This is a genomic window from Pseudomonas sp. NFIX49 (genome assembly GCF_900115915.1).
Taxonomy (GTDB): Bacteria; Pseudomonadota; Gammaproteobacteria; order Pseudomonadales; family Pseudomonadaceae; genus Aquipseudomonas; species Aquipseudomonas pharyngis.
The window spans coordinates 52,969-107,739 of the sequence record NZ_FOYE01000009.1; the positions used below are offsets into that span (position 1 = coordinate 52,969).

A 54,771-nucleotide genomic window follows, 5' to 3' on the forward strand; every position below is an offset into this window, starting at 1 on the left:
CTGACCGAGGCGCAGCCTGACGGCTTCCTGTTGGCCGGCCGCTACACCTTGCTCGACCACGATCGCGCCTTGCAGCGTTTGATGGATTCGGCACGGGCGCAGAACGTTGAAATCGTGGTCGGCGGCCCCTACAGCTCGGGGATCCTGGTCGGCGGCGCGCACTTCGAATACCAGAAGGCCAGCCCTGAGATCGTGGCGAAGGTCGAGCAGATCAAACGCATCGCCGCGGCCCATGGCGTGGATGTCAAAGCGGCTGCATTACAATTCTCGCTGGCCAATCCGGCCGTGGCAGCCGTGATTCCCGGCGCGAGCAAGCCGGGGCGCATCGCTGAAGATGTGGCGGCGTTGTCGGCGGTCATTCCGGCCGGTTTCTGGCAGGCCATGCGTGAAGCGAAACTGGTGTCCGAACGAGCACCATTACCCATCGACGAGGTGAAAGCATGAAGATCGATCTGAGCGGAAAACTGGCGATTGTCAGCGGCAGCACGGCGGGCATCGGTTTGGGCATCAGCCAGTCACTGGCCGAGGCGGGCGCCACGGTGGTGGTGATCGGTCGCGACGCGGCCAAGGTCGAGCAGGCGCTGGCAAGCATTCGAGACAAAGTGCCGGGCGCGCAACTGCGCGGTCTGACGGCGGATCTGGGCACGGCCGAAGGCGCGCAGAAACTGTTCGCCGCTGAACCGAAAGCCGACATCCTGGTGAACAACCTCGGCATCTACAACGCCGTGGATTTCTTCGATGCGCCGGACGATGAGTGGACGCGCTTCTACGAAATCAACGTGATCTCCGGCGTTCGCCTGTCGCGGCATTACGTACCGGCGATGGTCGAACAGGGCTGGGGCCGGGTGATCTTCCTGTCTTCGGAATCCGGCGTGGCCACTCCGGCCGACATGATCAACTACGGCGTGACCAAAAGCGCCAACCTCGCGGTGTCCCATGGCCTGGCTAAACGTCTGGCTGGCACCGGGGTTACGGTTAATGCGATTTTGCCCGGGCCGACCTTCACCGACGGTGTCGAGGAAATGCTCAAGGATGCTGCCGCCGAATCTGGCCGCAGCCTGCGGGACGAGGCTGACGCCTTTGTGCGCCGGGCCCGTCCGAGCTCGATCATCCAGCGCGTGGCGGATGTCGAAGAGGTCGCGCACCTGGTCACCTACATCGCTTCACCGCTGTCCTCGGCCACCACCGGCGCCGCTTTGCGGGTCGACGGCGGCGTGGTCGACAGCCTGACTATCTGAATTCATTGAGAGAGACTTTTTATTTATGGCAACAGCATCAGCAACGATCGACATCCCGGCTTCGGCCGATCAGGTCTGGCAATTGATTGGCGGCTTCAACACCCTGCCGGACTGGCTGCCGTTCATTCCCAACAGCGAACTGAGCGAAGGCGGGCGCGTGCGCACTTTGCAAACCGCTGACGGCGGGGTGGTGGTCGAGCGTCTTGAGACGTTCGATAACGCGGGCAAAACCTACAGCTATTCGATTCTGCAGGCACCGTTTCCGGCCACCGATTATCTGGCGACGATTCGCGTTGAAGCCCAGGGGCAGGGCGCGAAGGTAACGTGGTCGGGACGCTTCACGGCCAAGGGCGTGAGCGATGAGGAAGTGGTGGCGTTGTTCAGCGGGATCTATCAGGGCGGCCTGGAAGCGCTGCGCGCCAACTATCCCGCCTGAGTTTGTTCACTGATCGTTCCCACGCTCTGCGTGGGAATGCAGCCCGGGACGCTCCGCGTCCCTTCCGGAGCTGGAACGCGGAGCGTCCCTTGAGGCATTCCCACGCAGAGCGTGGGAACGATCTATCTCAAGACTGTGAAATCAGGCTCTGCCGACAATCCAGCACCAGCTTCGCCCCGCCCAGATCGCTGCGTCCCACCTCAAGGCTGAACCCGTGCAGGTTGACGATTGCCGCAACGATCGACAGCCCCAGGCCAAAGCCGTTCTGCGGTTGCCCGCCCTCGGCGCGATAAAAGCGCTGGAACACCGCCTCCCGTTCGGATTCGGGAATACCGGGGCCGGAGTCATGCACCTCGATCCGCGTATGCCCCGCATCATTGACCCCGCGCAACACCACCGTGCCACCGGCCGGGGTGAACTTGATCGAATTGCTCAACAGGTTCGCCAGCGCTTCAAACAGCAACGCCCGATCACCGTTCAGCATCGGCAGGGTTTCCGGCATGTTCAGTTCGAAACGCAACTCGTCGTCTTCGGCCAGCGGCAAATAGAACTCGTGCAGTTCCTGCAGCAACAACACCGGATCGAGTTCGACAAAACCCGAGCGCCGCTGACGATCCTCCAGTTCGGAAATCCTCAATAAACCGCGAAACCGCGCCATCAGCGTATCGGCCTCGGCCAGCACCAGATCCAGTTGCGCCGCTTCCGGCGAACCTTCGCCGGCCTGTTGCTGCATGCGATACAACTGCGCGCGCAACCGGGTCAACGGGGTGCGCAGGTCATGGGCGATGTTGTCGCACACGCCTTTGACTTCGTTCATCAAGCGCTCGATGCGATCAAGCATGGCGTTGACGATGGCGGCGAGCATGTCCAGTTCATCGCGGCGATTGGACAGCGGCAAGCGGTGGGTCAGGTCGCCGGCGACGATCGACTGGGCACTGTCCTGGATCGCCCGGATCCGCCGCAACGGCCGCCGACGCAGCAGATGCCAGCCAATGATCCCCGGCACAATCGTCAGCGACACACCCCAGAGCAAGGCATGCAGAATGATCTTCGTCACCGCGAACAGCGAGCCGTTGTCGCGCAACAACACCAGCCAGCGGCCGTCGCGGGTCGGGGTGGCGACTGCGTCGCAGCTGTCGGCGGGCAGGGTCGGGTCGTCGGAGTCGGCGCATTCGCTGAGCATATGGATCTTGCCGTCCAGCGGCAGGCCCTCGGGGATCCTCTGCAACGCGCCGCCGAGGTAGCGATGCTGAGCGTCGAACAGACCGTAGGCGTCGATGCCGCGAATGTCGAAGGTCATGCTGGCGGCGAGCGCGTCTTCCAGCTGATCGCCGCGAAAGTGCGAAAACAGATGCTGACGTTGCATCAGCGAATGCTTGGCCAGGTTGTCGAGGTAACCGGACACCTCGAAATACATGACCCCCATCAGGATCGCGCTCCAGGCCACGAACAACGAACTGTACAGCGCCAGCAAGCGACTGCTGGAAGAACGCCAACCGTCAGACGGGTTCGGCAATGACATAACCCGAGCCTCGCACCGTACGGATCAGCGGGACATTGCCCGGCGGGTCGATCTTCTTGCGCAGGCGGCCGATGTGCACGTCGATCAGGTTGGTGCCAGGGTCGAAGTGATAGCCCCAGACCTCCTCGAAAATCATCATCCGCGACAGGATCTGGCCGCTGTTGCGCATCAGGAATTCCAGCAGCTTGTACTCGGTCGGCAACAGCGTCAGCACCTGCTCGGCGCGGCGGGCTTCGTGGCTGATCAGATCGAGTTGCAGATCCGCCACCTGCAACGTGGTCGGTTGTGCGCCGTTGCTGTTCTGGCGACGCAGCAATACTTCGACCCGGGCGGCCATTTCATCGGTGGCGAACGGTTTGGTCAGGTAGTCATCGCCGCCGGCGCGCAAGCCACGCACGCGCTCGTCGACGTCGGAGAGGGCGCTGATCATCAGGATCGGCGTCGCCACGCCCATGGTCCGCAGCGTGGTGACGATGGCCAGGCCATCAAGCTCAGGCAGCATGCGGTCAAGGGTGATCAGGTCGTAGTTGCCGCTGACGGCGCGGTCCAGGCCTTCACGGCCATTGTCGACCCAGTCCACGTCGAGGCCGTGGCTGCTCAGTTCGGCGACAATTTCCCGGGCGGTCACGGCGTCGTCTTCGATGGTGAGGATGCGAGTCATGGTTGGCCTGCTGGTCTGTTCAAACGCAATGGCAGCATTTTGCCAAGATTTTGCGCGGGCGCTTTAAATTAACTTTCATGTTTTAGCGGATACAAACGCTACGACCGGGCTTTTGTGCCAATGCATAAAACCCGCTGTTATCGAGCCGTTGTTGCAAATTGCATGGTCCTAAGAAGTTCAGAGTTTTTAACTGATTGAATTAAAACGATTTATTTAATGTTGCCGACTGGCACGGTCACTGCAATTCATCTGATGACGAGTTGTAACACCATTTTTCATGCCTGGAGCACTACAACAATGAATAGATCCTCTGATGGGTTTTATCCTGCCTACGAAGGAGAGTCGAGCAACGTCTCGGGCGTGTCCTGGGGCGCGATCTTCGCCGGAGCTGCCGCTGCGGCGGCGCTGTCGCTGATTCTCGTGCTGCTGGGTTTCGGTCTGGGCTTCTCCGCCGTTTCACCGTGGGCCGGGGAGGGCGTCAGCGCCAAAGGCCTGGGCATTTCCACCATCATCTGGCTGGCCGCCACGCAAATCATTGCCTCGGGGCTCGGTGGCTATATCGCCGGTCGCCTGCGGGTGAAGTGGGCCAACATGCACGGTGACGAGGTTTATTTCCGCGATACTGCCCATGGCTTCCTGTCCTGGTGTGTAGCGACTCTGGTCACCGCAACGTTGGTGGTCGGCTCGGTCAGCAGCATCGTCAGCGGTGGCGTGCAGGCCGGTGCCAGTGTTGCCGGTGGCGCAGCCAGTGCGATGACCCAAGCAGCCGGCAGCGCAGCGGCCAACACTGACAGCGATCAGTACGGCTACTTCGTCGACAGCCTGTTCCGCGACGATCGTCCTGCTGCCGTCAGCGATGACGCCGCCCGTGGCACCGTGACCCGAATCTTCGCCCAAAGCCTGGCCAACGGTCAGCTCAGCGCCGAAGACCGTACCTACCTCGCTCAACTGGTCGCTCAGCGCACCAACCTGACCCAGGCCGACGCCGAACGTCGGGTCGATGAAATCTACGCCCGCACCCAGAAGGCAATCGCTGACGCCAAGGTTAAAGCGCAACAAGCCGCCGACACCGCCGCCAAAGTCGCTGCCTGGACTTCGCTGTGGATGTTCATCGCGTTGCTGGCCGGTGCGTTCTTCGCCAGCCTCTCGGCCACCTTCGGCGGTCGCCGCCGGGATGCGGTCGAGTACGTCGAAGTCGAAACCTACACCACGACCACGCTGCCGCCAGTCCGTTAATCAAGGAGACTCACCATGCGCTCACTACTGCTGTTTTTCCTCGGCGTACCGATCCCGATCATCATCCTGATCGCCCTGTTCGTGCACTGATTCCTTGAGGCACATGCCTTGGCCGCTTCCACCTTCGGGTTGAAGCGGCTTTTTGCTTTCTGCGCGGGGCCGAAGGCGCAGAACCGACCAGTCATTTCCATGGCCTGGATCAATATTCGTCGGCGCAATATCCCCTACCGTGAAATTTCCAGGCCCTTGTCGCTGGATCGACTACATTGCTTGCGCGCACTTTGCTGCGCGAGCGGAACCAACCTGCCGGCCCGATAGAGAGATAACACCCGACGTGCCGGCGAGGTGTAGTGCAGCAAGGAGCTGTTTCAACCTCACCTGAACTTTTCACGGATGATCATTGCAATGCACTGCCTAGAAAGAACCTTCGATATCCAGCCTTTGGCGCAGGCGGATATGACTGTCCACATCAACGGCCACCCGGTCAGCGCCGCCATCGGCGAAACCGTGCTCAGCGTCATTCAGTCCCTCGGCGTGCGCCAGGTCGCGCGCAACGATCACAACCAGATCAGCGGTGCCTATTGCGGCATGGGCGTGTGCCAGTGCTGCCTGGTGAAAATCAACGGTCGGCACAAGCGCCGCGCCTGCCAGACCGTGGTGCGCGACGGCATGCTGATCGAGACCCAGGTCAATCGTATTCACGGGCAGGAGGTGGTATGAGCCTGCATCCGGTGATCGTGGGCGGTGGTCCGGCGGGAATGGCCGCGGCCATCGAACTGGCCCTGCACGGGGTGCGCTGCACCTTGCTTGAAGAGGCTTCGCGCCTGGGTGGCGTGGTCTATCGCGGGCCGCTGCGTGACGGCGTGCAGCTGGATTACCTGGGGCCGCGCTATGCCGAGGTGCTGGGCAAACTGCACGGTGATTTTCAGGAGCAGTCCGGGCTGATCGACGTGCGCCTCAACCACCGCGTGGTCGGCGCCGAAGGCACGCGCTCGCTGGTGGTGCTGGACGGCGACGAGCGTCTGCACGAAATCGAATACCCGCAGTTGCTGCTGGCCGCCGGTTGCCATGAACGCAGCGTGCCGTTTCCAGGCTGGACGCTGCCCGGCGTGATCATGCTCGGCGGCCTGCAATTGCAGATCAAAAGCGGCGTGGTCAAACCGCAGGGGCCGGTGGTGATCGCCGGCACCGGGCCGTTGTTGCCGCTGGTGGCGACCCAGTTGCATGCGTCGGGCGTGAGTGTGGCGGGTGTCTACGAGGCCTGCGCATTCGGCAAGATCGCCAAGGAAAGTCTGGCACTGCTGAACAAGCCGCAACTGTTCCTCGATGGCTTGAGCATGCTCGCTTATCTGAAACTGCATGGCATCCCGATGAACTACGGCTGGGGCGTGGTCGAAGCGCACGGCGAAGGCGAACTGAAAAGCGTCAGCGTGGCGCCGTACTCGGCAACGTGGGAGCCGGACATGAGTCGCGTCGAACGCTTCGAGGCGAAGACACTCGCGGTCGGCTACGGCTTCATTCCGCGCACGCAACTGAGTCAGCAAATGGGCCTGGATCACGGCTTCAGCGACGACGGTTACCTGCGCGCCAACGCCAACATCTGGCAGCAAAGCAGCGAGCCCCACGTGCATCTGGCCGGTGACATGGGCGGGATTCGCGGCGGCGAAGCGGCGATGCTCGCCGGCAAGATCGCTGCCACTTCGATCCTGCTGCAACGCGGTGTGCTCGAAGAGGAACTGGCGCGCGTCCGTCGCGACCGTTATCTGGGCAAACTCAAAGCCATCGTGCGCTTCCGCGCGGCGGTGGATCGCTACACCGAACGCGGCGTCGGGCAGACCGCATTGCCGGCCGCCGACACGGTGATCTGCCGCTGCGAACACGCGACCCGCGCCGACATCGACCGCGCGCTGGAGCAGGGCGTGCAAGACATCGCCAGCCTGAAAATGCGCACCCGCGTAAGCATGGGCGACTGTCAGGGGCGGATGTGCGTCGGCTATTGCAGCGATCGTTTGCGACAGGCCACCGGGCGCAAGGATGTCGGCTGGCTGCGCCCGCGTTTCCCGATCGATCCGATACCTTTTTCCGCATTCCAGTCCCTCGGCACGGAGGCCGTTTCCCATGAGTAAGTTCTATGACGTGGTCATCGCCGGCGGCGGTGTGATCGGCGCGTCCATCGCCTATCAACTGTCCAAGCGCAAAGGCCTCAAGGTTGCGCTGATCGACGCCAAGCGCCCGGGCAACGCGACCCGCGCTTCGGCCGGTGGCTTGTGGGCCATCGGCGAGTCGGTGGGGCTGGGCTGCGGGGTGATTTTCTTCCGCATGATGTCGGCCAACCGCAAGCGCGAAACCCAGGGCGCGGCGGTGGCAGTGGACGCCAGCACGCCGCACATTCTGCCGCCGTCGTTCTTCGATTTCGCCTTGCAGTCCAATGCGTTGTACCCGGCGTTGCACCGTGAGCTGAAAGACAACCACGGGATGGATTTCAAGTTCGAAAGGACCGGGCTGAAATTCGTCATTTATGACGATGAAGACCGCTTGTACGCCGAGCACATCGTCGGCTGCATTCCGCATCTGGCCGATCAGGTGCGCTGGCTGGATCAGGCGGCATTGCGCGAGTCCGAGCCGAGCGTCAGCCATGAAGCGCGCGGGGCGCTGGAGTTTCTCTGCGACCATCAGGTCAGCCCGTTCCGCCTGGCCGACGCCTACACCGAAGGCGCCCGGCAGAATGGCGTGGACATGTTCGTCAACACCAACATCACCGGCGTGTTGCATCACGGCACGCGGGTGACCGGGGTGCAGACGGCTGAAGCCGGGGTGTTCCACTGCAAAACCCTGATCAACGCCGCCGGCGCCTGGGCAGCGGACTTGAGCGAGTGGGCCACGGGCATCCGGATTCCGGTGAAACCGGTGAAAGGCCAGATTCTGCTGACCGAGCGCCTGCCGAAAATCCTCAACGGATGCCTGACCACCAGCGATTGCTACATGGCGCAGAAGGACAACGGCGAAATCCTGATCGGCAGCACCACCGAGGACAAAGGCTTCGACGTCACCACCACCTGGCCGGAAATCGCCGGGCTGGTGCAGGGCGCCGTCCGTTGCCTGCCGGAACTGGCGGACATCAACCTCAAGCGTACCTGGGCCGGATTGCGGCCGGGTTCGCCGGACGAGTTGCCGATTCTCGGGCCGATGGCCGGGGTAGAGGGGTATCTCAACGCCTGCGGGCATTTCCGTACCGGGGTGCTGACGTCGGCGATCACCGGGGTGTTGCTGGACAAACTGGTCAACGATGAACCGCTGCCGCTGGACATCACGCCGTTTCTGGCGGATCGGTTTGCTGTAGCGCCGGCCAAAGAAGAGAGGGAGCTGGAGATAGCCTGAGCCTGCTAGCTCCCACGAGATCGTTCCCACGCTCCGCGTGGGAATGCCTCAAGGGACGCTCCGCGTTCCAGCTCTGGAAGGGACGCGGAGCGTCCCGGGCTGCATTCCCACGCGGACGGTTCGACGCCTCGACGTGGGAACGATCAGGGTCAGGCGGTCGGCGCGCGCAGTGTGCGGGAACTCAGGACTTGCCCGATTGTTCTTCCAGTTGATCCGACTCGAACAACCGGGCCAGTTCCGCCCGCGCTTCCTGGGCGGTCTGCAGGACTTTGGCCGCGTCGTCGTACACCGCGTGTTGCGCTTCCAGCACCTGTTCGTCATGGTGCTTGAAGCGCTTGATCCGCGCATCGGCCTGGGCCTGGGTCAAGCCAAGGCCAACCAAGGTGCGGCGGCTCATTTCCAGACTTGAGTAATAAGTCTCCCGGATCGGATCGGCCCCCACATCCACCAACCGATGAACATGCTGCCGGTTACGCGCCCGGGCGATGATTTTCATGTGCGGGTAGAGCTTGCGCACGATCTCGGCGGTCTTGATGTTGGTTTCCGGATCGTCCGTGGCAATCACGAAATACTCCGCTTCCCCGGCCTTGGCCGCACTGAGGATTTCCGGACGCATCGGGTCACCGTAGAACACCGGCACGCCACCGAAACTGCGCGACAGTTCGATAGTCTCCACCGAGGTGTCCAGCGCCACGAACTTGATGTTCTGCGCCCGCAGGATCCGCGCCACGATCTGGCCCATCCGGCCCATGCCGGCGATCACCACCCGTGGGGTTTCGGTCTCGATCTGGCGGAATTTCTCCGGCACTTCCACTGGCTGAACCTTCGGGCTGACCAGTCGTGCGCAGACCAACAGCAACAGCGGCGTCACCGCCATCGACAGGGTGATGGTCAGCACCAGCAGATCGTACAGACGCGGTTCGAACAGCCCCTGATCGCGACCGATCTTGAACACCACAAACGCAAATTCACCGCCCGCCGCCAGCACGATGCCGAGGCGAATCGCGCTGACCTTGTTCAACCCGCCGGCCAGACGCCCGACCACAAACAACAGCGGCAACTTCAGGGCGATCAGCAGCAGCGTCAGCCCCAGCACCGTGATCGGCGCGCTGAGCAGCAGACTGAGGTTGGCGCCCATGCCGACGCTGATGAAAAACAGCCCCAGCAGCAGGCCCTTGAACGGTTCGATCTGCGCTTCCAGCTCATGGCGATATTCCGAATCCGCCAGCAGCAGGCCCGCGAGAAACGCGCCCAGCGCCATCGACACACCAACCATGTCCATCAGCCACGCCGTGCCTATCACCACCAGCAACGCGGTGGCGGTGGAGACTTCCGGCAGACCGGTTTTCGCCACGATGCGAAACACTGGACGCAACAGATAACGTCCGCCGATCACCACCACCGCGATGCCGCCGAGCACCTGCAAACTGTGGCGTACGTCGTCGGCGGTGCTGGTGTGGTGATCGACCCCCGCGAGCATCGGCACCAGGGCGATCAGCGGGATCGCGGCGATGTCCTGGAACAGCAGAATCGCAAACGCCAGACGACCGTGGGGGCTGGTCAGCTCTTTGCGTTCCGCCAGGCTTTGCAACCCGAACGCGGTGGACGACAGCGCCAGACCCAGGCCCAAGACAATCGCGCTGTTCAACGGCTGACCGAACACCGACAGCGCCAGTACGCCAATCACCGAACCGGTCAGCAGCACCTGCGCCAGACCCACGCCGAATACCGATTTGCGCATCACCCACAAGCGTCGCGGCGACAACTCCAGACCGATGATGAACAACAGCAGCACCACGCCCAGTTCCGAGATATGGCTGACGCTCTGCGGATTGCCGATCAGGCCCAGCACCGACGGGCCGATGATCACCCCGGCAAACAGATAACCGAGCACCGCGCCCAGTTGCAGGCGCTTGGCCAGGGGAACGGTAAGCACGGCGGCCAGAAGAAAGACGACAGCGGCTTGTAACAGATTGCCTTCATGGGGCATTAGCGGAACTCCAGTAACGCGGTACGGCGGGGGGCGACAAGGATAAAGGCTGAAATGATTGCAGATCCAGCGCAGAGCCTGATTGAGCAGATGTGCTTCTGTAATAATTTGCATCAATTGGTTACATTTATAGCCTCAGCGAATCAATTCCTCCCGAGTCTTCCATGGCCATCAACTTCGACCTCAACGACCTGCAAGCCTTTCGCGCCGTCGTCGAGCAGGGCAGTTTCCGCAAGGCCGCCGACACCGTGCGCCTGTCGCAACCGGCCCTGAGCCGGCGCATCGAAAAGCTCGAAGACGCTCTCGGCGTGAAGCTGTTCGAGCGCACCACGCGCAAGGTCAGCCTGACCCAGGCCGGACGCGGTTTCATGCCCAGCGTCGAACGCTTGCTCGACGATCTGGACGTCGCGTTGCTCGGCATCAGTGAGGTCGCCTCGAATCGGCAGGGCCACGTGACCGTCGCTTGCGTGCCGTCGGCGGCGTACTACTTCATGCCGAGCGTCGTCGCCCGTTATCACCGGCAGTTTCCGCGAATCAAAGTCAAAGTCCTCGATTCCAGCGCCCACGACGTGCTGAGCGCAGTGGTCAACGGCGAGGCGGATTTCGGTCTGAGCTTCATGGGCACCCAGGAGGCGGGCGTGGATTTCGAGCCGCTGGTACAGGAAAGCTATGTGGTTGCCTGTCGCCGCGATCATCCGCTGGCCGGGCGCAGGAGCGTGACCTGGGACGAGTTCTACCGGCAGGATTACATCTCGCTGGACAAGACTTCCGGCAATCGTTTTTTGCTCGATCAGGCGCTGGCCAAAGTGGTGCCGCAGCGCCCGAGCATCTGCGAGACGCGGCATGTGACGACCATGATTGGTCTGGTGGAGGCGGGGTTGGGCGTGGCGGCGGTGCCGTTGATGGCGATGCCGGCGGCGGATCATCCGATTCTGACGCGGGTACCGTTGACCGATCCGCAAGTGATGCGCAGTGTCGGCATCATCAAACGCCGGGGTCGAACGCTGACCCCGGCGGCATTGGAACTGGAGCGGCTGGTGGTGGAAATGAAAGTCCAGCCGCCGACGGTCAGCGCTTGACCGAATCCAGACCGGTGGCCTGCACGTCAGCCTGGGCGGCGGGTGCGGCGAGATAAGCGAGCAACGCCTTGGCTTCCTGCGGATGCTGCGCACCCACTGGAATGCCCGCTGCAAATCGGGTCACCGACTGCACCGATTCAGGAATCTTCGCCACAAAACTCACACCCGGCACCGGCAGCAATTCGCTGACCTGCTGGAAGCCCAGTTGATAGTCGCCAGTGGCGACCACCGAGCCCACCGGGATTTTCGGGATCATCTTCGCCTTCGGTTTCAGCTGATCTTCGATACCCAGTTTTTTGAACAATTGCTGCTCGATGTACACGCCGCTGGCGCTGTCGGAGTAAGCCACCGATTTTGCATCCAGCAGGGTTTTCTTCAGGGCATCGACGTTGCTGATGTCCGGTTTCGGCGCGCCTTCGCGCACTACCAGGCCGATTCGCGAATCCGCCAGCTCCACCCGCGACGCCGGATCAACCTTGCCTTGCTTGATCAGATCATCGAGGGCGTAGCCGACCATGATCACCACGTCGGCCTTTTCACCACGGGCGAGGCGATTGGGGATTGCCTCCGGCGCCTTGCCCATCGACGGACCGAGTTGGGTGTCCAGCGTGTTGCCGGTGGCGGCGGCGAATTTCGGCCCGAGGATCTTGTAGGCGGCGGTGAAACCGCCGGAAGTCATGACCCGCAGTTCTTCGGCCTGGGCCGCAACGTTGAACGCAAGACCGGCGAGCAGGGCTGTAACGGTAAACAGTTTTTTCATGGTGATGTTCTCAGGCAGTAACAGGTTGCAGACGACCGCCGGCCCGGCGATACAGATAAAGCGTGGCGCACAATGCACACAGTGCGCCGATGCTCATCCAGTAACCCGGTGCGGCTTTGTCGCCGGTGTACTCAATCAGGAAGGTCGACATTGCCGGGGTGAACCCGCCGAACACGGCAGTGGCGAGGCTATAGGCCAGGGAGAAACCGGCCACCCGCACTTCCACCGGCATGATCTCGGTCAGGGCCGGGATCATCGCGCCGTTGTACAAACCGTAGATGAACGACAGCCACAACAGCGACAACAGCATGTGGCTGAAGCTCGGCGCCTGCACCAGGTACGACAGCGCTGGATACGTGGTGGCCAGGGCCAGCAACGCCATGGCGATCAGCACCGGACGGCGGCCGACGCGATCGGACAATGCACCGCCAATCGGCAGCCAGAAGAAGTTGGAAACGCCCACCAGCAGCGTCACCAGCAATGCATCGGAAGTGCTCAGGTGCAGCACGGTTTTGCCGAAGGTCGGTGCGTACACGGTGATCAAGTAAAACGCGGTGGTGGTCAGGGCAACCATCAGCATCCCGCCCAGCACCACGCCCCAGTTCTGGCCGAGGGTGCGGAACACTTCCTTCATGCTCGGACGATGTTTACGAGCGGCGAACTCTTCGGTCTCCGCGAGGTTGCGCCGCAGAAAGAAGATGAACGGCACGATCATGCAACCGACGAAAAACGGAATACGCCAGCCCCAATCGGCGACCGCTTCCGGCGCCATCCATTGGTTCAAGCCATAACCGAGCGCGGCGGCGACGACGATGGCCACCTGCTGACTGGCCGACTGCCAGGCGGTGAAAAAGCCTTTGCGACCGGGCGTGGCGATCTCCGAGAGATACACCGAAACCCCGCCCAGTTCGGCACCGGCGGAGAAGCCCTGCAGCAGCCGTCCGATCAACACCAGCGCCGGGGCAAACAGGCCGATGGTTTCATATCCGGGCACAAGCACAATCAGTATCGTGCCGCTGGCCATGATCGACAGGGTGACAATCAAACCTTTGCGACGACCGACGTCATCGATGTACGCGCCGAGCACGATAGCCCCCAGCGGACGCATCAAAAAGCCTGCGCCGAACACTGCGAAAGTCATCATCAGGGACGCGAACTCACTGCTCGCCGGAAAGAACACCGCCGCGATCTGCGTGGCGTAGAAGCCGAACAGAAAGAAGTCGAACTGTTCGAGGAAGTTACCCGAGGTCACCCGGAAAATGGCGCCGGCCCGCGAGCCGCCGTGTGGGATTGAGGCTGTCATAGAAAAGTACTCCACCGCTTTTATGACGTGCGCGACGGGGAGGCGGCGCACGGTTTTTATTGGGGCGGATAGTGGCGCGCAGGGATCGATTTGTTAATTGCATTGTTGGCATGGATTGATGCGCTATGCAGATCAATGGCGTGCTATGGCAGCTGTTTTGGCGTCGCTGCCTGTACGGTTCTGGCTACCATCGAGTCTTGCGCTGGTGCGGCGATGTTCACAAAAGTCCCGTCCCAGTCAGGGTCTATCCTGCGAATGCGTTCACGCAGATCCGGATGGCCCGAGAGCAGATGAGCGCTGGAAGTGCCAGGGCTGAAAAACAGGTGGCTGAACTCGGCAGCGCGGGCTGCCTTGAGGGTCGAGCCCATTTTATACCCGCCGATTTTCTTCAGTGCCCCGGCGATACTGTCGGGGTTGCGGGTGTATTGCACGGCGGTCGCATCGGCCAGGAATTCGCGTTGCCGGCTGACCGCAGCCTTGATCAGGTTGCCGAAGAACGTCCCGGAGAATCCGACAATGCACAGCGCAGTGCCAAACATGCTGACCAGAATGGTCGGCTGCTTACGATTGGCAGATGAGTGTGGTGTGTCTTCAAGACCGCGCAAGAGATGGTTTCCCGCCAGCCCGATCACCATGATCCCGTGAACGATCGCGACCAGTTGGGTGTTCAGGCGCATGTCGCCGTTATAGATGTGGCTGAATTCGTGTGCGATCACGCCTTGCAGTTCATCGCGTGACAACAGGCTTATCGCACCTTGAGTGACGCCGATCACTGCATCCTGAGGGGTGAAACCGGCGGCAAATGCATTGATGCCCTGATCCGGCAACAGATACACGCAAGGAACGGCGGTGCCAGACGCCAACGCCATTTCCTCCACCACGTTGACCAGGCGGCGCTCTTCCAGAGTCCGCGCGTCATGGTTGATCAGACGACCGCCCAAACGGCGCGCGACCACTTTTCCACCCCCTGTCAGTTCGACGTATTTGATTAGCCCGCCGAGCAACACAACACCCGTTACCAGCGTCGCAACGGTCGCGAAAAACTGCCAGTTCGACGCCATGTTCTCCAGCGTTTTGCCGTATGAGAACGGCAGAATCAGGAGCATGCAGGACACAAGAATCAAGCCGAGTACGGCGAGAAACATCAAGATCACGAGCTGCACCGAGCGACGTTTGGCCCGGCACTGTTGTTCAAAGAAATTCATCTAGTCTGAATCAATCCGCCGTTGCCGCCATCTGATCTGGCACCGGTCTGCCCGCTGCGGCAGCCGTCGTAAAACTCCCGTCCCACTGCGGATCGATCCGACGAATCCGTACGCTCAGATCAGGGTGGGTCGCAAACATCCGGCTCAGCAAACCTGAGCCGCCGGTACTGAAAAACAAATGGCTGAACTCGGCGGCACGGGGCGAGCTGATCACCGAGCCTTGTGCATGGGCGCCGATTTTTTTCAGGGCACCGACAATGCTTTGCGGATTGCGCGTGTATTGCACCGCGCTGGCATCGGCGAGGAATTCACGCTGGCGACTGACAGCCGCCTTGATCAAATTGCCATAGAGATTTCCGATAAATCCGGCCACGCACAGTGCGGCACCGAGCGCAAAAACCACCAGCATCAACCGCACGTCGCGTTTGTCGCGCTTGAGCAGGCTGGCCATTATGTAAGTGCCAGCCAGCCCCAACACCAACAGGCCGTGCACCACTGCCACCAGTTGCGTGTTGAGGCGCATGTCCCCGTTGAAGATGTGGCTGAGTTCGTGGGCGATCACCCCTTGCAGTTCTTCTCGGGTCAGTAGTTTCACTGCGCCACGGGTCACACCAATGGCCGCGTCCTCCGGTGTAAATCCGGCCGCGAAGGCGTTGATGCTTTCGTCCGGTAACAGATACACCGCCGGCAGGCAGGTGCCGGAGGCGATCGCCATTTCTTCGACGACGTTCATCAACCGCTGCTCGTCCAGGGTTCGCACATTGCCATTGAGCAGGCGGCCACCCAGTTTCTCCGCGACGACTTTGCCGCCCGCGCGCAGTTGCCGATATTTGAGCAGACCGCCAATCACCACGATGCTGCTGATGAACGATGCGATAACGGCCATTGCCAGAAACGCGTCCGCCAGCGTGCCAGTCCCGCTCAGGTAATCCTCAAAGCCATTGAAGACGAAGGGCAGGCTGGTCATCCCGATCAGCATGACAATCGCCAGAATCATCAGGTAAACCAGCCGTGACGTTTGGTTCCGGGCCTGGGTTTGTCGTTCAAAAAAATTCATCGGGCCATCCATGGAGAGCAGCAATCAGAAAGAAACGTTGGGCGCGGTCTTGATGGCCAGCGTATCGGCGAACTTCAGCGGAACCGCATCCTCGCGATGGCCAAAACTGGCCGCCAGCAGCACCGCCGGAAAACTCTGCTTGAGCGTGTTGTAGGTCATCACCGCGTCGTTAAACGCCTGGCGCGCGAAGCTCACCTTGTTTTCGGTGCTGCTCAGCTCTTCACTCAGTTGTTGCATGTTCTGGGAGGCCTTGAGTTCCGGATAAGCTTCCAGCGTCAGATTCAATCGACCCACCGCGCTGCTGAGTGCGCTGTCCGCCAGCCCCAGTTGCGCGATGTTCTGGGCGCTGCCCGGTTTCGCCTGCGCAGCCTCAAGTCCGGCCACGGCGGCATTGCGCGCGGCGATCACCGCTTCAAGGGTTTCGCGCTCATGGGCCAGATAACCCTTGGCGATGCTGACCAGATTGGGGATCAGGTCATAGCGGCGTTTGAGCTGCACTTCGACCTGAGCAAATGCGTTCTTGATCTCGTTGCGCCGGGCAACAAGTTTGTTGAAAAGACTGACAGCGTAGAGCCCCAGCAGCGCCAGCAACACCAGATTGACGATGAGATAGATTTTCACGGTGATGTCCTTATTCACTCGGCAGGGGCGCGCGATCTTATCGCAAATGGATGCCGTTGACTGTATTGGCCCGGTGGCGGGTTAGCCCGGATCGCGTTCCGGAGCGTGGCTACAATCTCAACTTCCATCAATAAACAAGGAATGATTCCGGAACCCCGCAGTCGGAGTTCAGGTATCACACATCTGAAGGAGGTTCACCGATGAACAACAAGACCCTAATCGCCAGCCTGGCCCTAGTCGCCGGCATCGCCGGGATCAGCCCCCTCGTTCAAGCGGCGCAAACCTCGAACGACACTGTCGAGCAATCACCGACCGGCAACCGCGAACTGAACGTCAACGACCGCGCCCCGGATATCTACCAGCGCAGCGAAAAAGCCATCAAAAACTGGAAACAGAAAGGCCTCAAGCAGCCGGAACCGCAAGCGCAGTGGGTGCAGATCAATGACAAGTACGTGATGGTGATGATTACCAACGGGACGATTGTGGCGATTCAGCCGGTGGAGAAATAGCCTCGGGCTCAATCAGCCCGGCCATGACTCAGCGCTTGCCCGCCGCCCAATCGATACTGATTATTCCCGCTGCGCTTGGCCTCATACATCGCCAGATCCGCAATGTGCAGCAAGCGGTCCATGGTCGGTGCGTGGTCGGGGAATACGGCGACGCCGAGGCTGGTGCCGATATGGCGTTGTTCGTTGCCGATGGGAGTCGGCGGGGACAGTTCGATGAAGATTTTCTGGCAGATGCTGCGCGCTTCGTCCTGCAGGTTCAGGCCGGGGGCGAGGCCTTGCAGGATGACCACGAATTCGTCGCCGCCGATCCGCGCGACGGTGTCGCTGACCCGCAGGATGCGTTTCAGGCGCGTAGCGGTGGTGATCAGAACGCGGTCGCCGGCGGCGTGACCGTAGCGGTCGTTGATCGCTTTGAAGCCGTTGAGATCGATAAACACCAGCGCCACCCGCGTCTCGGTCACGCGGGCATGTTCCAGTGCTTCCGATAGCCGTTCCTCCAGCACCAGCCGATTCGGCAGGCCGGTCAACGGGTCGAAGTGAGCCAAGTGCTGGAGGTAGCTGGCCGAGGCCTTTTCTTCGGTGATGTCGCGTACCACACCCATCATCTTGATAACCGCGTCGTGATCGTTGCGCACCACGTTACCGGTTTCCCGCAGCCAGCGAATCGTGCCGTCGGGCCAGACCACGCGGTATTCCTCATCATGGTTTTCACCGGTCTTCAGGCACCGCAATTCCCCGGCGCGCACCCGGGCGCGGTCGTCGGGGTGTACGCAGGAGCAGAACAGGGCGTAGGAGGGTGTCACTTCGCCGATCTTGAACCCGAACATGCCGAAGATCGCGTCCGACCAGTAGAGCCGGTCAGTGTCGACTTCCCAGTCCCACGTGCCGATCCGGGCGAAATACTGGCTGCGCTTGAAGCGGTCGGCATCGCCATCCTGACGTATGTTCTGGCCCTCGGCGGCGCGGGTGAGCAATTCGCGATACTCGGCGAGTTGCTGACGAAGCTCGCGCACTCGGCGGATCAGAACGGCGATCACGACCAACAGCACAGCGACAATGGCGAAGCTGATCCAGAGTTGAGTCATTCAAGCGTCGCTGACATGGCGTATCGATCGGGATTGGTAGCGGGTGGCCATCATCCATCACGGCCGACGTAGGGTCAAACGGTTGCCAATGGCCGGTATTTCTGGGAAAACGGCGGCCAGCGGAACAATAGAGCGAATGTTATGAATGATGAACTGCAGATAATCGATCTTCAGCCCGGAGACGGAAAAGCCGCCGTCAAAGGCGCGTTGATCACCACCCAATACACCGGTTGGCTGGAAGACGGCACCGAATTCGATTCGTCCTGGAGCCGGGGCAAGCCGTTTCAGTGCGTGATCGGCACGGGCCGGGTGATCAAGGGTTGGGATCAAGGGATCATGGGCATGCAGGTGGGCGGCAAGCGCAAGCTGCTGGTGCCGGCGCATCTGGGTTACGGCGAGCGGACGATGGGCAAGATTCCGCCGAATTCGAATTTGGTGTTCGAGATTGAGTTGCTTGAGGTTTTGACGCGGGAGGATTGATTGCCCGTTTCATCGCTGAAGTCATAAAAACCCGCTGCCTCCCTTCACGGAGGCAGCGGGTTTTTTCTTGCCTTATGCCCCAGGTGTTACGCAGCCATCGCCATCTCATCCAGCGTCGCGGCAACCGTGCCGGTCAGGCTTGGGAATCTGCGTTTTACGCTGGTGAGTGCCGGCAGCAGGCGGCTGCGGTCCAGTTCGCCATGGTCACGGGCGAGTTGGGTGAGTGCGGTGAGTGCGGCGCTGACGATGGATTTCCGTTCGCTCTCGAGCAGTAGCAAACAGGCTTTCTGGGCCCATTGGCTGTCTTTCTCGTTGAGGCCGATGGAGATCAGGGCGGCGACGATGTGTGCATCGGATTTGCTTTCCATGGGTGTTCCTCAGGTCGTGGCATCGAGAGTGTCCAGCGCCCGGTTCACAGCCAGTTCGCCACACATCACCACTTGGGCGATGCCCAGCACGGTGCTGCGGTAGGGTGGGTCCAGCAGCGCGGCGAAGTCGCTGAGCATCACGCTGGCCGAAGTCATCGATTCGCAGGCGTGGGCCAGCAGCGCATGTTGATCCAGGTCGGGGGCGACGAGGAACATGCGGCCGGGGCAGTGTTGTTTCGGGGCGGTGGGTTTCAGGTAATGGTCGAGGGCGCGCTCGGCGGCTTCGTGGAGTTTTCTGGAATCGGCGGAGGCGTAGGGCGAGGCCGGATCGGATTCGCTGGGTTTGTCTGTTTCGGGTGGATCGGGGACGTATTTGAACATTCGGGAAAGCCTCAAAGTGATGCCGACACCACCTCGCGACTAAACGAAAAGGTGGCAGCTGTACGCAGGTTAGTCGACCGGCGACTTCCCAAAACCGGCGCACCCGAGGGTGCCCTGCACACAGCCGCCATAGAGTGCAGATGAAGGTCACCTGACTGTCTGGAGCACATGTAAAGTTTTGAGAAATCATCGAGCGACTAAACCCGATCACTGACCATTCAGTGACGCGGACCAAGTTACTGACGCCCTCAAAACCGCACAAGCCGGCGGATTCTGGCGTAGTTGTAGGCAAAGGCGCAAGGCGATGTAGCCTCGCGGATGAGGGCAAAATGATGCTTCATTTGTCAGGCTTTATGGCTCACGTAAAAGGTCGCCGTCGGCCTGTGAAGCGTGTTTGCTTGTGAACATCCTCTTTGTGATACCGAATATTTAATAAGCCACTTTGAGCTTGATTTATATCGGTTTCGATATAGCCTGCGTGGCACGTTCAAATGCCAGGAACAGGTGAAACATGAAGGATCATCAAAACCCACCCCAACGTTTCTCAAACATCTGGGACGCACTGGAAGACACGCCGCATGAAGCGGCCAACATGCGTCTGCGGGCCAAGCTGATGCGCACGCTTTGCGAAACGATTCGTGCGTGGGAGCTTCCCCAGAAAGAGGCGGCCAAGCGTCTTGGCATCACTCAGCCGCGTCTCAACGACGTACTCAACGGCAAAATCGACAAGTTCTCGCTGGACGCGCTGGTCAACCTGTCGGCCGCCGCAAAACTGGAAGTAGACCTCTGTTTCCAGTTGCCTGCATCCCTGGAATGGGCCACCTGATCCTTGATTGCAGCGATGCTTAAGTCTGCATCTCGCTGAACATCGGAATTCGTCCATTCAGCGAAGGCCGGTAGTGCCACGCGAGTCTTCCCGGATCAATGTCGCGGGCGAGAATTTCAGTGAGCGTGGCGCTGGCGATCGTCATCGCCAGCATCTGTCCGGGACATTGATGCCGACCGCTGCCGAACGTGAAGCTGCGTCGGTTCGGGCGATCCACCATAAAGCGATCCGGGTTTCCATTCAGTGCGGGGTCGCGATTGGCCGAGGCCAGCAGCACCAGAATCACGTCGCCGGCTTCCAGCCGCACGCCGTCGATTTCGCAGGTGTTCGCCACAAATCGGCGGGAGTTCTGCACCGATGGATCGAAGCGTTGGACTTCAGCCAGTAACGAATCCACTGACGCCGCGCGTAATTCAGGCTGACGCTGTAAAGCCACCAACGCATTGCCGATAAGCCCGGCAGTGGCCTCGAACGTCTGTGAACAGAGGCCGATCAGGTTGGCGAGCAGCACGTCCGCATCGCCGACAAAACGCTGGCGAATGTCGGCGAGAAACGGGTTCGGGTCCGACAGCAACTCAATGAAGTAACCGCGCAATTGCTCCGCCGCCCGATGCGCTGCCGCCAGTTGCAGGTCATTGCTCAGCGGCGACAGACACGCCGCGAAATCGGCCGTTAGTTCACTCACGACCCGCGCCTGCGCCGGGGTGAATCCGAGCAGCGATGCAACCACGCACACCGGGCCGCGAAACATTGCTTTATAGAGGCCGTCGGCATCGTTCGTGATCAACCGCGCGGACACCAGCGCGCTGACTTCTTCCCGACCAATCAACCCCAACGGCGGCTCGATGGCCGAACGCGGGCAGCGCTGAGCTTCTCCGTCATTCATGCGCATCAACTGGCCGAACACCTTGCCCGCCATGCCGTCGACGATGGCTTTGGGCACCGGTTCCTGCACCGGACGCACCCGGCAATCCGGATGCGCCAGCGCCGCGCGCACCGCCCGGGCGCTGCTGGCCACCCACAGTTTCAGTCCGTGATTAAACGTGAGCCCGCCCGCCGCGCGCAGTTCGGCGTAGTAGAGGTAGGGATCGGCGTGAGTCGCAGCGATGATCGGGTCCATGGATCGCAACCTTGTCGGTGGGGAAAGTGTTGCTACTATCTCCAGTCCTTGAGGGCGATGATTCGTCCGGGAGCGAAATATGCACGCAGAACATCAAGACATCGGCGTCTCGCAAGTGGCCGCCGCCATCGCGGAACCGGCGCGGACCAAAATGCTGTGCTCGCTGATGGACGGCCACGCCCGCACCGCCACGGAGCTGGCGACCCTCGCCGACGTCAGCGCCTCGACCGCCAGCGCGCACCTGGCCAAGCTCAAGGACCTGGCCTTGGTGCGCCTGCATGTGCAGGGCCGTCACCGTTATTACAGCCTCGCCGACAAGCGCGTGGCCCAGGCGCTGGAAGCGCTGATGGTGATCGGCCAAAACCCCGCGCCGACCTTCAAACCGCATACGCCGGATCGCCTGCAATTTGCCCGCACCTGCTACGACCATATGGCCGGGACGCTGGCGGTGTTGCTGCATGACCGCTTGCTTGAGGCGGGATGGCTGGTGGAAACCGATGAACAGGTTTATCGCCTCAGTGAAAGCGGGGAGGCGTTTTTTGAAGGGCTGGGCATTGAGGTCAAGGATCTGTCGACGATGCGCCGCCGCTTTGCCTGCCCGTGCCTCGACTGGAGCATGCGTCGGCCGCATCTGGGCGGTTCGCTCGGGGCCGCGTTGTTGCAGGCCGCGTTGAAGCGCAAATGGGTGACGCAGGATCTGGACAGTCGGGCGCTCACTTTGACGGTGCAGGGGCGCCGGGAACTGGCGTCGCGCTGGGGACTGGTTTTGCCTGGGTCCGGGCGGGAATCGTCAGGTCGCCAACTGACTGACTCCCCGCCCGGATCGGTGCATGCGCGTTAGCTTAGGGTGTATCCGCTATCGACCACCCAATCCTGCCCGACGACGCCGCGTGCGCCATTGCCCAACTGAAAAAGAATGACGTCGGCCACTGCCGCAGGTTCCAGGAATTGTCCGCCCAATAGCCGTTTGTTGACGCCCTGGGCCACGTCGCCGAGCGCTTCGTCGCTCAAGCCCAGTGTCGACCAGATCGGCGTTGCGGTCGGGCCGGGGGAGACGCAATTGATGCGCACACCGTGGGGTGCCAGCTCGACCGCGAGGGTTCGGGCGTGGGCGATCAATGCTGCTTTTGATGCGATATAGGCGGCCAGTCCCGCGAAACTGATTCCGGCCAGAAAAGTACCGATGAACACCACTGACGCCTTGTCTGCAAGGTGCGGGCGCAGGGCGGCCAAGGTGTTCAGGGCGCCGGCGCCGTTCACTGCCCATTGGCGATCGAACGCCGAGCTGTCGAGCCCGTCGGCGAGCTCTGCGATACCGGCATTGGGCACCACGAAGCTCACCGGGCCCAGACTCGCAGCCTGCTCGGCCAAGGAGCCAAGGTCAGAGGCTTGAGTGACATCGCCGGGATGCCAGACCAGTTGGTGGGGATACCGTTCAAGCAGTTCGGCCAGTGCGCCGAGTTTTCGCGACATGGCCAATACGCGCGCGCCTTGATCCAGCAGACGCTCGGTAGCGGCCAGGCCTATGCCCGAACTGGCACCGGTGAGGACGGCAAGCTTGCCCTGAAAAACATGATCCATGTTCGACTCCCGTTTTTGGTCTTCAGCCAAATGGCTACGGGGGAGCAGTCAATTTTCGGGCCATGCCGGACAGCCTTTGATATCAAGGGTTGCGCAGGGTTGGTAGTCATTATGACTCTTTTGGAATCGAGTCAATCTGACTGCCTTTGAGTCAAATTGACCTGACTCCTGCGGCGCGACATTCCGACGAAGAGCGGTATTGCGCCTTGTGTGAGCCAATCGCTCTCTATACTGTATATGCGAACAGTATCGAGTCCGTGCCATGCAAATCATCGACAAGCTCAGCATCCTCGCCGACGCCGCCAAGTACGACGCCTCCTGCGCCAGCAGTGGCGCGCCCAAGCGCAGTTCCGAGGGCAAGAGCGGGCTGGGGTCGACCGATGGCATGGGCATCTGCCACAGCTACACGCCGGACGGGCGTTGTGTGTCGCTGCTCAAGATTCTGCTGACCAATTTCTGTCTCTACGACTGCCAATACTGCGTCAACCGGCGCTCCAGCGACGTGCCCCGTGCGCGTTTCACGCCCGAGGAAGTGGTGACGCTGACGCTGGATTTCTACCGGCGCAACTGCGTCAGCGGGTTGTTCCTCAGCTCGGGGATCATTCGCTCGGCGGACTACACCATGGAGCAACTGGTGCGCGTCGCGAAGCTGTTGCGCGAAGAGCATGAGTTCCGTGGCTACATTCATCTCAAGACCATCCCTGACGCGGATCCCGCGCTGATCGAAGAGGCCGGGCGTTATGCCGACCGCTTGAGCGTCAACATCGAATTGCCCACCGATGCCAGCCTGCAAACCCTGGCGCCGGAGAAGCACATCGGTTCGATCAAGCAGGCGATGAATACCATCTACACCGGCGTGCAGACCGTGCTCAACGAACCCCGCGCACCGAAGTTCGCCCCGGCCGGGCAGAGCACGCAGATGATCGTCGGTGCCGATGACACCGACGACAGCACCATCCTGCACAGCGCTCAAGCTTTGTATGGCAACTTCCGTCTGCGCCGGGTCTATTACTCGGCGTTCAGCCCGATTCCCGACAGTCCGAAAAGCGTGCCGTTGGCCGCACCGCCGCTGATGCGCGAGCACCGCTTGTATCAGGCGGATTTCCTGTTGCGCGGTTATGGCTATACCGCCGGTGAGTTGCTCACGGGGCCGGGCAATCTGGCGTTGGACATCGACCCGAAACTGGCCTGGGCGCTACAGAATCGCGAGGTATTCCCGCTGGATCTCAATCGTGCCGAACCGGCGTTGATTTCACGCATTCCCGGCATCGGCTTGCGCACCACCGAACGTCTGGTGGAACTGCGTCGGCAGCGGCGCATTCGCTACGAAGACGTGGCGCGCATGCGCTGTGTGCTGGCCAAGGCCAAACCGTTCATCATCACCAGCGATTACCACCCGCAGCAGGCAGAAGTCACCAGCCAGATGCTTTATCAGCAATTGCGCGACCGACCAATGCCGCAACAGATGGGGCTGTGGGGATGATCAACCTTGACTGCGACGACCTGTTCGACATCTGGCGCCAACAGGCGCGCTGGCTGCTCAGCCATGAAATCGATCCGAGTCTGGTGAGCTGGGCGTCGGAAGGCGTGAGTGATCTGTTTGCCAGTGACGTGTCGGTGCCCGAGGGGCAGGGGCCATTTCAGGCGCGTATTCCGCGTGCGTTGCTCGACACTCTGGAACAGGCGTCACGCTACCGTGGCGATCAACGCTGGAGTCTGCTGTATGAAGTGCTGTGGCGGGTCAGCCATGGTGATCGCACGGCAATGATGGCCGGCGACAAACTGGGCAGCGAGTTACAGCGGCGGATCAAGCAGGTGCAGCGCGAAGCCCATCATCTGCATGCGTTCGTGCGTTTCATCGAGCGCCCGCCAGAGCTGCCGGGCCCGCAATACGTCGCATGGCACGAACCGGCCCATGACATGCTGCACAGCGCCAGCGAACACTTCATCGGGCGCATGGGCCGGCATCGCTGGCTGATCGCCACGCCCCGCGATGGGGTTTATTACGATGGTGAACAACTGATCCATGAACGTCAGTGTCCGCTGGAGTGGCAGCAACTGGCGCAGAACGTCGATGATCCCCACGGGGACTTATGGCTGACGTACTACAGCCATATCTTCAATCCGGCGCGTTTGAACGAGAAAGTCATGCAGGGGCATTTGCCGACGCGGTTCTGGAAGAACCTGCCGGAAGGAGAGCTGATTCCCGGATTGATTACCCAGGCGCGAATGGGCAAGCAGCAGAACGGACAGGCGAGCGGGATTGCCGGTCGCGCGGGCAAGCGGATTGCCATGAAGGCCACCGAGCCAAACGAATAAAAAAGCCCCCATCGATCACTCGATGGGGGCTTTTGTGCATCTGGCCGTCAGATCAAACCTTGACGATCCAGCCTGCTGGCGCTTCAACGTCGCCGGTCTGCACGCCGGTCAGCTCTTTGTAGAGCTTCTGGGTGACCGGGCCGACTTCGGTTTCGCTGTGGAAGACGTGCAGGTGGTCGTTGTAGCTGATGCCGCCGATCGGGGTGATCACCGCAGCAGTACCGCAAGCACCGGCCTCTTTGAAGTCCGACAGCTTGTCGATGAACACGTCGCCTTCGACCACTTCCAGGCCCAGACGGGACTTGGCCAGTTCGATCAGCGACAGACGGGTGATGCCTGGCAGTACTGACGGCGAGTTCGGGGTCACGAACTTGTTGTCGTGGGTGATCCCGAAGAAGTTGGCCGAACCGACTTCTTCGATCTTCTTGTGGGTCAGCGGATCCAGGTAGATGGCGTCAGCGAAGTGCGCTTTCTTGGCCTGGGAACCCGGCATCAGGCTGGCGGCGTAGTTGCCACCGACCTTGGCGGCACCGGTGCCTTGTGGCGCGGCGCGGTCGAAGGTGGAGATCTGGAAGTTGTGCGGGGTCAAGCCGCCCTTGAAGTAGGCGCCAACCGGAATGCAGAAGATCGAGAAGATGAATTCGGGTGCGGTACGCACGCCGATGTTGTCACCCACGCCGATCACGAACGGACGCAGGTACAGCGCGCCGCCGGTGCCGTAAGGCGGGATGAAGCGCTCGTTGGCGCGAACCACTTGCTTGCACGCTTCGATGAACTGCTCGGTGGACACATGCGGCATCAGCAGGCGGGCGCAGCTGCGTTGCATGCGCGCGGCGTTCTGGTCTGGACGGAACAGGTTGATCGAGCCGTCCTTGCAACGATAGGCCTTCAGGCCTTCGAAGCATTGCTGGCCATAGTGAAGGGCAGTGGAGCCTTCGCTGATGTGCAGCACGTTGTCTTCGGTCAGGGTGCCTTTGTCCCACTCGCCGTTGCGAAAGTACGACAGATAGCGTTTGTCGGTCTTGATGTAGTCAAAACCCAGCTTGTCCCAGTTGATGCTTTCGTTACCCATGACACCCTCTATCACTGAACAACCGCCGAAGCGGTTCAAGGCTTCTGACGTTTTTTTGGATGGGCACAACAATACTTCATTCTTGAGCGGTTTCGCAGCCCGAAATCTCTGCCTTTGATCGTTCCCACGCTCTGCGTGGGAATGCAGTCCGGGACGCTCTGCGTCCCAACAGCCGAACGCGGAGCGTCCGTGGAGGCATTCCCACGCGGAGCGTGGGAACGATCTGCGACCGAGAGTCACAGATGCAACGCGTGCCCAAGCGCACGTAACGCCGCTTCCTGCACCGCTTCACCCAAGGTCGGATGCGCATGGATGGTACCGCCGATGTCTTCCAGTCGCGCACCCATTTCCAGACTTTGGGCGAACGCGGTCGACAATTCCGATACCCCGACACCCACCGCCTGCCAACCGACAATCACATGGTTGTCCCGACGAGCGACCACCCGCACGAAGCCGGTTTTCGATTCCAGGGTCATCGCCCGGCCATTGGCCGCGAACGGGAAGTTCGACACGATGCAGTCCAGTCCTGCCGCTTTGGCCTCGTCCGGGGTCTTGCCGACCACCACCATTTCCGGGTCGGTAAAGCACACGGCAGCGATGGCGGTCGGGTTGAACTCGCGGGTCTTGCCGCTGATCAGCTCGGCAACCATCTCGCCCTGAGCCATGGCGCGGTGGGCCAGCATCGGCTCGCCGCTCAGGTCGCCAATGGCGTAGACGTTGCGCATGCTGGTCTGGCAGCGGCTGTCGATCTTGATCGCCGAGCCGTTCATGTCCAGGTTCAGGGCTTCAAGGTTCCAGCCCTGAGTATTGGGTTTGCGACCGACAGCCACCAGCACCTGATCGGTTTCCAGATTCAGCATGTCGCCGTTTGGATCGCGCACCTGCAAAGTCCCGTCGAAACCCAGCACGCTGTGTTTCAAATACAGCTTTACGCCGAGTTGCTTCAGCGCGTCGTGCACCGGTTGGGTCAGTTCGGCGTCGTAGGCCGGCAGAATGCGATCCTGCGCCTCTACCACGCTGACCTCGGCACCGAGCTTGCGATAGGCAATGCCCAGCTCCAGGCCGATGTAACCTCCGCCGACCACGATCAAGCGTTTCGGAACCGACTTCGGTGCCAGCGCTTCGGTGGACGAAATGATCGGCCCGCCAATCGGCAGGATCGGCAGGTTGACGCTTTTCGATCCGGTGGCCAGCACCAGATGCTCGCACTGGATGCGGGTATCGCCGACTTCCACGGTCTTGCCGTCGATGACCTTGGCCCAGCCGTTGATGACCTGAACCTTGTTCTTCTTCAGCAGCGCGGCGACGCCGGTGGTCAGGCGATCAACGATGCCGTCCTTCCACTCGACGCTTTTAGTGATGTCGAGGGTCGGCGCCGAAACGCTGATGCCCAGTGCCGAATGCTGGTTGTGATGTTGAGTCTGGTGAAACTGCTCGGCCACGTGGATCAGCGCTTTCGACGGAATGCAGCCGATGTTCAGGCAGGTACCGCCCAGCGATTCGCCCTCGACCAGAATGGTCGAAATGCCCAGTTGCCCGGCGCGAATGGCCGTCACGTAACCGCCGGGGCCGCCACCAATGATCAGCAGCGTGGTGTTCAGAGATTGCATGCCATCACTCCACAAACAGGGTCGCGGGTTGTTCGAGCAAGCCACGAATGGCCTGGATGAAGAGCGCCGCGTCCATACCGTCGACCACGCGGTGATCGAAGGAGCTGGAGAGGTTCATCATCTTGCGGATCACCACTTGGCCTTTGACGACCATCGGACGTTCGACGATTTTGTTCACGCCGACGATGGCCACTTCCGGCAGGTTCAGCACCGGGGTACTGACGATGCCGCCAAGGGCGCCGAGGCTGGTCAGGGTGATGGTCGAGCCGGACAGCTCATCGCGGCTCGCCTTGCCGTTGCGTGCAGCGGTGGCCAGGCGGGAGATTTCCGCCGCGCTGTCCCACAGGCTGCGAGCTTCTGCGTGACGCACGACCGGCACCATCAGGCCGACATCGCTTTGCGTAGCGACGCCGACATGCACCGCGCCGAGGCGGGTGATGACCTGGGCTTCGTCGTCGTAGCGGGCGTTCATCTGCGGGAAGTCGCGCAGGGCAACGACCAGTGCACGCACCAGGAACGGCAGCAAGGTCAGCTTGCCACGGCTGGCGCCGTGTTTTTCGTTCAGATGGGCACGCAGTTCTTCAATTGCGGTGACGTCGATTTCCTCGACATAGCTGAAGTGCGCAGCACGCTGAGTAGCGTCCTGCATGCGCTGGGCAATCTTGCGGCGCATGCCGATCACTTGAATCTGTTCTTCATCGTGACGCTGGGCGTACGCGGCAGCGACCGGCGCCGAAGCGTTCGATTGACCTTGCGCCAGATACGCCTCGAGGTCTTCGTGCAACACGCGACCGGCCGGGCCGGAACCGCGCACCAGACGCAATTGAATGCCCAGGTCCAGCGCATGCTTGCGCACGGCCGGCGAGGCCAGCGGACGCTCATCGGCTTCGCGAGCGACCACCGCGCCCTGGCAAACCGGAGCCGTACGCGGCGCGGCGGGTTTGCTTTCAACGACAGCTTCAACTTTGGGTGCGACTGGCGTTTCTTTCGCCGTAACTGGCGCCGGTTTGTCCGACTCCTTCAGATTGCCGGCGCCCTCGACCTCGATGCTGATCAGCACACTGCCGACCGCCATCACTTCACCCGGCTGACCGCCCAGCGCAATCACCTTGCCATGGACTGGCGAGGGAATATCGACCATCGCCTTGTCGGTCATCACATCCGCCAGCACCTGATCTTCAACGACCAGATCACCAACCTTGACGTGCCACTGCGACAGTTCTACTTCTGCGATGCCTTCGCCGATGTCCGGCATCTTGATAACGTGCGTGCCCATTCAGACCTCCATGACCCGTTTCAGCGCCGCGCCCACTCGGGACGGCCCAGGGAAATACGCCCACTCCTGCGCGTGCGGGTAGGGGGTGTCCCAACCGGTGACGCGTTCGATCGGCGCTTCCAGGTGGTGGAAGCAATGCTCTTGCACCAGCGACACCAGTTCGGCGCCGAAACCACAGGTGCGGGTGGCTTCGTGAACGACCACGCAACGGCCGGTTTTCTTCACGGATTTGACGATGGTTTCCAGGTCCAGCGGCCACAGGCTGCGCAGGTCGATGACTTCAGCGTCAACACCGCTTTCTTCAGCCGCAACTTGCGATACGTAAACGGTGGTGCCGTAGGTCAGGACGGTCACGTCCTTGCCCGGACGGGTGATGGCGGCCACGTCCAGCGGCACGGTGTAGTAACCGTCCGGCACCTGGGCTTGCGGGTGTTTCGACCACGGGGTTACCGGGCGGTCGTGGTGGCCGTCGAACGGGCCGTTATAAAGGCGTTTTGGCTCGAGGAAGATCACCGGGTCATCGTTTTCGATGGAGGCGATCAGCAGGCCTTTGGCGTCATACGGGTTGGACGGCATGACGGTGCGCAGACCGCAGACCTGAGTGAACATCGCCTCGATGCTCTGGCTGTGGGTCTGGCCGCCGTAGATGCCGCCGCCGCAAGGCATGCGCAGGGTCATCGGGGCGGTGAACTCGCCGGCCGAGCGATAACGCAGACGGGCGGCTTCGGAAATGATCTGGTCGGACGCCGGGTACACGTAGTCGGCGAACTGAATCTCGGCCACCGGACGCAAGCCATAAGCGCCCATGCCCACCGCGACGCCGACGATGCCGCTTTCGGAGATCGGCGCATCGAACACCCGCGAGGTGCCGTACTTGGTCTGCAAGCCTTCGGTGCAACGGAACACGCCGCCGAAGTAACCGACGTCCTGGCCGAACACCACCACGTTGTCGTCACGCTCAAGCATCACATCCATGGCCGAGCGCAGGGCCTGGATCATGGTCATGGTGGTCGTGGTCATGGCGGTTTCCAACTGAATATTGTTGTTGTGATCGTTCATGTCAGATCCCCAACTGCTGACGCTGGCGCTTCAAGTGCTCCGGCATCTCTTTGTAGACGTCTTCGAACATGGTCGCGGCGCTTGGAATCTGGCCGCCGGCGAGGGTGCCGTACTGTTCGGCCTGTTTCTGCGCGGCGATCACTTCGGCTTCGAGCTCGGCGCTGACGGCGGCGTGCTCCTCTTCCGACCAGTGGCCGACCTTGATCAGGTGCTGTTTCAGGCGGGCAATCGGGTCGCCCAGCGGGAAGTGGCTCCAGTCGTCGGCAGGACGGTACTTGGACGGATCGTCGGAGGTCGAGTGCGGGCCGGCGCGGTAGGTGACCCATTCGATCATGGTCGGACCGAGGCCGCGGCGGGCGCGTTCGGCAGCCCAGGCGGAGGCGGCGTAGACCGCGTAGAAATCGTTGCCATCCACCCGCAGCGAGGCGATGCCGCAACCGACGCCGCGTCCGGCGAAGGTGGTGGCTTCACCACCGGCGATGGCCTGGAAGGTCGAAATCGCCCACTGGTTGTTGACCACGTTGAGGATCACCGGCGCACGGTAAACGTGGGCGAAGGTGAGGGCGGTGTGGAAGTCCGATTCGGCGGTGGCGCCGTCACCGATCCAGGCCGAGGCTATTTTGGTGTCGCCCTTGATCGCCGAGGCCATGCCCCAGCCCACGCCCTGAATGAACTGGGTGGCAAGGTTGCCGGAAATGGTGAAGAAGCCTGCGTCCTTGACCGAGTACATGATCGGCAGTTGACGGCCCTTGAGCGGATCGCGCTCGTTGGACAGCAGTTGGCAGATCAGGTCGACCAATGGCACGTCGCGGGCCATCAGAATGCTTTGCTGGCGGTAGGTCGGGAAGCACATGTCGTCGATGTTCAAGGCCAGGGCCTGGGCGCTGCCGATGGCTTCTTCGCCGAGGCTCTGCATGTAGAACGACATTTTTTTCTGGCGCTGGGCGACCACCATGCGGTTGTCGTAGATGCGGGTCTTGAGCATGGCACGCATGCCTTTGCGCAGGATCTCGACCGGCACGTTTTCGGCCCATGGGCCGAGGGCGTTGCCCTGGTCATCAAGCACGCGGATCAGGCCACGTGCCAGGTCGGCGGTGTCGGCCGGTTCTACGTCGATGGAAGGTTTGCGCACCGTGCCGGCATCGGTCAGATGCAGGTAGGAGAAATCGGTTTTGCAGCCTGGGCGGCCCGAGGGTTCAGGGACGTGCAGACGCAGCGGTTCATACGCTTGGGTCATGGCTTCTACGCTCGATCTTGTGAATTTCTTGTAGTGAGCTGGCAGTCATTCTTCGATAAAAGAAATCTTGTCCTACAACAATCATAGGCCCGGCCAAGAAGAATATTTCTCTCTGTTTCGTTGCGCTGAAGATCATTTGCAGATAGAAATTCTGCATAAACATAAAAAACAGGTGGTTTTGTCTCATGCGCAAACTGGACCGTACCGATATCGGCATTCTCAACAGCCTTCAAGAGAACGCGCGCATCACCAACGCCGACCTGGCGCGATCGGTCAATCTGTCGCCGACGCCGTGCTTCAACCGGGTCAAGGCGATGGAGGAACTGGGGCTGATCCGCGAGCAGGTAACCCTGCTGGATGCCGACCTGCTGGGGCTGCACGTCAACGTGTTCATTCACGTCAGCCTGGAGAAGCAGGTGGAAGAGGCCCTGCAGCATTTCGAAGAGGCGATTTCCGATCGCCCGGAGGTCATGGAGTGCTACCTGATGGCCGGCGACCCGGACTATCTGATCCGGGTGCTGGTGCCGACCATCCAGTCGCTCGAACGCTTCATGATGGACTTTCTGACCAAGGTGCCGGGTGTGGCCAACATCCGGTCGAGCTTTGCGCTCAAGCAGGTGCGCTACAAGACGGCGTTGCCGTTGCCGGCGAACGGTTTGACATTGGGTGCTTGAAGATGATCGTTCCTACGCTCTGGGTGGGAATGCCGCCATGGACGCTCCGCGTCCCGCTTCCGATCAGTTGATTACAATTTGTTGAGCGGAATTTTCAGGTACACCACGCCGTTATCTTCCGCCGCCGGAAAATCCCCCGCCCGCACATTCACCTGAATCGCCGGCAGCAACAGCGTCGGCATTCCCAACCCCGCGTCCCGCCGCGTGCGCATTTCAACGAACGTGGCTTCATCGATGCCGTCATGCACATGGATATTGCTTTTGCGCTGTTCACCGACAGTAGTCTGGCACTGTGCCTGGCGACTTTCGGGTGGATAGTCGTGGCAGACGTAGAGCTTCACGCTGGCGGGGAAGGCCAGCAGCTTGTGAATCGAATTGAACAATTGATGCGCGTTGCCACCGGGAAAGTCGCAACGGGCGGTGCCGACGTCGGGCATGAACAGTGTGTCGCCGACCAGAATCTGCTCGCCATCGATCAAATAGGCCATGTCCGCCGGGGTGTGGCCGGGGACGTGCAAGGCGGTGGCCTTGAGATTGCCGATCCTGAATGACTCGTTCGGTGCGAACAGATGATCGAACTGCGAGCCGTCGACGCGAAATTCCGGTTCCAGGTTGAACAGCGCCTTGAACACGTTCTGCACTTTGCTGATCGATTCGCCAATCGCGATTTTCCCGCCCAGTTCCCGACGCAGGTACGGCGCGGCGGACAGGTGATCGGCGTGCGCATGGGTTTCCAGCAGCCATTGCACTTGCAGGTCGTGGGCGCGAACGAAGGCGATGATCCTGTCCGCCTGTGCCGTGCAGGTGCGACCGGCGGCACCGTCGTAATCGAGCACCGGATCGACGATCGCGCATTGCCCACCGTCGGCTTCGTAGACCACGTAGCTGTAGGTCGAGGAGGCGGGGTCGAGAAAGGCTTCAATCAACGCGGGCATGGACATGAACCTGTGGCAGAGGACGAAAAGTCAGTCGTGGGTTGCAACACTTTATGTAAACACATAATGTCCGCAGCTTAAGTGACGTTGAAGGCATCCTGCAAATGCAATCCAGTCTGACCGAATGTGAAGTCGCCCAACTGCGCGCCTCGGCTTCCAAGGCCTGTTCGCTGCTCAAGGCATTGGCCAATGAAGATCGGCTGCTGATCCTGTGCCAGCTGACCCAGGGCGAGCGCAACGTCGGCGAGCTGGAGAAAATGACCGGCGTGCGGCAGCCGACCCTGTCCCAGCAGCTGGGTATCCTGCGTGATGAAGGGCTGGTCGCGACCCGTCGTGAAGGCAAGTACATTTTTTACGGTCTCGCCAGTCACGAAGTGATCCAGGTGATGAAAACCCTTTCCGGACTCTACTGCGGAGCCGTGCTCAAAAGCTGGGCGCAATAGACCCGGCTATCCTTGCGTGCAGCCATAAGGAACAAACAATGAACGATCAACACTGGGGCCCATCCATCAGTGCGGACATCGTGGTCATCGGCGGCGGCACTGCCGGCATCGGTTTTGTCGCGAGCCTGCTCAAGCGCGATCCCGGCCTGAAAATCACGGTGATCGAGCCGAGCACCCTGCATTACTACCAGCCGGCGTGGACGCTGGTCGGCGGTGGTGCCTTTGATGCCAAAGACACTGCCCGACCGATGAACAAAGTGATGCCGCGTCAGGCCACCTGGATTCAGGCTGCAGTGACCGGCATCGACCCCGACCAGCGCCGTCTCACCCTCAACGATCAACGCACCGTCGCCTATCAGAACCTGATCGTCTGCCCCGGCCTGCGCCTGGCGTGGGAGAAGATCGAAGGCTTGCAGGAAAGCCTCGGCCAGCACGGCGTCACGTCCAACTACAGCTATCAGCACGCGCAATACACTTGGGATCAGGTGCAGAAACTGAGCGGCGGCAAAGCGCTGTTCACCCAGCCGCCGATCCCGATCAAGTGCGCCGGCGCGCCGCAAAAGGCGCTGTACCTGTCCTGCGATCACTGGCTCAAGCGCAACGTGCTGAGCAAGGTCGAGGTCGAGTTCAATCTGGCCGGCGCCGCATTGTTCGGCGTCCCGACCTTCGTACCGCCGCTGATGAAGTACATCGACAAATACAACGCGCGGCTGGCGTTCAATTCCAATCTGGTGAAGGTCGACGGCCCGGCGAAAACCGCCTGGTTCGACGTCAAGGATGCGGACGGCAACGTCACCCGCCAGGCCAAGACTTTCGATCTGCTGCACGTCGTCCCGCCGCAGGTTTCACCGGATTTCATCGCGCAAAGTCCGCTGGCCGACGCCGCTGGCTGGTGCGAGGTCAATCCGCACACGCTGCAACATCCGCGTTATCCCGACGTGTTTGCCCTGGGCGATATCTGCGGCACCACCCATGCGAAAACCGCCGCGGCAGTGCGCAAGCAAGTCGTGGTGGTGGCGGAAAACCTTCTCGCCCTGCGCAAGGATCTGGCACTGCCGCTCAAGTACGACGGCTATGGTTCCTGCCCGCTGACGGTAGAGAAGGGCAAGGTGATCCTCGCCGAGTTCGGCTACGGCGGAAAATTGCTGCCGACCTTTCCCCTCGACCCGACCGTGCCGCGCCGCTCCGCGTGGTGGCTGAAGGCGACGCTGCTGCCGTGGTTCTACTGGAACGGCATGCTCAAGGGCCGCGAATGGCTGACGCGTCTGTCCAGGGTCGACTGAGAACACGCTATGTTGCTGGCAAGTCTGTTTGGCGTGGTGATGGGATTGGTCCTTGGTCTGACCGGGGCCGGCGGTGGGATTCTCGCGGTGCCGGCGCTGGTGCTGGGGCTGGGCTGGACGATGACGCAAGCGGCGCCGGTGGCGTTGTTTGCAGTGGGCAGCGCGGCGGCGGTCGGCGCGATCGATGGTTTGCGTCACGGTCTGGTGCGCTATCGCGCGGCGCTGCTGATTGCAGCGCTCGGCGCGGTGTTTTCGCCAGTGGGCATCTACTTCGCCCATCAGTTGCCGGAAAAGGTTTTGATGATTCTGTTCAGCCTGCTGATGGTGATGGTGGCGTGGCGCATGCTGCGCCGTGAACGCCAGCAGGAGGGGCCGAGCGATCATGGCCACGCCAGCTGGGGCCAGAAGAACTGCATGCTCAATGAACAGACCGGCCGTTTCGACTGGACCGCCAAATGCACCGCGACCCTCGCGGCACTGGGCGCGGTCACCGGTGTGGTGTCCGGTTTGCTGGGGGTGGGTGGCGGGTTTTTGATCGTGCCGGCGTTCAAGCAACTGACCGACGTGCAGATGCGCGGGATCGTCGCCACTTCACTGATGGTCATCAGCCTGATTTCCGCCATCGGCGTGATCGGCGCGTTCCACGCGGGCGTGCGGATAGATCGACTGGGTGCTGCGTTCATTGTGGCGAGCATCGTCGGCATGATCATCGGTCGCCAACTTTGCGCGCGAGTACCGGCGAGGACGTTGCAGGTGGGGTTTGCCAGTGTGTGCCTGGTGGTTGCGGCTTACATGTTGCTGCGGGCTTGATATGAAGTCTGTGACGAGGGACCAGGCGCCCTCGCCACAGTGATCGCGTTACAACACCAGGTGCGGTAACCACAGCGACAGCGCCGGAACGTAGGTCACCAGCATCAGCACCAGGAACAGCACCGCATAGAACGGCAGCAGCGCCTTCACCGTGCTTTCGATACTGACCTTGCCCACCGCCGAACCCACGAACAGCACGGCGCCCACCGGCGGCGTTATCAGGCCGATACCGAGGTTGACCAGCATGATCATGCCGAACTGCACCGGGTCGACGCCGATACCGAGGATCACCGGCATCAGAATCGGCGTAAGGATCAGGATCAGCGGCGCCATGTCCATCACGGTGCCGAGCAACAGCAGCATGACGTTGATGCACATCAGGATCACGTAGCGGTTGTCGGACAGGGTCAGGAACAGCGTGGTGATTTTCGCCGGGATCTGCATCAGGGTCATGATGTAGCCGAAGCTGGCGGCGAAGCCGATCAGGATCATCACGATGGAAATGGTGCGCACCGTGCGATGCATCAGTTTCGGCAGCTCACTCCATTTGTAGTCGCGGTAGATGAACATGGTGACGAAAAACGACCACAGCACGGCGATGGCCGCCGACTCGGTGGCTGTGAAGATCCCCGACAGAATCCCGCCGAGAATGATCACCATCGCCATCAGCCCCCACAGCGCTTCGCCGCAGATCTTCAAGGCTTCGCGCATCGGGATCACTTCGCCTTTGGGATAGTCGCGTTTGCGCGCGAAAATCAGGCACAGCACCATCAGGCACGCGCTCATCAGCAGGCCCGGCACGACACCCGCCATGAACAGCGAAGCGATGGACACGGTGCCGCCAGCCGCCAGCGAGTAGAGCACCGAGTTGTGACTCGGCGGGGTCAGCAAGGCCTGCACCGAACCACTGACGGTCACTGCTGTGGAGAAGTCCCGGGGATAGCCCTTGCGCTCCATTTCCGGGATCAGTACCGAACCCACCGACGCGGTATCGGCCACCGACGAGCCGGAAATCGCACCAAAAAACGTCGAGGCCATGATGTTGACCAACGACAGCCCGCCACGCACGAAGCCCACCAGGACCCCGGCGAACGCCACCAGCCGTCGCGACATGCCGCCCTCGGCCATGATCGCGCCGGCGAGCACAAAGAACGGAATCGCCAGCAGCGAGAATTTGTTCACCCCGCCCGCCACCTGAATCATCAGGGCCTGGAACGGGATGTCGATCCACCACGCGCCGATCAGCGCCGACAGCCCGAGCGCATAGGCCACCGGCATGCCGATCAGGATCAGTGCGATAAAACTGCCCAGCAGAATCAATGCGTCCATCAGGCAGCCCCTTCGTTTTCTTCAACCAGGTCGAACTGCACCACGCGGCGATTGCTTTGATCGCCGAGCAAGAGTTTTTCCAGCACGAAAATCAGCGTCAGCGCGCCGCCAATCGGGATCGGCATGTAGGTGATGCCGACGCGCAATGTCGGCAGGGCGCTCATGAACTGGTTCCACGTCGACAGGCAGAGCTTGGTGCCCCAGATGGTCATGAACAGGCAGATGGTGCCCATGAGCACTTGGGAAACGATGCTCATGGTTCGACGCATGTTCGGTTGCAGACGGTCGGTGACCATCGCCACCGCCATGTGCGCGCCGGCGCGATAGCTGGCGGCGGCGCCGATGAAGGTGAAGACCATCATCAGCAGGATGGCGGTGGGCTCCGGCCAGCTCGAGCCGGTGCCGAGGACGTAACGGGCGAACACGCCCCAGGGAATGATCAGGGAAATGGTCAGCACCGACAGACCGGCGACCCAGATGCAGGCCATGTAGATCCGGTCATTGATGCGCAGCAGCAAATTCTTCATCGGGTTCCACCGTAACCGGGCACGCGTGAGCGTCGAGCGACGCCAGCGCTGCCGGGCCTTGTATTGAGGGCAGGGAGGTTACTGAACGGCTTCGATGCGTTTGATCAGGTCGACGTAGGGCGCGCCGTATTTTTCGCGAATCGAAGCGGTGGCCTCGTAGAAGGGTTTCTTGTCGACGGTGATGAACTCGACGCCGGCGGCCTTGAGTTTCTCTTCACTGCTGGCCGACTTGGCATCCCACAGCGTGCGCTCCTGAGCTTGCGCAGCCTTGGCGGCTTTTTTCACCAGCGTCTGCTGATCGGGGCTGAGTTTTTCCCAGGTGATTTTCGACATCACGATGGGTTCTGGCAGGATCAGGTGCCCGGTCAGGCTGTAGAACTTGGCGTTCTGGTAGTGGTTGTGTTCGAGCAGGGTCGGCGGATTGTTTTCCGCGCCATCGATGACGCCGGTCTGCAGGGCACTGAAGATTTCGCCGGTGTCCATGGCGATACCGTTGCCGCCCATGGCGTTGATGGTCTCGATGAACATCGGGTTGCCCTGCACGCGGATTTTCATGCCCTTGAGGTCTTCAAGGCTGCGCACCGGTTTCTTGGTGTAGATGTTGCGCGTGCCACCGTCCATCCACGCCAGCGCCACGAGGTTGAATTCGGAGTTGGTGATCTTGTCGAGGATCTCGTCACCGATTTCACCGTCGATGATTTTGCGCATGTGCGCCTGGTCACGGAACACGAACGGCATGTTGAACACGTTCACGTCCGGCACCACAGGGCCGACGATCCCGAGGCTGACGCGGGCCATCTGGATGGCGCCGACCTGAGCCTGTTCGACCACTTCCTTTTCCGAGCCGAGCACGCCGCCGGGAAACATTTTGAAGGTCAGCTTGCCGTCACTTTCGGCAACCAGGGTCTTGCCCAACTGTTCTTCGGCGACCACGGTCGGATAACCGGCGGGGTGGATGTCGGCGAATTTGATTTCCAGCGCCTGGGCCGCGCTGCCGAAGGTGAGCGCGAGGGGGAGGGCGACGGCGAGCAACGTGCGTTTGAAGTCCATGAGGGGTTCTCCAGTCTTGTTATTTTTGTGTTCAAGGCACAGCAATGCAGCAAGGGCGGGTTACAGCAGATCGTCGAACATTGGCTCCGGCAGGCCTTTGACGCCGGGGTTGAGGGCGAACACGCCGCCGGCCAGGGACTGCGGATCCTGGTCGTCGCCGGGGCGAATCGAAGTCACGAACAAGGTGTCCATCCGGCTGCCGCCGAAGGCGCACATGGTGGGTTTTTTCACCGGCACCGACAGCGAGCGGTCAAGGCGACCTTGCGGGGTGAAACGATGGATCAGGCCGACGTCGTTCGCGCAGATCCAGTAGCAGCCATCGGCATCCACGGCTGCGCCGTCGGGGCGGCCGTAAAAATGGTTCATGTCCACGAACACCCGCCGGTTGGAGGGTGTGCCTGTCTCGGTGTCGTAGTCGAAAGCCCAGATCAGTTGGACGTTCGGGTGCGAGTCCGACAGGTACATGGTTTTGCCGTCCGGGCTGAAGCCCAGGCCATTGGGCACGATGAAGCCATCAAGCTGTGCCTCGATCACGCCTGTTTGCCCGGCACCGTAACGATAGAGCCGGCCCTCGGGCAGATTCAGGCCCATGTTCAGCACCATGCTGCCGGCCCAGAACCGACCCTGGCGGTCGCAGCGACCGTCGTTCAGACGCATGTCCTGGCGGTTGTGTTCCACGGTCGCGAGCAGGTCGCTGTCGAGGCTGCCATCGCCATGCGGTTGCAAGTGAAAGAACCCGCTCTCCATCCCGGCAACCCAACCGCCCTTGCTGTGGCGGGCGATGCAGGCAAGCATTTCGGGAGTCTTCCAGGCATGGACATGGCCAGTGTCGGCGCTCCAGCGCTGCAGGCCGCCGTTGGGGATATCGACCCAGTACAAGGCGTTCTCCTGCGATACCCAGACCGGGCTTTCACCCACCGCGTTGCGGGCGTCGACGATCAATTCGGCTTGCATACTCATTCCCTTGGTTTTATTGGAGACGTGAATCGCGCCGGTCAATCGCCAAACGGGCCGGCCGCAACGAAGGCTCCGCCCTGATAGATCCGCGCCGGGTCATCGGCTGCCGGCATGGGCTGCGCCTCGACCTTTTCGCGAAACACTTCGGAGGTGTCTTTGGCCTCGAAACCGAGGTGGCTGGCGAAGCGGTTGTCCCACCACACATCCTTGTTGGCGGACATGCCATAAACCACGGTGTGGCCGACGTTGGGGGTGTACAGCGAACGTTCGAGCAGTTGGGTGAGATCGTCGAAGCTCAGCCAGGTGTGCATCATTCGGCGGTTCTGTGGTTCGGGAAACGACGAGCCGATGCGGATGCTGACGGTTTCGATTCCATAGCGATCGAAGTAGAAACTGGCCATGTCTTCGCCGTAGGACTTGGACAGACCGTAGTAGCCGTCGGGGCGGCGAGCGGAGCTGGCGTCGAGGCGTTCGTCCTGCTTGTAGAAGCCGATGACATGGTTGGAGCTGGCAAAGATCACCCGCTTCACACCGTGTCGGCGTGCCGCTTCATAGATATGGAATACGCCGCAGATGTTGGCGCCGAGGATTTCTTCGAAGGGGCGCTCCACCGAGACGCCACCGAAGTGCAGGATCGCATCCACGCCTTCGACCAGTTGATGCACGGCGGTTTTGTCGGCGAGGTCGCAGAGCACGATTTCTTCGCGGTCATCGATGGCCGGGGCGAGGGTAGCGATGTCCGAAAGGCGCAACACATTGGCGTAGGGGCGCAGACGTTCGCGCAAGACTTTTCCCAGGCCACCGGCGGCGCCGGTCAGCAGCAGGCGATTGAACGGAGTTGGGGCGGTGGAGGTGGACGTCATGGCAATCCCTTACACGTTGTTATTAGGTTTGTTGTAGGTTGTCGTATGACTGCGCTGAAGTATCGGTAGGGTTTCCGGAACTTGTCAACGCGACTTTCGGTGTAAGTGACGGAAGGCCGATTCACCCTCCGTTCACCCCATGCCGGGGTTTACAACAACGAAATCGGGTAACTGATGAAGATCCGGTTCTCGTCGAATTCATTGGTGCTGAAGTCCCGACGAATCGTCGCGTTGCGCCATTTGACGTTGAGGTTTTTCAGCGGACCGCTCTGCACGGTGTAGGCCAACTCCGACTCGCGCCCCCATTCCTTGCCGTCGGTGATGGTGCCGGTGTGCACGTTGTCACCGCTGATGTAGCGGTTCATCAGTGTCAGCCCGGGGACGCCGAGAACCACGAAGTTGTAGTCATGGCGGATCTGCCAGGAACGCTCCTGCGCGTTGTCGTAACTGGCGTTGTAGCTGTCGTTGGCCAAGGTGCCGCCGCTGGTGCCGTTGACGCGCATCCAGGCATCGTCGCCGCTGAGCTTTTGCAGGCCGATGTAGAACGTGTTGCCGCCGTACCGGGCCGAGAGCATGGCGAATGCGGTTTTGTTGTCGAGGTCGCCGGCCTGGGCGCTGCCGTCTTCCTTGCCGGTGAAGAAACCGAGATTGGCGCCCAGCGTCCAGTCACCCAGCGGCTGGCTGTGGCTGAGGTTGAAGTACTGCTGTTGGTAGATATCGCTGAGTTCGGCATACCACAGACCGACGAGCGTGCGTTTGTCGTTGAAGGTGTATTCGCCGCCGCCGAAGTTAAAGCGATCGGAGGTGAAGGCGCCGCGGCCGTTCATCGACATGTCTTCCATGCTGGCATCGTTGCGCGGGCTGTTGCCACGGAACTGCCCGCCGTACAGGGTCAGGCCGTTGATTTCGGTGGATGTGATCTGCCCGCCGCGAAACGTCTGGGGCAGGGAGCGACCATCGTCCGAGCGCAGGATGGGCAACACTGGCATCCATTCACCCACCTTCAGTTCGGTCTTCGACACCTTGGCCTTGAGCGCAACACCCAGTCGCCCGAAATTGTCCGCCGGGCGTCCGTCATCGTGAATCGGCAGCAGCTGCGTACCGCCTGTGCCTTTGCCGCCATCGAGTTTCTGCGAATACATACCCAGCACGTCCAGACCAAAGCCGACGGTGCCCTGGGTAAAGCCGGATTTGGCGTCGAGGATGAAGTTCTGCGTCCACTCTTCAGCCTTGCCCTGCGGATAGTTCGGGTTGACGAAGTTGCGATTGAAGTAGGCGTTGCGCAGGTTCAGCGTGGCTTTGCTGTCTTCGAGGAAACCCTCGGCATCGGCGCTCATCGGCAAGGCGAGGGCGAGACTGCCGCAGCCGATCAGGCTCAGGGTGGAACGCGGGCGGGGGATGGAAAAACGGGACGTGCGGACGGAATTGCAGACGAGTGTGCTCACTGTGACGCTCCCTGTTTCATTTGTTGTTTTTATTATTTGTTATACGTCGTCGTACAACATGGTTGCGGATATTTGCGAGGTTTTCCGGAAAAGTCAACAGGGCGTCGTACGATGACTTTGGGTGAGCGGGCAGCCCTCAAAGCGCTGTGAAGAGGGCTGCTTTCGGCACGTTTACTGGTTGTAGAGCGCTTCAGTGTTATCGATCAGGGGATTTTTTTCGGTCAGCACGATCTGCGCGATCTGATCCTTGCGCATGAAACTCACCTTCGCATGCGACTGGGCGTACCGGATGAAGCGCTCCATGGCCTCGACCATCGCCGGGGTGCCGCCGATGCGGTCGTGCAGACTCACCGACATCATCCGCCGCTTGCTCGCGCCTTCGGCGTAGAGGCGATCGAATTCCAGCACCAGTTGCTGATAGAACTGCTCGGCAGAGAAATGCCGGCCCTCGACCAGCACGATGTCGTTGTTGCGCAGGGTGTACGGCACCACGGCGAATTTGCGTCCACGAACCATGGTCACGAACGGCTCGTCACGGCTGACGTCGTCGATGTGGTACGTGAAGTTCAGATCCTGCAGCACCTTCAACGTATTGGGGCTGCGGCGCAGCCAGTTGGCGTTGTAGCCGACCGAGCGCTGACCGGTGATTTTTTCCACCGCCGCAACGCCGTCGCCGATGAACTGTTTTTCCTGGGCGTAATTCATGTTGTACGAATCGGCCCAGCGCATGCCGTGGGCTGCCAGTTCATGGCCGCGCTCGGCAATCGCCTTGGCCAGGTCCGGGTGCTTGAGCGCCGCTTCGCCGACCACGTGAGAGGTGACTTTGATGCCGGTGCGATCCCACAGATCAAGCATGCGCCACAGGCCTTCCTTGTAGCCGTAATCGAACCAGGTCTGCGCCGGTAGATCCGGGTAGCCTTTTGGCAGCGGTGTACCGGAAAACGGACTTTCAGCGCCTTCGGGCTGACCGCCGGTTTCGAATTGCATCGACACCGAAATCACCAATTGCGAGCCGTCCGGCCACGGGCGTTCCTGGGCAAAAGCGAGGGCTGGCAGCAACAGCGTGGCGGCCAGCAGGTTTTTCAGCAGACGCGGGGAGCGTTGCCTGCGGGGAGTGGTCATATCGGGCACCTTGCAGGTTGAGAAGTGCGGCAAGGTTGGCATCCGCTACGCTTGGGAAAAATCCGCTGCGGGCGAGATGACCTTTAAACAAAATTTACGAATCCACCCAAAATCCCTTGTGGGAGCAGGCTCGCTCCCACACTGGATAGGTGTTTGGCCAGGATTTGCGGCACACTTAAGCGACTACAAGACAAGGCCTTTCAATGGATCAATACGCCCCGCGCAACTGGCAGCCGCACGAGAAGCCCAGTCTGCCCGGTTCTCCCTCGACGCCGCTGCACTCCAACCCCAAGCGCCTGGCTTATGCGCTGGTGGGCTTGCTGGTGGCGGTGACCGGTGGGCTGGGTAATGCGCTGGTGGTCGCCAACCTGCCTTATCTGCAAGGTGCGCTCGGGGCGACGACTGCGGAAATGGCCTGGCTGCCGGCGGCGTACGTGATGACCAACGTGTCGATGAACCTGCTGCTGGTGAAGTTTCGCCAGCAGTTCGGGCTGCGGGCGTTCACCGAGGTGTTTCTGGTGCTGTATGCGCTGGTGACCTTCGGCCATCTGTTCGTCAATGACTTGAATTCAGCAGTCGCGGTGCGGGCGGCCCACGGCATGGTCGGCGCGGCGCTCAGTTCGCTGGGCTTGTATTACATGGTGCAGGCGTTCCCGGCCAAATGGCGGATGAAGGCGCTGGTGCTGGGCCTCGGCACCTCACAGCTGGCCTTGCCACTGGCGCGACTGTTTTCCGAAGACCTGTTGCAGATCGCCGAATGGCGCGGCCTGTACCTGTTCGAATTGGGCATGGCGTTGCTGTCGTTAGGCTGCGTCTTGATGCTCAAACTGCCGCCGGGTGACCGGTTCAAGACCTTCGAACCCCTCGATTTCCTCACCTTTGCGATCCTTGCCAGTGGCGTGGCCTTGCTTTGCGCCGTGTTGTCCCTGGGCCGGATCGACTGGTGGCTGGAAGCAGACTGGATCGGCATCGCCCTGGCCGCGTCGATTGCGCTGATTCTCGCGGGGCTGGCCATCGAACATAACCGCAGCAACCCGATGCTGATGACCCGCTGGCTCGGTAGCGGGGTGATGATCCGTCTGGCGCTGGCGGTGATCCTGATTCGCATGGTGACCTCGGAGCAATCCACCGGCGCCGTGGGCTTCATGCAAAACCTGAACATGAGCAGCCAGCAGCTTCATAGCTTGTACGTGGTGATGCTGATCGGCAGCGTCGCCGGGCTGCTGACCAGTGCGCTGACCATCGACCCGAAACACCTGCTGATGCCGCTGATCGTTTCGCTGGCGTTGATGGCCACCGGCTCGATCATGGACAGCTCATCGAACAACCTGACCCGCCCCGGCAACCTGTATTTCAGCCAGTTCCTGCTGGCGTTCGGCAGTACGTTCTTCCTCGGCCCGACCATGGTGCTGGGCACGCGCAACGTGCTGACCAACCCGCGCAACCTCGTGAGTTTTTCTGTGTTGTTCGGGATCTGCAACAACCTCGGCGGCCTGATCGGCGCGGCGTTGCTGGGGACTTTCCAGATCGTGCGCGAGAAATTTCATTCCAGCCACATCGTCGAGCAACTGGTGCTGTCCGATCCGCGTGTAGCCGCCCGGGTGCAGAGCGGCGGATCGGCGGTCGGCTCCGTGATTGTCGACCCGAGTCTGCGCAATCTGCAGGGCATTCGCAGCCTGGCCAACGCTGCCACGCGCGAAGCCAACGTACTGGCCTATAACGATGTGTTCATGCTGATTGCGGTCATCGCGATCCTGACCATGATCTGGATTTCCATCCGTGCGCTGTGGCTGATCAGTACCACCAAAGCCGTAACCCCGACACCTTCCGTACCTTCCAGCGGTGCCACTTCTTCATGACCGAACCGACCACTACGACCACCAATGCCATCGCCGCCACCCCTGAAGGTGTGGCGCCGCCGTCATCACCGAACACCGAGCCGCGCTCGTTGCGGGTGCGGATCATCTCGTCGCTGGGGTTTGCCGCGATTGCCATCGTCGGCGTATTGATCGTGCTTTACGCCTGGCAACTGCCGCCGTTCAGCAGCGCAGTTGAGACCACCGAAAACGCCTTGGTGCGCGGGCAGGTAACGATCATCGGCCCGCAGCTCAGTGGCTATGTGTTTGAAGTGCCGGTGCAGGATTTCCAGTTTGTGAAGGAGGGCGACTTGCTGGTGCGTCTCGATGACCGCATCTATCAGCAACGTCTCGACCAGTCGCTGGCACAACTGGCGGTGCAGAAGGCCTCGCTGGCCAACGTGGTGCAGCAGCGCAACAGCGCCGAAGCCACTATCAAGTTGCGGCAGGCGGTGGTGGCCGACAGCGAGGCGCAGTTGCGCAAAAGCGAGGCCGACTTGCGTCGCAATAAGGCGCTGGTCAATGACGGTTCAGTGTCCAAACGTGAGATGGACGTGGCGCTGGCCGCCAACGCGCAAAGCATTGCGGCGGTGGCGCAGGCCAAGGCCAATCTGGAAATCGCCCGGCAGGATCTGCAAACGGTGATCGTCAATCGCGGTTCGCTGGAAGCGGCGGTGGCCAGCGCCGAGGCAGCGGTACAGCTGGCGCGGATCGACTTGTCCAACACCCGGATCATCGCCCCGCGCGACGGTCAGCTCGGGCAGATCGGCGTGCGTCTCGGCGCCTACGTCAACTCCGGGGCGCAGTTGATGGCGCTGGTGCCGAACCAGAAATGGGTGATCGCCAACCTCAAGGAAACCCAGATGGACAATGTACGCGTTGGGCAGCCGGCGAGCTTCACCGTCGATGCCTTGAACCACCGCAAGTTCACCGGCCACGTGCAGCACATCTCGCCGGGCACCGGTTCCGAATTCGCGTTGTTGCAGGCCGACAACGCCACCGGCAACTTCGTGAAAATCGCCCAGCGGGTGCCGGTGCGCATCACCATCGATCCGGATCAGCAGGAGAGCGAGCGTTTGCGGCCGGGGATGTCGGTGGTGGTCAGCATTGATACGGCGGCGGGCGATACCCAGAAACACTGACCTCAGGCAGCGATCATCGGCGGCAGGGTGCCAAGCACGGAAACCGCCGCCACGGCGCCGATCCCCAGCAGCCATTCGAGCATGACGCTGCGCTTGAGGGTGTCGAGCCGTTGTTCGCAATCGTTGATCCGCAGGCGATTGAACAGCGCCAGGGCGAGCATGCCAAACACCAGCAGCGCCTTGATCAACAGGATCAGGGCGAAGCCCGAGAACAGCGGTGTCGGCCACCATTGGCCGGTGAGCACGCGCACATTGATCAGCCCGGTGATCAGCAGGCCGGCGACCAGTGCGTAACCGAGCCCGCTGAAACGCTGCAAGACTTCGCGCATGTCTTTGTCAGGTTGGCGCAGGATCATCACCAGCATCAGCAGCCCGCCGAGCCAGGCGCCGACGCAAGTCAGGTGAATGACCTGATTGAGGATCAGCATCTGCCCGCTGAAGCCATCGAGCATCGCCCCGTGTCCGACTGGTGCCAGCGTCATCAGCAGCACCGCACTCAGACCCAGCCGCAATGGCTGGTTCGAACGCCACGGCGTAAACAACAGCGCCAGCAACAGGGCATTGATCAGCAGATGCCAGCGCCAGACCTGACCGAAAAACGTATGACCGAGAACCAGCTCGACGGTGGCCGGATCAAACGCGGCAGCCGCCGAACCGGCCATGCTTGCGGTAATCAACAACGCCCAGATGACGCCGCTGATCAGGGCAATCGCCGCCAGCCAGCGAGTCAGTCGCGCCAGCTGCCGATCCAGAAGCGGCGCTTCACCCTTGAGCAGCAGCGGCCGGAACAGCCAGGCCCCGAACAGCATCAACACCACGATGAAATGCAGGAACCGGCACAGCACCAGCGCTTCACTCATGAATTACTGGCCAACCTTGAACTGATAGGCGCCTTCGCTTTTGTGCGTATCGACCGACACCGCATGCCATTCGATTTTGTATTCCCCAGCGGTCAGCGGTGCTTCGGGGGTGACGATCAGGGTTTTCTTGTCGCCTTCGGTGGTCAGCGGTTTGACCGCCACCGGCTTGCCATCGTGGGTCACGGTGACTTTGGTGAAGCTGGCTTCGACGCCTTCGGAAAACATCAGGCGCAGATCCGCCGGTGCCGCGACGGTGCTGTCGGCGGCCGGAATCTGACTTTTCAGATGGGCGTGGGCAAAGGCCTGGGAAGTGACGATCAGCGAAGCCAGCAGCGCGCCAGCGGTGAACAGTTTTTTCATCGACATGGAAAGATTCCTTTCAGTGAAATGGCGGGCTGAGTATAGAACGTGGATCACAGGGCTTTCAGGCGCATGTGAATGACCGGAAAGGGCCGGCCTTCGCCGTCGAGTGCCGAGCGGCCGATGTCTTCGAATCCGTAGTGACGGTAGAAGCCGTGGGCCTGCGGGTTCTGTTCGTTGACGTCGACCTTCAGCAGCGGGCGGCGGACGTGGTCGAGCAAGCGTCGGCCGATGCCCTGGCCACGCTGGGCCGGGTCGATGAACAGCATCTGCACGGTGTCATCGTCGGTGGCGATAAAGCCTGCCGGGGAGTGGTCGGGGTTCTCGAAAACCTGCACATCCAGCGCGGGCAGGTAGGTGTCACGCACCAGCGGGAACAGCCGATGGATATCGTCTTCCGGGAGGAAATCGTGGGTGGCGCGGACCGAGCGCTCCCACAGTGCGGCGAGCTGCGGATCATCCGCAGCGGTGCGCTTTCGAATGGTCATGGACGAATCCTTCAGTGTCTGACGGGGAGAAGGAGGGCGATCCTAAACCAGAAAAAAGCCCAAGTGTGTGAAGAATCGTTCTAGGCTGTCGCCCCTTGCCCAGAGCGGATGCTAGTCTTCAACAACGTTGTCTTCAGGGAGCCCTCATGGGCAATCACAAGATCGAAATCCGCCGTACCAACGTCGACAAGATCCTGCTGGCGGCGGAAAAAGTCTTCGCCGAAAAGGGTTTCGGCGGCACCGCCATGGCGGACATCGCCGCTGAAGTGCAGCTGCCACGCTCCAATCTGCATTACTACTTTTCGACCAAGAGCGAGCTGTACAGCGCGGTGCTGTTCGACCTGCTGGAAGTGTGGAAGCAGGACGCACTGTGCTTCGAGATGTTCGACGATCCGCGCGTGGTGCTCAGCAGCTATATCCGCGCCAAGATGAACCACTCGCGCAGCCGGCCCTATGGCTCGAAAGTCTGGGCCAACGAAATCATCCACGGCGCGCCGACCCTCGGCGAGGCGCTGGATGTCAGCCTGTACGACTGGGCGAAGATGAAAGAGGCGAAGATCCGCCAGTGGGTCGAGGACAAGCGGATTCTGCCGGTGGAACCGTCGAGCCTGCTGTACATGATCTGGGCCTCGACGCAGCACTATGCGGACTTCGATCATCAGGTGAATATTCTGAATGAGCACCAGCCGCTGTCGGACATGCAGTTCGAGCGGGCGGTGCAGACGGTGACCAGCGTGATTTTGCGGGGGATAGGCTTGGAGCCGTAACTGATCGTTCCCACGCTCTGCGTGGGATTGCCTCAAGGGACGCTCCGCGTTCCAGTGGGACGCAGAGCGTCCCGGGCTGCATTCCCACGCGGAGCGTGGGAACGATCTTTCAGCGTGGGAACGATCATTCAGGCACTGACGTGATACGGATTCCTCGGATCATGATTCCAGTCCAGAAACGGCTTCCCTGTCTCCATCGGCACCATCTCGATGCAATCCGCCACCGGACAGGTGATCTGACACAGATTGCACCCCACACACTCGTCATCGATCACTTCATATTGATGCGTGCCATCGGCCTGTTTCAGGCTGCTGATCGCCTGGTGTGAGGTGTCCTCGCAGGCAATGTGACAACGCCCGCAACCGATGCATGCCTCCTGGTCGATCTTCGCGATCACCTGATAGTTGATGTCCAGGTACTTCCAGTCCGTGGTGTTACCCACCGCGCGCCCGGAAAACTCCGCGATGCTGGCGTAACCCTGACTGTCCATCCACCGCGACAAACCATCCTTCATTTCATCGACAATCCGGAAACCATGCAGCATCGCCGCCGTGCACACCTGCACCGCGCCGCTGCCCAGTGCGATGAACTCCGCCGCATCACGCCAACTGCCAATGCCGCCAATGCCGCAGATCGGCAGGCCCTGGGTCTGTGGATCACGGGCGATTTCCGCCACCATGTTCAGCGCGATCGGCTTCACTGCCGAGCCGCAATACCCGCCGTGGGTGCTTTTGCTGCCGACGGTGGGCAGGGCGACCATGTGTTCGAGGTCGACGCTGGTGATCGAGTTGATGGTGTTGATCAGCGACACCGCATCGGCGCCGCCACGGTGTGCAGCGCGGGCGGCGACGCGGATGTCGGTGATGTTCGGCGTCAGTTTGACGATTACCGGCAGCGAGCAATAGGTCTTGCACCAGCGCGTCACCTGCTCGACGTACTCCGGCACCTGACCGACCGCCGCGCCCATGCCGCGCTCGGGCATGCCGTGGGGGCAGCCGAAGTTCAGCTCGATGCCGTCAGCGCCGGTGGCCTCCACCAGCGGCAGGATGTGTTTCCACGACTCTTCGACGCACGGCACCATCAGCGAAACGATCAGCGCGCGGTCCGGCCAATCCTTTTTCACCTGAGTGATTTCCCGCAGGTTGATTTCCAGCGAGCGGTCGGTGATCAGTTCGATGTTGTTGATGCCCAGCACTTCGCGGTTGGCGCCGTAATGCGCCGAATAACGCGACGACACGTTGACCGCCGCCGGGTCTTCACCCAGGGTTTTCCAGACTACGCCACCCCAGCCGGCCTCGAAGGCGCGGACCACGTTGTAGGCCTTGTCGGTCGGCGGCGCGGAGGCCAGCCAGAACGGATTGGGGGCTTTGATACCGGCGAAGACAATCGAGAGATCGGCCATTTACGCAGCCTCCACTTTGAGCATCAGTTGAGCGTTGATCGCCTCGGCGGCGCGCTTGCCGTGTTGCACCGCTTGCACGGTCAGGTCCTGATCGAGGCTGGTGCAGTCGCCGCCGGCATACACGCCGGGGATGCTGGTGCGCAGGTTTTCATCGACCTGGATTCGATCGCCCTGACGCTTGAGTTCGCGGGCCAGCGGGTCGGCAAGGGCGCTGCCGTCGAAGGCCTGACCGATGGCTTTGAAGATCGCATCGGCGGCCAGCTCGAAAGTCTCGCCCGTGGTTTGCAGGCGCCCCTCCACCAGATGGGTGCGGGCGAAGCGCATGCCGCGCACCTTGCCTTGAGCGTCGAGCAGCACTTCGTCCGGTTGTGCCCAAGTCAGCAGTCGCACCTGATTGGCTTTGGCGATGTCTTGCTCGTGACCGGTGGCGCCCATGTCCGCCGCGCCACGGCGATAGACCAGATTGACGTCGCGGGCGCCGAGGCGGGCCATTTGCACGGCCATGTCGATGGCGGTATTGCCGGCGCCGAGGACGATGCAGCGCTCGGCCAGCGGCAGTTGCGACAGGTCGTCGGCCTGGCGCAGTTCGCGGATGTAGTCGGTGGCGGCGAGCAGGCCAGGGGCGTCTTCGTGGGCCAGGCCGAGTTGCTTGCTCGCATTGAGACCGAGGCCGAGGAACACTGCGTCGAACTGTTGATGCAGTTCGCTCAAAGTCAGGTTGTCGCCGAGTTTCTGTCCGTGGCGGATTTCGATGCCGCCGATCTGCAGGAGGAAATTCAGCTCCTTCTGCGCGTAGTCGTCGACCAGTTTGTATTTGGCGATCCCGTATTCGTTGAGCCCGCCAGCCTTCTCCCGCGCTTCGAAAATCACCACGTCGTGACCGTGCATGGCGCTGCGATGGGCACAGGACAAACCCGCCGGACCAGCCCCGACCACGGCGATGCGTTTGCCCGTCACGGCGGCGCGTTGGAATGGATGTTCGGTGAAGTTCGCGTTGTCCACGGCGTAGCGTTGCAGCAGGCCGATCAGCACCGGCGCGCATTCGTGGGCGTTGTTGCGCACGCAGGCTTGCTGGCAGAGGATCTCGGTCGGACAGACCCGGGCGCAACTGCCGCCGAGGATGTTTGCCGAAAGGATTTTCTGCGCGGCGCCTGGCACGTTGTCCTGATGGATATTGCGGATGAACGACGGAATGTCGATCTCGCTCGGGCACGCGTTCACGCACGGCGCGTCGTAGCAATACAGGCAGCGCGAGGCTTCCAGATGCGCCTGACGGTCGTTGAGCGGCGGCGCCAGATCAGTGAAATGGCCGGCGAGGGCGGCCGCACTTTCTTGCGGGTGCGGGAGATGGTTCAGGGTCTCGATCACGGTTTTTTGCCTCACGGTTATTTGAGGTTTTCTGCCTCTGTCGGGCAGTGGTTAGATCATCTGTTGATCGTTCCCACGCTCCGCGTGGGAATGCAGCCCGTGACGCTCCGCGTCACTGGACGCAGAGCGTCCCTTGAGGCATTCCCACGCAGAGCGTGGGAACGATCATCGGTAATCCAGGGATCAGCGTTTCACGGCAACCGGGCGATGCAACTCCGCCCGCTTGCTCAGCAAATCAAACACCGCCGGATACGCCGGCCGTTCGATATACCGGCCCGCCCCACGCTCGGCGCGCAGGTCGCCATCGGCCCAGACCACCCGGCCCTGGCTGACGGTATGGCTCGGTACGCCGGTCACGGTCTTGCCTTCGAAGATGTTGAAGTCCACCTGCTGATGGTGGGTCCTGGCGGAGATGGTGCGGGTGCCCTGCGGGTCCCACAGCACCAGGTCGGCATCGGCGCCGACGCGGATCGCGCCCTTGCGCGGATAGAGATTGAAGATTTTCGCGGTGTTGGTGGAGGTGAGGGCGACGAAGTCCTGCATCGACAACCGCCCCGAGTTCACCCCTTCATCCCACAACACCGCCATGCGGTCTTCGATGCCGGCGGTGCCGTTGGGGATCTTGCTGAAATCGTCGCGGCCGGCGGCTTTCTGCTCGGCGCAGAAGCAGCAATGGTCGGTGGCGGTGGTGTGCAGATTGCCGCTCTGCAAGCCATGCCAAAGCGCGTCCTGATGCCCGCGCGGACGGAACGGCGGGCTCATCACGTAACCGGCGGCGGTCTGCCAGTCCGGGTGCTGGTAGACACTGTCGTCCAGCAGCAGATGCCCGGCCAGCACTTCGCCGTAAACCGGTTGGCCCTTGGTGCGGGCATAGGTGATTTCGTCGAGAGCCTCTTTGGTCGAAACATGCACCAGGTACAGCGGCGTGCCGATGGTTTCAGCGATCCGGATTGCCCGGCTCGCGGCTTCGCCTTCGACCTGCGAGGGCCGCGACAGTGGATGCGCCTCCGGCCCGGTGATGCCCTGGGCCATCAACTTGCGTTGCAGGTGATAGACCAGCTCGCCGTTTTCCGCGTGCACGGTCGGCACCGCGCCGAGTTCCAGGCAGCGCTCGAAGCTCGCCACCAGCGTGTCATCGGCGGCCATGATCGCGTTCTTGTAGGCCATGAAATGCTTGAAGCTGTTGATCCCGTGATGGCTGACCAGCTCGGCCATTTCCTCCCGCACCTGCTCGCTCCACCAAGTGATCGCGACGTGAAAGCCGTAGTCGGACGCGGACTTTTCCGCCCAGCCGCGCCACTGATGAAAGGCTTCGAGCAGCGACTGCTGCGGATTGGGAATCACGAAATCGATGATCGAGGTGGTGCCGCCGGCCAGGCCTGCGGCGGTTCCGCTGTAGAAATCTTCGCTGGCCACGGTGCCCATGAACGGGAGTTGCATGTGGGTGTGCGGATCGATGCCGCCGGGCATCAGGTACTGGCCGCTGCCGTCGAGCACTTCGGCGCCGGCGGGAACATCCAGGTTTTCACCAATGGCTTTGATCACGCCGTCGGCGCAATAGACATCGGCGCGGTAACTTTCATCATGGGTAACAACGGTGGCGCCACGGATCAACAGAGACATTCCGAGTTCCTCGCAGGCATGACCGACTTGTGCCGGCTCTAGTGTTTTATTGTTTGCGGCGCCAGATGCGTAATCTTGTCAGCGCTGTCAGGAATAGACGCTAGTCGCAGTTCTGCAATTGATCAAGATTATTTTTTATAAGCTTATGACTGTTTTAACTTGTTGATAAATAACGATAAAAATACAAAATCACCAAAATGGTGAGGCACTTCACCATTTTGACGCACTTGACAGGTTGGAAATATGAGCAAGATTTCCTATGTGAAATCAGCCGCTTGAAGTTGAGCTGCGGGTGATGCGTTCTAAAGAAAAATAATGCAGTGCACCAGATTGAGTCCTGACAGTTCGGACAACTTGCCTGGCATTTAGCCTGAGTGTTCAGTCAAGTTTTCGCGGCCTCACAAGGTGAATAATTAAAACTGATAAACATCAGTCAGTTACAAAAAGATCGAAGCACGGCCCCAGCGCCAAGCGGTTCCCCCGGCACGTTTATTGATGCCGCCGCTGACACCATGGCCGGTGCATGAAAGTTGTCAGTTCCTCCGGCCATCGTCCGGCTCGCACCTGCGTGTGCAGCCGCCTGATGAGCAAAAAAATAATCAGAAGAACAGTGGAGCGGCCATGCAACAGAACAGATCGCAAGTGACCGAGCGCGACGGCTTGTTCGAACTCGAAGCCGGCAGCGACGTCCTCGACAGTCCCCGTTACAACCACGACATGGCACCGACCAAGGTGCGCGAACGAACCTGGAACAAATGGCACATCACTGCGCTGTGGGTCGGCATGTCGATCTGCGTGCCGACCTACACCCTCGGTGGTGTGCTCACCGCGTATTTCGGCCTCACCGTCGGCGAAGCCTTGCTGGCGATTCTGTTTGCCAACGTCATCGTCCTGATTCCCCTCACGCTCAATGCGTTTCCCGGCACCAAGTACGGGATTCCGTTTCCGGTGCTGCTGCGATCGTCGTTCGGGATTCTCGGCTCCAACGTGCCGTGCCTGATCCGGGCGCTGGTGGCGTGCGGCTGGTTCGGCATTCAGACCATGTTCGGCGGGCTGGCGATTCACCTGTTTCTCGGGTCGGTGTTCGACGGCTGGAAATCCCTCGGCGGGACGGGGGAGGTGATCGGTTTCATGGTCTTCTGGGCGCTCAACCTGTGGGTGGTGATCCGCGGCGCCGAGTCGATCAAATGGCTGGAAACCCTGTCGGCGCCGCTGCTGGTGGCGGTCGGCATCGGGTTGCTGGTGTGGGCCATGCCCAATGTGTCGATGACTGAATTGCTGGCGATCCCGCCGAAGCGTCCCGAAGGCGCGAGCGTGGTCAGCTACTTCGCCGCCGGGCTGACGGCGATGGTCGGTTTCTGGGCCACGTTGTCGCTGAACATTCCTGACTTCAGCCGTTATGCCCGCAGCCAGAAGGATCAGATCCTCGGGCAGATTTTCGGCCTGCCGCTGACCATGTTCCTGTTCGCCGCGCTGGGCGTGGTGATGACCGCCGCTTCGGTGAAACTGGTGGGCGTCAGCGTCTCCGATCCGGTGACGCTGATCGGCCATATCCAGAGCCCGGTGTGGGTCGCGGTGGCCATGGCGCTGATCATTATCGCGACGCTGTCGACCAACACCGCCGCCAACATCGTCTCGCCAACCAACGACTTCCAGAACATCGCGCCGAAGGTGATCAACCGCACCAAAGCGGTGATTCTCACGGGGTTCGTCGGGCTGGCGCTGATGGGTCATGAACTGCTGAAGAAGCTTGGGCTGATCGTCTCCGATGTCAGCCTGGAAACCGTGTATTCGAACTGGCTGCTGGGCTATTCCAGCCTGCTCGGGCCAATTGCCGGGATCATGGTGGTGGACTATTTCCTGATCAAGAAACAGCAACTGGACCTGGCCGGTCTGTACCGCGACGACGTGTACCCGGCGTGGAACTGGGCCGGGTTCATCGCCTTCGGCGTGCCGGTGGTGCTGACCCTGCTGTCGCTGGGCAGCAGCGCATTCAGCTGGTTCTACAGCTACGGCTGGTTCACCGGCTCGGCGCTGGGCGGGTTGATCTATTACGG

54 protein-coding genes (2 of these 54 cut by a window edge) are annotated in these 54,771 nt (G+C 61.2%); 22 read left to right on the top strand and 32 right to left on the bottom strand.

Annotation, left to right across the window (positions count from 1 at the left end; translation table 11 throughout):
* The 3 genes in view from BMZ46_RS24080 to BMZ46_RS24090 are tightly spaced (at most 25 nt apart) and all read left to right on the top strand, a layout consistent with a single transcriptional unit that may run on beyond the window.
* On the top strand, positions 1-444 hold the 3' end of the coding sequence (locus tag BMZ46_RS24080; protein ID WP_074688866.1) for an aldo/keto reductase. It extends 579 nt beyond the left edge of the window; 444 of the gene's 1,023 nt are visible here — the last part of the coding sequence; its start codon lies beyond the left edge, outside the window; it ends in the stop codon at positions 442-444.
* Positions 441-1,238 (top strand): SDR family NAD(P)-dependent oxidoreductase, encoded by a 798-nt coding sequence (locus BMZ46_RS24085; RefSeq protein ID WP_007952959.1) that lies wholly within the window; start codon positions 441-443, stop codon positions 1,236-1,238. The genes BMZ46_RS24080 and BMZ46_RS24085 overlap by 4 nt, the downstream gene beginning before the upstream one ends.
* A gap of 25 nt (positions 1,239-1,263) precedes the next feature.
* Entirely contained in the window at positions 1,264-1,674 is a 411-nt protein-coding gene (locus BMZ46_RS24090; RefSeq protein ID WP_064597619.1) for an SRPBCC family protein, read from the top strand.
* 127 nt (positions 1,675-1,801) lie between these two features.
* Here BMZ46_RS24090 and BMZ46_RS24095 read toward each other — a convergent pair whose 3' ends face one another.
* Both BMZ46_RS24095 and BMZ46_RS24100 read right to left on the bottom strand, forming a co-directional pair.
* Positions 1,802-3,196 carry a sensor histidine kinase gene (locus BMZ46_RS24095; RefSeq protein ID WP_074688864.1) on the bottom strand — a complete coding sequence of 465 codons (1,395 nt, stop codon included), beginning with the start codon at positions 3,194-3,196 and terminating at the stop codon, positions 1,802-1,804.
* The gene (locus BMZ46_RS24100; protein ID WP_007952956.1) at positions 3,174-3,857 is read right to left on the bottom strand and encodes a response regulator transcription factor; all 684 of its coding nucleotides are present in this window, start codon (positions 3,855-3,857) and stop codon (positions 3,174-3,176) included. Before BMZ46_RS24100 ends, BMZ46_RS24095 begins: the two co-directional genes overlap by 23 nt.
* Positions 3,858-4,154: 297 nt before the next feature.
* Between BMZ46_RS24100 and BMZ46_RS24105 the strand changes: the two genes are divergently transcribed.
* From BMZ46_RS24105 to hcnC, 4 genes are all read left to right on the top strand, one after another.
* Complete coding sequence (locus BMZ46_RS24105; protein ID WP_074688862.1) at positions 4,155-5,093, top strand: hypothetical protein; 939 nt, start codon at positions 4,155-4,157, stop codon at positions 5,091-5,093.
* A 405-nt stretch (positions 5,094-5,498) separates the two neighbouring features.
* Positions 5,499-5,813, top strand: a complete 315-nt coding sequence (locus BMZ46_RS24115) for a (2Fe-2S)-binding protein (RefSeq protein WP_074689298.1) — start codon at positions 5,499-5,501, stop codon at positions 5,811-5,813.
* Positions 5,810-7,219, top strand: a complete 1,410-nt coding sequence (gene hcnB, locus BMZ46_RS24120; RefSeq protein ID WP_074688860.1) for a cyanide-forming glycine dehydrogenase subunit HcnB — start codon at positions 5,810-5,812, stop codon at positions 7,217-7,219. The genes BMZ46_RS24115 and hcnB overlap by 4 nt, the downstream gene beginning before the upstream one ends.
* Positions 7,212-8,471, top strand: coding sequence for a cyanide-forming glycine dehydrogenase subunit HcnC (gene hcnC, locus BMZ46_RS24125; protein WP_074688858.1), 1,260 nt, complete (start codon positions 7,212-7,214; stop codon positions 8,469-8,471). Before hcnB ends, hcnC begins: the two co-directional genes overlap by 8 nt.
* Positions 8,472-8,652: 181 nt before the next feature.
* Here the strand turns inward: hcnC and BMZ46_RS24130 are convergent, their stop codons facing one another.
* Entirely contained in the window at positions 8,653-10,461 is a 1,809-nt protein-coding gene (locus tag BMZ46_RS24130) for a monovalent cation:proton antiporter-2 (CPA2) family protein (protein WP_074688856.1), read from the bottom strand.
* Between the two features lie 164 nt (positions 10,462-10,625).
* On the opposite strand from BMZ46_RS24130, the gene BMZ46_RS24135 reads away from it, so the two are divergent.
* Positions 10,626-11,540, top strand: coding sequence for a LysR family transcriptional regulator (locus tag BMZ46_RS24135; RefSeq protein ID WP_074688854.1), 915 nt, complete (start codon positions 10,626-10,628; stop codon positions 11,538-11,540).
* On the opposite strand, the gene BMZ46_RS24140 is transcribed toward BMZ46_RS24135, so the two are convergent.
* From BMZ46_RS24140 to BMZ46_RS24160, 5 genes are all read right to left on the bottom strand, one after another.
* Positions 11,530-12,300: a substrate-binding domain-containing protein gene (locus BMZ46_RS24140; protein ID WP_074688852.1), complete on the bottom strand. Its 771-nt coding sequence runs from the start codon at positions 12,298-12,300 to the stop codon at positions 11,530-11,532. The two genes, BMZ46_RS24135 and BMZ46_RS24140, sit on opposite strands and share 11 nt — an antisense overlap.
* 10 nt (positions 12,301-12,310) lie before the next feature.
* Positions 12,311-13,603, bottom strand: coding sequence for an MFS transporter (locus BMZ46_RS24145; protein ID WP_039767269.1), 1,293 nt, complete (start codon positions 13,601-13,603; stop codon positions 12,311-12,313).
* A 143-nt stretch (positions 13,604-13,746) separates the two neighbouring features.
* Positions 13,747-14,808 carry a M48 family metallopeptidase gene (locus tag BMZ46_RS24150; protein ID WP_074688850.1) on the bottom strand — a complete coding sequence of 354 codons (1,062 nt, stop codon included), beginning with the start codon at positions 14,806-14,808 and terminating at the stop codon, positions 13,747-13,749.
* A 10-nt stretch (positions 14,809-14,818) separates the two neighbouring features.
* Positions 14,819-15,865 carry a M48 family metallopeptidase gene (locus tag BMZ46_RS24155; RefSeq protein WP_074688848.1) on the bottom strand — a complete coding sequence of 349 codons (1,047 nt, stop codon included), beginning with the start codon at positions 15,863-15,865 and terminating at the stop codon, positions 14,819-14,821.
* A gap of 24 nt (positions 15,866-15,889) precedes the next feature.
* Entirely contained in the window at positions 15,890-16,486 is a 597-nt protein-coding gene (locus BMZ46_RS24160) for a LemA family protein (RefSeq protein WP_074688846.1), read from the bottom strand.
* 200 nt (positions 16,487-16,686) lie between these two features.
* Here BMZ46_RS24160 and BMZ46_RS24165 point away from each other — a divergent pair, with 200 nt between their 5' ends.
* Positions 16,687-16,995: an RcnB family protein gene (locus BMZ46_RS24165; protein ID WP_011334872.1), complete on the top strand. Its 309-nt coding sequence runs from the start codon at positions 16,687-16,689 to the stop codon at positions 16,993-16,995.
* Positions 16,996-17,003: 8 nt separating this feature from the next.
* Here BMZ46_RS24165 and BMZ46_RS24170 read toward each other — a convergent pair whose 3' ends face one another.
* A complete protein-coding gene (locus tag BMZ46_RS24170) occupies positions 17,004-18,080 on the bottom strand; it encodes a sensor domain-containing diguanylate cyclase (RefSeq protein ID WP_074688844.1) in 1,077 nt (358 codons plus the stop codon).
* 141 nt (positions 18,081-18,221) lie between these two features.
* On the opposite strand from BMZ46_RS24170, the gene BMZ46_RS24175 reads away from it, so the two are divergent.
* Complete coding sequence (locus tag BMZ46_RS24175; protein WP_007952931.1) at positions 18,222-18,560, top strand: FKBP-type peptidyl-prolyl cis-trans isomerase; 339 nt, start codon at positions 18,222-18,224, stop codon at positions 18,558-18,560.
* 86 nt (positions 18,561-18,646) lie between these two features.
* Here BMZ46_RS24175 and BMZ46_RS24180 read toward each other — a convergent pair whose 3' ends face one another.
* Positions 18,647-18,928 carry a hypothetical protein gene (locus tag BMZ46_RS24180; RefSeq protein ID WP_039767262.1) on the bottom strand — a complete coding sequence of 94 codons (282 nt, stop codon included), beginning with the start codon at positions 18,926-18,928 and terminating at the stop codon, positions 18,647-18,649.
* 9 nt (positions 18,929-18,937) lie between these two features.
* Entirely contained in the window at positions 18,938-19,309 is a 372-nt protein-coding gene (locus BMZ46_RS24185) for a DUF6124 family protein (RefSeq protein ID WP_039767261.1), read from the bottom strand.
* 511 nt (positions 19,310-19,820) lie between these two features.
* On the opposite strand from BMZ46_RS24185, the gene BMZ46_RS24190 reads away from it, so the two are divergent.
* Positions 19,821-20,135, top strand: coding sequence for a helix-turn-helix domain-containing protein (locus BMZ46_RS24190; protein ID WP_039767259.1), 315 nt, complete (start codon positions 19,821-19,823; stop codon positions 20,133-20,135).
* A gap of 19 nt (positions 20,136-20,154) precedes the next feature.
* Here BMZ46_RS24190 and BMZ46_RS24195 read toward each other — a convergent pair whose 3' ends face one another.
* Positions 20,155-21,255: a cytochrome P450 gene (locus BMZ46_RS24195; RefSeq protein WP_074688842.1), complete on the bottom strand. Its 1,101-nt coding sequence runs from the start codon at positions 21,253-21,255 to the stop codon at positions 20,155-20,157.
* Positions 21,256-21,334: 79 nt separating this feature from the next.
* Between BMZ46_RS24195 and BMZ46_RS24200 the strand changes: the two genes are divergently transcribed.
* Entirely contained in the window at positions 21,335-22,096 is a 762-nt protein-coding gene (locus BMZ46_RS24200; RefSeq protein WP_074688840.1) for an ArsR/SmtB family transcription factor, read from the top strand.
* Here the strand turns inward: BMZ46_RS24200 and BMZ46_RS24205 are convergent.
* The gene (locus tag BMZ46_RS24205) at positions 22,093-22,836 is read right to left on the bottom strand and encodes an SDR family NAD(P)-dependent oxidoreductase (protein ID WP_074688838.1); all 744 of its coding nucleotides are present in this window, start codon (positions 22,834-22,836) and stop codon (positions 22,093-22,095) included. The two genes, BMZ46_RS24200 and BMZ46_RS24205, sit on opposite strands and share 4 nt — an antisense overlap.
* A gap of 262 nt (positions 22,837-23,098) precedes the next feature.
* Between BMZ46_RS24205 and BMZ46_RS24210 the strand changes: the two genes are divergently transcribed.
* Entirely contained in the window at positions 23,099-24,319 is a 1,221-nt protein-coding gene (locus BMZ46_RS24210; protein ID WP_074688836.1) for a putative DNA modification/repair radical SAM protein, read from the top strand.
* The gene (locus tag BMZ46_RS24215; protein WP_074688834.1) at positions 24,316-25,155 is read left to right on the top strand and encodes a TIGR03915 family putative DNA repair protein; all 840 of its coding nucleotides are present in this window, start codon (positions 24,316-24,318) and stop codon (positions 25,153-25,155) included. Before BMZ46_RS24210 ends, BMZ46_RS24215 begins: the two co-directional genes overlap by 4 nt.
* Positions 25,156-25,207: 52 nt before the next feature.
* On the opposite strand, the gene BMZ46_RS24220 is transcribed toward BMZ46_RS24215, so the two are convergent.
* From BMZ46_RS24220 to BMZ46_RS24240, 5 genes are all read right to left on the bottom strand, one after another.
* Positions 25,208-26,227 carry a branched-chain amino acid aminotransferase gene (locus tag BMZ46_RS24220; protein ID WP_039767249.1) on the bottom strand — a complete coding sequence of 340 codons (1,020 nt, stop codon included), beginning with the start codon at positions 26,225-26,227 and terminating at the stop codon, positions 25,208-25,210.
* A 236-nt stretch (positions 26,228-26,463) separates the two neighbouring features.
* Positions 26,464-27,837 carry a dihydrolipoyl dehydrogenase gene (lpdA, locus tag BMZ46_RS24225; protein WP_074688832.1) on the bottom strand — a complete coding sequence of 458 codons (1,374 nt, stop codon included), beginning with the start codon at positions 27,835-27,837 and terminating at the stop codon, positions 26,464-26,466.
* A gap of 4 nt (positions 27,838-27,841) precedes the next feature.
* Positions 27,842-29,113: a dihydrolipoamide acetyltransferase family protein gene (locus BMZ46_RS24230; RefSeq protein WP_074688830.1), complete on the bottom strand. Its 1,272-nt coding sequence runs from the start codon at positions 29,111-29,113 to the stop codon at positions 27,842-27,844.
* The gene (locus BMZ46_RS24235) at positions 29,114-30,172 is read right to left on the bottom strand and encodes an alpha-ketoacid dehydrogenase subunit beta (RefSeq protein WP_003224000.1); all 1,059 of its coding nucleotides are present in this window, start codon (positions 30,170-30,172) and stop codon (positions 29,114-29,116) included.
* Between the two features lies 1 nt (position 30,173).
* Entirely contained in the window at positions 30,174-31,409 is a 1,236-nt protein-coding gene (locus tag BMZ46_RS24240; RefSeq protein ID WP_007965287.1) for a 3-methyl-2-oxobutanoate dehydrogenase (2-methylpropanoyl-transferring) subunit alpha, read from the bottom strand.
* 185 nt (positions 31,410-31,594) lie between these two features.
* Here BMZ46_RS24240 and bkdR point away from each other — a divergent pair, with 185 nt between their 5' ends.
* Positions 31,595-32,083: a Bkd operon transcriptional regulator BkdR gene (bkdR, locus tag BMZ46_RS24250; RefSeq protein ID WP_025111414.1), complete on the top strand. Its 489-nt coding sequence runs from the start codon at positions 31,595-31,597 to the stop codon at positions 32,081-32,083.
* A 71-nt stretch (positions 32,084-32,154) separates the two neighbouring features.
* On the opposite strand, the gene BMZ46_RS24255 is transcribed toward bkdR, so the two are convergent.
* The gene (locus BMZ46_RS24255; protein WP_074688825.1) at positions 32,155-33,018 is read right to left on the bottom strand and encodes an MBL fold metallo-hydrolase; all 864 of its coding nucleotides are present in this window, start codon (positions 33,016-33,018) and stop codon (positions 32,155-32,157) included.
* Between the two features lie 104 nt (positions 33,019-33,122).
* Here BMZ46_RS24255 and BMZ46_RS24260 point away from each other — a divergent pair, with 104 nt between their 5' ends.
* The 3 genes from BMZ46_RS24260 to BMZ46_RS24270 are packed head-to-tail and all read left to right on the top strand — an operon-like array spanning position 33,123 to position 35,554.
* Entirely contained in the window at positions 33,123-33,461 is a 339-nt protein-coding gene (locus BMZ46_RS24260; RefSeq protein ID WP_007952897.1) for an ArsR/SmtB family transcription factor, read from the top strand.
* Between the two features lie 38 nt (positions 33,462-33,499).
* The gene (locus tag BMZ46_RS24265) at positions 33,500-34,744 is read left to right on the top strand and encodes an NAD(P)/FAD-dependent oxidoreductase (protein ID WP_074688823.1); all 1,245 of its coding nucleotides are present in this window, start codon (positions 33,500-33,502) and stop codon (positions 34,742-34,744) included.
* 9 nt (positions 34,745-34,753) lie between these two features.
* Positions 34,754-35,554: a sulfite exporter TauE/SafE family protein gene (locus tag BMZ46_RS24270; RefSeq protein WP_064597548.1), complete on the top strand. Its 801-nt coding sequence runs from the start codon at positions 34,754-34,756 to the stop codon at positions 35,552-35,554.
* Between the two features lie 48 nt (positions 35,555-35,602).
* Here the strand turns inward: BMZ46_RS24270 and BMZ46_RS24275 are convergent, their stop codons facing one another.
* From BMZ46_RS24275 to BMZ46_RS24305, 7 genes are all read right to left on the bottom strand, one after another.
* Positions 35,603-36,883 carry a TRAP transporter large permease gene (locus BMZ46_RS24275; protein ID WP_039767236.1) on the bottom strand — a complete coding sequence of 427 codons (1,281 nt, stop codon included), beginning with the start codon at positions 36,881-36,883 and terminating at the stop codon, positions 35,603-35,605.
* Positions 36,883-37,410, bottom strand: coding sequence for a TRAP transporter small permease (locus BMZ46_RS24280; protein WP_074688820.1), 528 nt, complete (start codon positions 37,408-37,410; stop codon positions 36,883-36,885). Before BMZ46_RS24280 ends, BMZ46_RS24275 begins: the two co-directional genes overlap by 1 nt.
* 78 nt (positions 37,411-37,488) lie before the next feature.
* Positions 37,489-38,460 (bottom strand): TRAP transporter substrate-binding protein, encoded by a 972-nt coding sequence (locus tag BMZ46_RS24285; RefSeq protein WP_074688819.1) that lies wholly within the window; start codon positions 38,458-38,460, stop codon positions 37,489-37,491.
* Positions 38,461-38,520: 60 nt separating this feature from the next.
* Positions 38,521-39,414, bottom strand: a complete 894-nt coding sequence (locus BMZ46_RS24290) for an SMP-30/gluconolactonase/LRE family protein (RefSeq protein WP_074688817.1) — start codon at positions 39,412-39,414, stop codon at positions 38,521-38,523.
* 41 nt (positions 39,415-39,455) lie between these two features.
* Positions 39,456-40,280: an NAD-dependent epimerase/dehydratase family protein gene (locus BMZ46_RS24295; protein WP_039767231.1), complete on the bottom strand. Its 825-nt coding sequence runs from the start codon at positions 40,278-40,280 to the stop codon at positions 39,456-39,458.
* A 149-nt stretch (positions 40,281-40,429) separates the two neighbouring features.
* Complete coding sequence (locus BMZ46_RS24300; RefSeq protein ID WP_064597539.1) at positions 40,430-41,725, bottom strand: OprD family porin; 1,296 nt, start codon at positions 41,723-41,725, stop codon at positions 40,430-40,432.
* A 171-nt stretch (positions 41,726-41,896) separates the two neighbouring features.
* Complete coding sequence (locus BMZ46_RS24305; RefSeq protein WP_074688815.1) at positions 41,897-42,847, bottom strand: polysaccharide deacetylase family protein; 951 nt, start codon at positions 42,845-42,847, stop codon at positions 41,897-41,899.
* 203 nt (positions 42,848-43,050) lie between these two features.
* Between BMZ46_RS24305 and BMZ46_RS24310 the strand changes: the two genes are divergently transcribed.
* Positions 43,051-44,706: an MFS transporter gene (locus BMZ46_RS24310; RefSeq protein ID WP_074688813.1), complete on the top strand. Its 1,656-nt coding sequence runs from the start codon at positions 43,051-43,053 to the stop codon at positions 44,704-44,706.
* Positions 44,703-45,845 (top strand): HlyD family secretion protein, encoded by a 1,143-nt coding sequence (locus tag BMZ46_RS24315; RefSeq protein WP_039767224.1) that lies wholly within the window; start codon positions 44,703-44,705, stop codon positions 45,843-45,845. Before BMZ46_RS24310 ends, BMZ46_RS24315 begins: the two co-directional genes overlap by 4 nt.
* A gap of 2 nt (positions 45,846-45,847) precedes the next feature.
* Here BMZ46_RS24315 and copD read toward each other — a convergent pair whose 3' ends face one another.
* The 3 genes from copD to BMZ46_RS24330 are packed head-to-tail and all read right to left on the bottom strand — an operon-like array spanning position 45,848 to position 47,553.
* Positions 45,848-46,705: a copper homeostasis membrane protein CopD gene (gene copD / locus BMZ46_RS24320; protein WP_074688811.1), complete on the bottom strand. Its 858-nt coding sequence runs from the start codon at positions 46,703-46,705 to the stop codon at positions 45,848-45,850.
* 3 nt (positions 46,706-46,708) lie between these two features.
* Positions 46,709-47,071, bottom strand: coding sequence for a copper homeostasis periplasmic binding protein CopC (copC, locus tag BMZ46_RS24325; protein WP_039767220.1), 363 nt, complete (start codon positions 47,069-47,071; stop codon positions 46,709-46,711).
* A 47-nt stretch (positions 47,072-47,118) separates the two neighbouring features.
* Complete coding sequence (locus BMZ46_RS24330) at positions 47,119-47,553, bottom strand: GNAT family N-acetyltransferase (RefSeq protein WP_039767218.1); 435 nt, start codon at positions 47,551-47,553, stop codon at positions 47,119-47,121.
* A gap of 146 nt (positions 47,554-47,699) precedes the next feature.
* Here BMZ46_RS24330 and BMZ46_RS24335 point away from each other — a divergent pair, with 146 nt between their 5' ends.
* Positions 47,700-48,320, top strand: coding sequence for a TetR/AcrR family transcriptional regulator (locus BMZ46_RS24335; protein ID WP_007952885.1), 621 nt, complete (start codon positions 47,700-47,702; stop codon positions 48,318-48,320).
* A gap of 128 nt (positions 48,321-48,448) precedes the next feature.
* Here the strand turns inward: BMZ46_RS24335 and preA are convergent, their stop codons facing one another.
* The 3 genes from preA to hydA form a co-directional block, all read right to left on the bottom strand.
* Entirely contained in the window at positions 48,449-49,723 is a 1,275-nt protein-coding gene (gene preA / locus BMZ46_RS24340) for an NAD-dependent dihydropyrimidine dehydrogenase subunit PreA (protein ID WP_074688810.1), read from the bottom strand.
* Complete coding sequence (locus BMZ46_RS24345; protein WP_074688809.1) at positions 49,724-51,091, bottom strand: NAD(P)-dependent oxidoreductase; 1,368 nt, start codon at positions 51,089-51,091, stop codon at positions 49,724-49,726. It lies immediately after the preceding gene.
* A 183-nt stretch (positions 51,092-51,274) separates the two neighbouring features.
* Positions 51,275-52,714, bottom strand: coding sequence for a dihydropyrimidinase (hydA, locus tag BMZ46_RS24350; RefSeq protein ID WP_074688807.1), 1,440 nt, complete (start codon positions 52,712-52,714; stop codon positions 51,275-51,277).
* Positions 52,715-53,335: 621 nt separating this feature from the next.
* Between hydA and BMZ46_RS24355 the strand changes: the two genes are divergently transcribed.
* Positions 53,336-54,771, top strand: partial view of an NCS1 family nucleobase:cation symporter-1 gene (locus BMZ46_RS24355; protein ID WP_074688805.1) — the 5' portion only. Its footprint extends 49 nt past the window's final position; only the first 1,436 of its 1,485 coding nucleotides appear in the window; its start codon is at positions 53,336-53,338; the stop codon falls past the right edge of the window.

What these genes read in the sequence shown, in the direction of transcription:
- BMZ46_RS24085 (WP_007952959.1), top strand. Translation starts at nt 441, where the DNA reads ATGAAGATCGATCTGAGCGGAAAACTGGCGATTGTCAGCGGCAGCACG.
- BMZ46_RS24090 (WP_064597619.1), top strand. Translation starts at nt 1,264, where the DNA reads ATGGCAACAGCATCAGCAACGATCGACATCCCGGCTTCGGCCGATCAG.
- BMZ46_RS24095 (WP_074688864.1), bottom strand. Translation starts at nt 3,196, where the DNA reads ATGTCATTGCCGAACCCGTCTGACGGTTGGCGTTCTTCCAGCAGTCGC.
- BMZ46_RS24100 (WP_007952956.1), bottom strand. Translation starts at nt 3,857, where the DNA reads ATGACTCGCATCCTCACCATCGAAGACGACGCCGTGACCGCCCGGGAA.
- BMZ46_RS24105 (WP_074688862.1), top strand. Translation starts at nt 4,155, where the DNA reads ATGAATAGATCCTCTGATGGGTTTTATCCTGCCTACGAAGGAGAGTCG.
- BMZ46_RS24115 (WP_074689298.1), top strand. Translation starts at nt 5,499, where the DNA reads ATGCACTGCCTAGAAAGAACCTTCGATATCCAGCCTTTGGCGCAGGCG.
- hcnB (WP_074688860.1), top strand. Translation starts at nt 5,810, where the DNA reads ATGAGCCTGCATCCGGTGATCGTGGGCGGTGGTCCGGCGGGAATGGCC.
- hcnC (WP_074688858.1), top strand. Translation starts at nt 7,212, where the DNA reads ATGAGTAAGTTCTATGACGTGGTCATCGCCGGCGGCGGTGTGATCGGC.
- BMZ46_RS24130 (WP_074688856.1), bottom strand. Translation starts at nt 10,461, where the DNA reads ATGCCCCATGAAGGCAATCTGTTACAAGCCGCTGTCGTCTTTCTTCTG.
- BMZ46_RS24135 (WP_074688854.1), top strand. Translation starts at nt 10,626, where the DNA reads ATGGCCATCAACTTCGACCTCAACGACCTGCAAGCCTTTCGCGCCGTC.
- BMZ46_RS24140 (WP_074688852.1), bottom strand. Translation starts at nt 12,300, where the DNA reads ATGAAAAAACTGTTTACCGTTACAGCCCTGCTCGCCGGTCTTGCGTTC.
- BMZ46_RS24145 (WP_039767269.1), bottom strand. Translation starts at nt 13,603, where the DNA reads ATGACAGCCTCAATCCCACACGGCGGCTCGCGGGCCGGCGCCATTTTC.
- BMZ46_RS24150 (WP_074688850.1), bottom strand. Translation starts at nt 14,808, where the DNA reads ATGAATTTCTTTGAACAACAGTGCCGGGCCAAACGTCGCTCGGTGCAG.
- BMZ46_RS24155 (WP_074688848.1), bottom strand. Translation starts at nt 15,865, where the DNA reads ATGAATTTTTTTGAACGACAAACCCAGGCCCGGAACCAAACGTCACGG.
- BMZ46_RS24165 (WP_011334872.1), top strand. Translation starts at nt 16,687, where the DNA reads ATGAACAACAAGACCCTAATCGCCAGCCTGGCCCTAGTCGCCGGCATC.
- BMZ46_RS24170 (WP_074688844.1), bottom strand. Translation starts at nt 18,080, where the DNA reads ATGACTCAACTCTGGATCAGCTTCGCCATTGTCGCTGTGCTGTTGGTC.
- BMZ46_RS24175 (WP_007952931.1), top strand. Translation starts at nt 18,222, where the DNA reads ATGAATGATGAACTGCAGATAATCGATCTTCAGCCCGGAGACGGAAAA.
- BMZ46_RS24180 (WP_039767262.1), bottom strand. Translation starts at nt 18,928, where the DNA reads ATGGAAAGCAAATCCGATGCACACATCGTCGCCGCCCTGATCTCCATC.
- BMZ46_RS24185 (WP_039767261.1), bottom strand. Translation starts at nt 19,309, where the DNA reads ATGTTCAAATACGTCCCCGATCCACCCGAAACAGACAAACCCAGCGAA.
- BMZ46_RS24190 (WP_039767259.1), top strand. Translation starts at nt 19,821, where the DNA reads ATGAAGGATCATCAAAACCCACCCCAACGTTTCTCAAACATCTGGGAC.
- BMZ46_RS24195 (WP_074688842.1), bottom strand. Translation starts at nt 21,255, where the DNA reads ATGGACCCGATCATCGCTGCGACTCACGCCGATCCCTACCTCTACTAC.
- BMZ46_RS24200 (WP_074688840.1), top strand. Translation starts at nt 21,335, where the DNA reads ATGCACGCAGAACATCAAGACATCGGCGTCTCGCAAGTGGCCGCCGCC.
- BMZ46_RS24205 (WP_074688838.1), bottom strand. Translation starts at nt 22,836, where the DNA reads ATGGATCATGTTTTTCAGGGCAAGCTTGCCGTCCTCACCGGTGCCAGT.
- BMZ46_RS24210 (WP_074688836.1), top strand. Translation starts at nt 23,099, where the DNA reads ATGCAAATCATCGACAAGCTCAGCATCCTCGCCGACGCCGCCAAGTAC.
- BMZ46_RS24215 (WP_074688834.1), top strand. Translation starts at nt 24,316, where the DNA reads ATGATCAACCTTGACTGCGACGACCTGTTCGACATCTGGCGCCAACAG.
- BMZ46_RS24220 (WP_039767249.1), bottom strand. Translation starts at nt 26,227, where the DNA reads ATGGGTAACGAAAGCATCAACTGGGACAAGCTGGGTTTTGACTACATC.
- lpdA (WP_074688832.1), bottom strand. Translation starts at nt 27,837, where the DNA reads ATGCAATCTCTGAACACCACGCTGCTGATCATTGGTGGCGGCCCCGGC.
- BMZ46_RS24230 (WP_074688830.1), bottom strand. Translation starts at nt 29,113, where the DNA reads ATGGGCACGCACGTTATCAAGATGCCGGACATCGGCGAAGGCATCGCA.
- BMZ46_RS24235 (WP_003224000.1), bottom strand. Translation starts at nt 30,172, where the DNA reads ATGAACGATCACAACAACAATATTCAGTTGGAAACCGCCATGACCACG.
- BMZ46_RS24240 (WP_007965287.1), bottom strand. Translation starts at nt 31,409, where the DNA reads ATGACCCAAGCGTATGAACCGCTGCGTCTGCACGTCCCTGAACCCTCG.
- bkdR (WP_025111414.1), top strand. Translation starts at nt 31,595, where the DNA reads ATGCGCAAACTGGACCGTACCGATATCGGCATTCTCAACAGCCTTCAA.
- BMZ46_RS24255 (WP_074688825.1), bottom strand. Translation starts at nt 33,018, where the DNA reads ATGCCCGCGTTGATTGAAGCCTTTCTCGACCCCGCCTCCTCGACCTAC.
- BMZ46_RS24260 (WP_007952897.1), top strand. Translation starts at nt 33,123, where the DNA reads ATGCAATCCAGTCTGACCGAATGTGAAGTCGCCCAACTGCGCGCCTCG.
- BMZ46_RS24265 (WP_074688823.1), top strand. Translation starts at nt 33,500, where the DNA reads ATGAACGATCAACACTGGGGCCCATCCATCAGTGCGGACATCGTGGTC.
- BMZ46_RS24270 (WP_064597548.1), top strand. Translation starts at nt 34,754, where the DNA reads ATGTTGCTGGCAAGTCTGTTTGGCGTGGTGATGGGATTGGTCCTTGGT.
- BMZ46_RS24275 (WP_039767236.1), bottom strand. Translation starts at nt 36,883, where the DNA reads ATGGACGCATTGATTCTGCTGGGCAGTTTTATCGCACTGATCCTGATC.
- BMZ46_RS24280 (WP_074688820.1), bottom strand. Translation starts at nt 37,410, where the DNA reads ATGAAGAATTTGCTGCTGCGCATCAATGACCGGATCTACATGGCCTGC.
- BMZ46_RS24285 (WP_074688819.1), bottom strand. Translation starts at nt 38,460, where the DNA reads ATGGACTTCAAACGCACGTTGCTCGCCGTCGCCCTCCCCCTCGCGCTC.
- BMZ46_RS24290 (WP_074688817.1), bottom strand. Translation starts at nt 39,414, where the DNA reads ATGCAAGCCGAATTGATCGTCGACGCCCGCAACGCGGTGGGTGAAAGC.
- BMZ46_RS24295 (WP_039767231.1), bottom strand. Translation starts at nt 40,280, where the DNA reads ATGACGTCCACCTCCACCGCCCCAACTCCGTTCAATCGCCTGCTGCTG.
- BMZ46_RS24305 (WP_074688815.1), bottom strand. Translation starts at nt 42,847, where the DNA reads ATGACCACTCCCCGCAGGCAACGCTCCCCGCGTCTGCTGAAAAACCTG.
- BMZ46_RS24310 (WP_074688813.1), top strand. Translation starts at nt 43,051, where the DNA reads ATGGATCAATACGCCCCGCGCAACTGGCAGCCGCACGAGAAGCCCAGT.
- BMZ46_RS24315 (WP_039767224.1), top strand. Translation starts at nt 44,703, where the DNA reads ATGACCGAACCGACCACTACGACCACCAATGCCATCGCCGCCACCCCT.
- copD (WP_074688811.1), bottom strand. Translation starts at nt 46,705, where the DNA reads ATGAGTGAAGCGCTGGTGCTGTGCCGGTTCCTGCATTTCATCGTGGTG.
- copC (WP_039767220.1), bottom strand. Translation starts at nt 47,071, where the DNA reads ATGTCGATGAAAAAACTGTTCACCGCTGGCGCGCTGCTGGCTTCGCTG.
- BMZ46_RS24330 (WP_039767218.1), bottom strand. Translation starts at nt 47,553, where the DNA reads ATGACCATTCGAAAGCGCACCGCTGCGGATGATCCGCAGCTCGCCGCA.
- BMZ46_RS24335 (WP_007952885.1), top strand. Translation starts at nt 47,700, where the DNA reads ATGGGCAATCACAAGATCGAAATCCGCCGTACCAACGTCGACAAGATC.
- preA (WP_074688810.1), bottom strand. Translation starts at nt 49,723, where the DNA reads ATGGCCGATCTCTCGATTGTCTTCGCCGGTATCAAAGCCCCCAATCCG.
- hydA (WP_074688807.1), bottom strand. Translation starts at nt 52,714, where the DNA reads ATGTCTCTGTTGATCCGTGGCGCCACCGTTGTTACCCATGATGAAAGT.